The sequence below is a fragment of the Prevotella sp. FD3004 genome, from assembly GCF_000746155.1.
Classification (GTDB): Bacteria; Bacteroidota; Bacteroidia; order Bacteroidales; family Bacteroidaceae; genus Prevotella.
The window spans coordinates 115,344-173,014 of sequence record NZ_JQKR01000013.1; the positions used below are offsets into that span (position 1 = coordinate 115,344).

At 48.8% G+C, this 57,671-nt stretch carries 44 protein-coding genes, 1 tRNA gene and 1 riboswitch (2 of these 46 cut by a window edge); of the genes, 15 read left to right on the plus strand and 30 right to left on the minus strand.

Going from position 1 to position 57,671, the window contains the following annotated elements; translation table 11 throughout:
• Together recJ and T325_RS05180 are read left to right on the plus strand one after the other, a co-directional pair.
• On the plus strand, positions 1-750 hold the 3' end of the coding sequence (recJ, locus tag T325_RS05175) for a single-stranded-DNA-specific exonuclease RecJ (protein ID WP_036911079.1). The gene continues 972 nt to the left of window position 1, outside the view; the window shows 750 of its 1,722 coding nt (coding positions 973-1,722); its start codon lies beyond the left edge, outside the window; it ends in the stop codon at positions 748-750.
• Complete coding sequence (locus T325_RS05180) at positions 747-2,642, plus strand: RecQ family ATP-dependent DNA helicase (protein WP_036911081.1); 1,896 nt, start codon at positions 747-749, stop codon at positions 2,640-2,642. The genes recJ and T325_RS05180 overlap by 4 nt, the downstream gene beginning before the upstream one ends.
• 7 nt (positions 2,643-2,649) lie before the next feature.
• Here T325_RS05180 and T325_RS05185 read toward each other — a convergent pair whose 3' ends face one another.
• Genes T325_RS05185 through ilvC form a run of 3 tightly spaced genes read right to left on the minus strand, consistent with a single transcriptional unit; the run spans position 2,650 to position 5,701 of the window.
• The gene (locus T325_RS05185; RefSeq protein ID WP_036911083.1) at positions 2,650-4,101 is read right to left on the minus strand and encodes an amidophosphoribosyltransferase; all 1,452 of its coding nucleotides are present in this window, start codon (positions 4,099-4,101) and stop codon (positions 2,650-2,652) included.
• A gap of 31 nt (positions 4,102-4,132) precedes the next feature.
• Positions 4,133-4,597, minus strand: coding sequence for a MaoC family dehydratase (locus T325_RS05190; protein ID WP_036911085.1), 465 nt, complete (start codon positions 4,595-4,597; stop codon positions 4,133-4,135).
• Positions 4,598-4,651: 54 nt separating this feature from the next.
• Positions 4,652-5,701, minus strand: coding sequence for a ketol-acid reductoisomerase (ilvC, locus tag T325_RS05195; RefSeq protein ID WP_036911086.1), 1,050 nt, complete (start codon positions 5,699-5,701; stop codon positions 4,652-4,654).
• A 292-nt stretch (positions 5,702-5,993) separates the two neighbouring features.
• On the opposite strand from ilvC, the gene T325_RS05200 reads away from it, so the two are divergent.
• Positions 5,994-8,588, plus strand: coding sequence for a glycoside hydrolase family 3 C-terminal domain-containing protein (locus tag T325_RS05200; protein ID WP_231622190.1), 2,595 nt, complete (start codon positions 5,994-5,996; stop codon positions 8,586-8,588).
• A gap of 42 nt (positions 8,589-8,630) precedes the next feature.
• Here the strand turns inward: T325_RS05200 and rsxA are convergent, their stop codons facing one another.
• From rsxA to T325_RS05235, 7 genes are all read right to left on the minus strand, one after another.
• Positions 8,631-9,233, minus strand: a complete 603-nt coding sequence (gene rsxA, locus T325_RS05205; RefSeq protein WP_036911088.1) for an electron transport complex subunit RsxA — start codon at positions 9,231-9,233, stop codon at positions 8,631-8,633.
• A gap of 67 nt (positions 9,234-9,300) precedes the next feature.
• A complete protein-coding gene (gene rsxE, locus T325_RS05210) occupies positions 9,301-9,894 on the minus strand; it encodes an electron transport complex subunit RsxE (protein WP_036911089.1) in 594 nt (197 codons plus the stop codon).
• A 111-nt stretch (positions 9,895-10,005) separates the two neighbouring features.
• Positions 10,006-10,632: an RnfABCDGE type electron transport complex subunit G gene (locus T325_RS05215; RefSeq protein ID WP_036911090.1), complete on the minus strand. Its 627-nt coding sequence runs from the start codon at positions 10,630-10,632 to the stop codon at positions 10,006-10,008.
• Positions 10,629-11,630 carry an RnfABCDGE type electron transport complex subunit D gene (locus T325_RS05220; protein WP_036911091.1) on the minus strand — a complete coding sequence of 334 codons (1,002 nt, stop codon included), beginning with the start codon at positions 11,628-11,630 and terminating at the stop codon, positions 10,629-10,631. Before T325_RS05220 ends, T325_RS05215 begins: the two co-directional genes overlap by 4 nt.
• A 112-nt stretch (positions 11,631-11,742) precedes the next feature.
• On the minus strand, positions 11,743-13,110 hold the full coding sequence (gene rsxC / locus T325_RS05225) for an electron transport complex subunit RsxC (RefSeq protein ID WP_036911093.1): 1,368 nt from the start codon (positions 13,108-13,110) through the stop codon (positions 11,743-11,745).
• Positions 13,107-13,988: a Fe-S cluster domain-containing protein gene (locus T325_RS05230; protein ID WP_036911095.1), complete on the minus strand. Its 882-nt coding sequence runs from the start codon at positions 13,986-13,988 to the stop codon at positions 13,107-13,109. The genes rsxC and T325_RS05230 overlap by 4 nt, the downstream gene beginning before the upstream one ends.
• A gap of 30 nt (positions 13,989-14,018) precedes the next feature.
• Positions 14,019-14,435 (minus strand): SoxR reducing system RseC family protein, encoded by a 417-nt coding sequence (locus tag T325_RS05235; protein ID WP_036911097.1) that lies wholly within the window; start codon positions 14,433-14,435, stop codon positions 14,019-14,021.
• 173 nt (positions 14,436-14,608) lie between these two features.
• Between T325_RS05235 and T325_RS05240 the strand changes: the two genes are divergently transcribed.
• A complete protein-coding gene (locus tag T325_RS05240; RefSeq protein WP_036911098.1) occupies positions 14,609-15,052 on the plus strand; it encodes a hypothetical protein in 444 nt (147 codons plus the stop codon).
• Here the strand turns inward: T325_RS05240 and T325_RS05245 are convergent.
• The 7 genes from T325_RS05245 to T325_RS05275 all read right to left on the minus strand — a co-directional run bounded on the left by T325_RS05245 (position 15,049) and on the right by T325_RS05275 (position 24,064).
• Positions 15,049-15,717, minus strand: coding sequence for a hypothetical protein (locus tag T325_RS05245; protein WP_036911101.1), 669 nt, complete (start codon positions 15,715-15,717; stop codon positions 15,049-15,051). The two genes, T325_RS05240 and T325_RS05245, sit on opposite strands and share 4 nt — an antisense overlap.
• 4 nt (positions 15,718-15,721) lie before the next feature.
• Positions 15,722-17,212: a glycoside hydrolase family 10-like protein gene (locus T325_RS05250; protein WP_036911238.1), complete on the minus strand. Its 1,491-nt coding sequence runs from the start codon at positions 17,210-17,212 to the stop codon at positions 15,722-15,724.
• A 47-nt stretch (positions 17,213-17,259) separates the two neighbouring features.
• Positions 17,260-20,004 (minus strand): methionine synthase, encoded by a 2,745-nt coding sequence (metH, locus tag T325_RS05255; RefSeq protein ID WP_081911056.1) that lies wholly within the window; start codon positions 20,002-20,004, stop codon positions 17,260-17,262.
• Complete coding sequence (gene smpB / locus T325_RS05260; RefSeq protein WP_036911103.1) at positions 20,001-20,483, minus strand: SsrA-binding protein SmpB; 483 nt, start codon at positions 20,481-20,483, stop codon at positions 20,001-20,003. Before smpB ends, metH begins: the two co-directional genes overlap by 4 nt.
• A gap of 1 nt (position 20,484) precedes the next feature.
• Entirely contained in the window at positions 20,485-20,988 is a 504-nt protein-coding gene (locus T325_RS05265; protein WP_036911105.1) for a DMP19 family protein, read from the minus strand.
• A gap of 18 nt (positions 20,989-21,006) precedes the next feature.
• Positions 21,007-21,810 (minus strand): MBL fold metallo-hydrolase, encoded by an 804-nt coding sequence (locus tag T325_RS05270; protein WP_036911107.1) that lies wholly within the window; start codon positions 21,808-21,810, stop codon positions 21,007-21,009.
• A gap of 73 nt (positions 21,811-21,883) precedes the next feature.
• On the minus strand, positions 21,884-24,064 hold the full coding sequence (locus T325_RS05275; RefSeq protein WP_036911110.1) for a translocation and assembly module lipoprotein TamL: 2,181 nt from the start codon (positions 24,062-24,064) through the stop codon (positions 21,884-21,886).
• A gap of 142 nt (positions 24,065-24,206) precedes the next feature.
• On the opposite strand from T325_RS05275, the gene T325_RS05280 reads away from it, so the two are divergent.
• Together T325_RS05280 and T325_RS05285 are read left to right on the plus strand one after the other, a co-directional pair.
• Positions 24,207-24,986, plus strand: a complete 780-nt coding sequence (locus T325_RS05280) for an RNA methyltransferase (protein WP_036911112.1) — start codon at positions 24,207-24,209, stop codon at positions 24,984-24,986.
• A 203-nt stretch (positions 24,987-25,189) separates the two neighbouring features.
• Positions 25,190-27,286, plus strand: coding sequence for an alpha-amylase domain-containing protein (locus tag T325_RS05285; RefSeq protein ID WP_051949720.1), 2,097 nt, complete (start codon positions 25,190-25,192; stop codon positions 27,284-27,286).
• 60 nt (positions 27,287-27,346) lie between these two features.
• On the opposite strand, the gene T325_RS05290 is transcribed toward T325_RS05285, so the two are convergent.
• Both T325_RS05290 and T325_RS05295 read right to left on the minus strand, forming a co-directional pair.
• The gene (locus T325_RS05290) at positions 27,347-28,243 is read right to left on the minus strand and encodes a glycoside hydrolase family 25 protein (RefSeq protein WP_036911114.1); all 897 of its coding nucleotides are present in this window, start codon (positions 28,241-28,243) and stop codon (positions 27,347-27,349) included.
• Between the two features lie 88 nt (positions 28,244-28,331).
• Positions 28,332-29,969: a diphosphate--fructose-6-phosphate 1-phosphotransferase gene (locus T325_RS05295; protein ID WP_036911117.1), complete on the minus strand. Its 1,638-nt coding sequence runs from the start codon at positions 29,967-29,969 to the stop codon at positions 28,332-28,334.
• A gap of 201 nt (positions 29,970-30,170) precedes the next feature.
• On the opposite strand from T325_RS05295, the gene T325_RS05300 reads away from it, so the two are divergent.
• From T325_RS05300 to T325_RS05330, 7 genes are all read left to right on the plus strand, one after another.
• Positions 30,171-30,440: a hypothetical protein gene (locus T325_RS05300; protein WP_036911120.1), complete on the plus strand. Its 270-nt coding sequence runs from the start codon at positions 30,171-30,173 to the stop codon at positions 30,438-30,440.
• 6 nt (positions 30,441-30,446) lie between these two features.
• Positions 30,447-31,001, plus strand: coding sequence for a 1-acyl-sn-glycerol-3-phosphate acyltransferase (locus tag T325_RS05305; RefSeq protein ID WP_036911122.1), 555 nt, complete (start codon positions 30,447-30,449; stop codon positions 30,999-31,001).
• A gap of 2 nt (positions 31,002-31,003) precedes the next feature.
• Complete coding sequence (locus T325_RS05310) at positions 31,004-33,940, plus strand: golvesin C-terminal-like domain-containing protein (RefSeq protein WP_036911123.1); 2,937 nt, start codon at positions 31,004-31,006, stop codon at positions 33,938-33,940.
• Between the two features lie 11 nt (positions 33,941-33,951).
• Positions 33,952-34,299, plus strand: a complete 348-nt coding sequence (locus tag T325_RS05315) for a hypothetical protein (protein WP_177172081.1) — start codon at positions 33,952-33,954, stop codon at positions 34,297-34,299.
• Positions 34,300-34,337: 38 nt separating this feature from the next.
• Positions 34,338-36,368, plus strand: coding sequence for a YgiQ family radical SAM protein (locus T325_RS05320; RefSeq protein WP_036911125.1), 2,031 nt, complete (start codon positions 34,338-34,340; stop codon positions 36,366-36,368).
• The gene (locus T325_RS05325; RefSeq protein WP_036911128.1) at positions 36,292-37,104 is read left to right on the plus strand and encodes a hypothetical protein; all 813 of its coding nucleotides are present in this window, start codon (positions 36,292-36,294) and stop codon (positions 37,102-37,104) included. The genes T325_RS05320 and T325_RS05325 overlap by 77 nt, the downstream gene beginning before the upstream one ends.
• Before the next feature lie 91 nt (positions 37,105-37,195).
• Positions 37,196-37,272: transfer RNA gene (locus T325_RS05330), tRNA-Arg, on the plus strand.
• Positions 37,273-37,749: 477 nt separating this feature from the next.
• Here T325_RS05330 and T325_RS05335 read toward each other — a convergent pair.
• From T325_RS05335 to ilvD, 4 genes are read right to left on the minus strand one after another with little or no spacing between them, the layout of a single operon-like run.
• Positions 37,750-38,490, minus strand: coding sequence for an acyl-[acyl-carrier-protein] thioesterase (locus T325_RS05335; protein ID WP_036911131.1), 741 nt, complete (start codon positions 38,488-38,490; stop codon positions 37,750-37,752).
• Positions 38,483-39,025, minus strand: a complete 543-nt coding sequence (gene ilvN, locus T325_RS05340) for an acetolactate synthase small subunit (RefSeq protein ID WP_036911244.1) — start codon at positions 39,023-39,025, stop codon at positions 38,483-38,485. The genes T325_RS05335 and ilvN overlap by 8 nt, the downstream gene beginning before the upstream one ends.
• Position 39,026: 1 nt before the next feature.
• Positions 39,027-40,742: a biosynthetic-type acetolactate synthase large subunit gene (gene ilvB / locus T325_RS05345; RefSeq protein ID WP_036911134.1), complete on the minus strand. Its 1,716-nt coding sequence runs from the start codon at positions 40,740-40,742 to the stop codon at positions 39,027-39,029.
• Positions 40,743-40,747: 5 nt separating this feature from the next.
• Entirely contained in the window at positions 40,748-42,550 is a 1,803-nt protein-coding gene (gene ilvD, locus T325_RS05350) for a dihydroxy-acid dehydratase (RefSeq protein ID WP_036911136.1), read from the minus strand.
• A gap of 127 nt (positions 42,551-42,677) precedes the next feature.
• Here ilvD and T325_RS05355 point away from each other — a divergent pair, with 127 nt between their 5' ends.
• Positions 42,678-45,128 carry a glycoside hydrolase family 2 TIM barrel-domain containing protein gene (locus tag T325_RS05355; protein ID WP_036911138.1) on the plus strand — a complete coding sequence of 817 codons (2,451 nt, stop codon included), beginning with the start codon at positions 42,678-42,680 and terminating at the stop codon, positions 45,126-45,128.
• Complete coding sequence (locus T325_RS05360) at positions 45,125-47,452, plus strand: glycoside hydrolase family 31 protein (RefSeq protein WP_036911140.1); 2,328 nt, start codon at positions 45,125-45,127, stop codon at positions 47,450-47,452. Before T325_RS05355 ends, T325_RS05360 begins: the two co-directional genes overlap by 4 nt.
• A gap of 54 nt (positions 47,453-47,506) precedes the next feature.
• Here the strand turns inward: T325_RS05360 and cbiB are convergent, their stop codons facing one another.
• The 7 genes from cbiB to T325_RS05395 all read right to left on the minus strand — a co-directional run.
• A complete protein-coding gene (cbiB, locus tag T325_RS05365) occupies positions 47,507-48,439 on the minus strand; it encodes an adenosylcobinamide-phosphate synthase CbiB (protein WP_036911142.1) in 933 nt (310 codons plus the stop codon).
• The gene (locus T325_RS05370) at positions 48,432-49,916 is read right to left on the minus strand and encodes a cobyric acid synthase (RefSeq protein ID WP_036911144.1); all 1,485 of its coding nucleotides are present in this window, start codon (positions 49,914-49,916) and stop codon (positions 48,432-48,434) included. The genes cbiB and T325_RS05370 overlap by 8 nt, the downstream gene beginning before the upstream one ends.
• Complete coding sequence (cobJ, locus tag T325_RS05375; protein WP_036911146.1) at positions 49,913-51,313, minus strand: precorrin-3B C(17)-methyltransferase; 1,401 nt, start codon at positions 51,311-51,313, stop codon at positions 49,913-49,915. The genes T325_RS05370 and cobJ overlap by 4 nt, the downstream gene beginning before the upstream one ends.
• Positions 51,314-51,324: 11 nt before the next feature.
• Positions 51,325-53,394 carry a TonB-dependent receptor plug domain-containing protein gene (locus T325_RS05380; RefSeq protein ID WP_036911148.1) on the minus strand — a complete coding sequence of 690 codons (2,070 nt, stop codon included), beginning with the start codon at positions 53,392-53,394 and terminating at the stop codon, positions 51,325-51,327.
• A gap of 28 nt (positions 53,395-53,422) precedes the next feature.
• A complete protein-coding gene (locus T325_RS05385) occupies positions 53,423-54,583 on the minus strand; it encodes a sirohydrochlorin cobaltochelatase (RefSeq protein WP_051949723.1) in 1,161 nt (386 codons plus the stop codon).
• Positions 54,570-56,711: a TonB-dependent receptor plug domain-containing protein gene (locus tag T325_RS05390; protein ID WP_231622191.1), complete on the minus strand. Its 2,142-nt coding sequence runs from the start codon at positions 56,709-56,711 to the stop codon at positions 54,570-54,572. Before T325_RS05390 ends, T325_RS05385 begins: the two co-directional genes overlap by 14 nt.
• 34 nt (positions 56,712-56,745) lie before the next feature.
• A riboswitch (cobalamin riboswitch) is annotated at positions 56,746-56,933 on the minus strand.
• A gap of 50 nt (positions 56,934-56,983) precedes the next feature.
• Positions 56,984-57,671, minus strand: partial view of a cobyrinate a,c-diamide synthase gene (locus T325_RS05395; RefSeq protein WP_036911150.1) — the 3' portion only. 557 nt of this gene lie beyond the right edge of the window; 688 of the gene's 1,245 nt are visible here — the last part of the coding sequence; the start codon falls outside the window, past its right edge; it ends in the stop codon at positions 56,984-56,986.

The following is a 57,671-nucleotide window of genomic DNA, read 5'->3' on the forward strand; positions in this document are numbered from 1 at the left end:
GAGCAGCGTAAGGATGTGGACAAACAGATGACAGAAGAGGCCAACCAGATTGTAGCTAAACTTGAAAGCCAGAAGCATCATGCCAGTATCGTGCTTTACGATGAGAACTGGAAGAAAGGTGTCATTGGTATTGTTGCCTCTCGCCTGACTGAGCTTTATTACCGTCCGACGGTAGTACTCACCAATTTCAATGGTGTTGCCACAGGCTCAGCGCGCAGTGTGGCTGGCTATGATGTCTACGATGCCATCAAGAGTTGTCGCGATCTGCTCATAAACTTCGGCGGACACACCTATGCCGTAGGTCTGTCATTGAAGATAGAAAACATCCCTGAGTTCCGTCGCCGTTTCCAGAAATACGTCATGGAGCATATTCAGCCCGAACAGACCGAAGCGACTCTCGATATCAATGCCGTTATCGACTTCAAAGATGTCACCAAGAAACTGCACAACGACCTGAAGAAATTTGCACCTCACGGTCCCGACAATCCGAAGCCGCTTTTCTGCACTCGTAATGTCTACGACTATGGCACCTCAAAGGTGGTTGGTCGCCAGCAGGAACACATCAAGCTGGAGCTTGTCGATTCCAAGTCGAGCAATGTTCTTAACGGTATTGCTTTTGGACAGAGTGCTGCTGCGCGCTATATTAAGTCGAAACGTTCGTTCGACATTGTCTACACCATCGAAGACAACATATACAAGCGCACAGAGGTTCAACTGCAGATTGAGGATATTCAACCCTCGGAAGAGTGAACTATCAAGAGATACTGAAACACTATTGGGGCTACGATGATTTCCGCGGTATTCAGCGCGAGATCATCGAGTCCATAGGCAGTGGTCACGACACGCTGGGACTTATGCCCACAGGTGGAGGCAAGAGTATTACCTTTCAAGTTCCGGCATTATCAATGGAGGGGACCTGTGTCGTCATCACCCCGCTTATCGCCCTGATGAAAGACCAGGTTAATAACCTGCGACGTCGAGGCATTCGTGCTGCAGCCATCTACTCGGGTCTTACTCGCGAGGAAATCATCATGACCCTTGAGAACTGTATCTTTGGCGATATCCGTATTCTCTACGTGTCGCCTGAGCGTCTCTCCTCAGACCTCTTTCAGACAAAACTTCGCCATATGAAGGTCAGTTTCATCACTGTCGACGAAGCGCACTGTATCTCGCAATGGGGTTATGATTTCCGCCCTTCATACCTTGAAATAGCAAAGATCCGCAAGTTCCTGCCAAATATCCCCGTACTGGCACTTACTGCGACAGCCACCCCTCAGGTTGTCGATGATATCCAAGACCGTCTTTCCTTCCAAGAGAAAAGAGTCTTCCGCATGAGTTTCGAGCGAAAGAATCTGGCCTATGTGGTACGCCGTACAGCCGACAAGCGCGAAGAACTGCTCCATATCCTCAGCAGCATGAAAGGTTCGGCCATTGTCTATGCACGCAGCCGTCGCCGCACAAAAGAATTCTCCGACCTCATCAACGAGGCAGGCATCTCTGCCACTTTCTATCATGCCGGACTCGACAGCGTTGTGAAAGACGACCGCCAGAAAGCGTGGCAAGAAGATAAGGTACGCGTGATGGTAGCCACCAATGCCTTTGGTATGGGTATCGACAAACCCGATGTCCGACTGGTTGTGCACATTGATTGCCCCGATAGTACAGAAGCCTATTTCCAGGAAGCCGGACGTGCTGGTCGAGATGGTTTTAAGGCCTATGCCGTGCTGCTTTACAATGATTCCGACAAACGTAAACTCGAGAAACGTATTGCCGACACCTTCCCAGAAAAAGACTATATCCGTGAGATCTACGAACATCTGGCCTATTATTATCAGATTGGTGCTGGTTCGGGCTATGGTCATACTTTCGAGTTCAACATCGATAAGTTCTGCCACACCTACCGACATTTTCCCATCCAAGTAGACGCTGCCCTGAAAATTCTCACACGTGCCGGCTATATCGAATATACCGAAGAGCAAGACAACCAAGCTCGCGTGATGTTTACCCTCGACAGGAACGATCTCTATCGTTTGGAAAGCAACACGCCCAACGAAGAAAAGGTCGTCACAGCACTTTTGCGTAACTACGGTGGACTGTTTACCGACTACAACTACATCGACGAGGCATTTCTGGCTTCACAATGCGGTATACAGCCACATCAGGTTTACATGATTCTAAAGAGTCTCAGCCAGCGCCATATCCTACACTTCATTCCCCAAAAGAAGACACCTTATATCCGCTATACACAGCGACGCGAAGATAAAGAGCATATCCTGTTGATGCCTGCCGTCTACGAAGAGCGTAAGCACCAGTTTACCCTGCGTATCCATGCCATGCTCAGCTATGCCACCAATGACAGCATTTGCCGTAGCCGACAGCTGCTTCACTATTTTGGCGAGGAGAATAGTCACGATTGCCATCAGTGCGACGTATGCCTGGACCATCATAAGAGTGCAGCATCAGAGCCCCGTCTCAACGAAGCCATGACGCAGATTCTTTCTCTGCTTGACGACGGGAAGCCCCACCCCATTACAGACATACGCGACATCCAGTTGCCTACTGCAGAACTGGATGCCGCGCTCGAATATCTCTTCAAAGAAGAGATTATCCGTCAGGAAGACGGTATGCTCTTAAAAGTCTGAATTTTTATTAGAACTCGATTTTCATCTGACGCTCATCTTCCTTGTCGTGCTCATGACAATAGCTTGAGCCATCGAAACAGTGTGTACAGACATGACACTTCTCCATACCTATCGACTTAATCAAGTCTTCCAACTTAGCGAATTTCAATGATGTCAGGCCCAGACGCTTGGCAATCTCATCAACCATACGCTTATATTCAGGAGAATCTGTCTGTGCATATTTCTCCAGATTCTTCTTGTCATCACCCTCAAAGTCCTTGATGATACGACGTGTAATCAGTTCCATGTCGCTCTTCGACGAGGTAAAGCCGATAAACGGGCAACCATATACCAATGGCGGACATGAGATACGACAGTGAACCTCCTTAGCACCATACTCGAAGAAGGTCTTAACGTTATCCTTCAACTGCGTACCACGAACAATAGAGTCGTCGCAGAACACCACACGTTTGTCTTTCAGCAGTGCCGGGTTTGGTATCAGCTTCATCTTAGCCACCAGTGAACGACGTTCCTGATTGCCAGGTGTAAACGAACGAGGCCATGTAGGTGTATATTTCAGCACGGCACGCTTATAGGGTACGCCCTTACCCTCTGCATAACCCAATGCCATGCCAACACCTGAGTCGGGCACACCGCAAACGCAGTCCACATCCGTATCATCCTGTTCACCCATCATCTTACCATTCGTCTCACGCACATTCTCAACGTTGATACCATTGTAGTCTGATGCGGGGAATCCGTAGTAGACCCATAAGAACGAGCAAATCTGCTCACGTTTGAAAGGCTCCTGCAGCACCTCCATCTTATCTGCTGTCAGAAGTACTATCTCTCCAGGCCCCAAGTCTCTCTCACGATGATAGTCAAGGTTCGGAAAACTCGTAGTCTCACTCGACACGGCATAAGCTCCCTCTTTCTTACCAACAACAATTGGCGTACGTCCCAAGAAGTCTCTTGCGGCAATGATACCCTTTTCCGTCAGAATCAGCATCGAGCAAGAACCTTCAATCTTCTTGTACACCAGATTGATGCCCTCAACAAAGGTGCGTCCCATGTTGATGAGCAATGCCACCAACTCCGTCTGGTTGATGGTATTGGCAGAATATTCGCTGAAGTGCATTCTGCGATCCAGCAATTCCTGAGCTATTTCTTCCAGATTATTAATCTTCGCTACTGTCACTACAGCATAGCGACCCAAGTGTGAATTCACGAGTATTGGCTGTGGATCAGTATCACTGATCACACCTATACCTTGGTCGCCTGAGAACGAGTCCAATTCATCTTCGAACTTAGAGCGGAAATAATCACGCTCAAGATTGTGAATCTTACGACTGAATCCCTTTTCCGTGTCATAAGTTACCAGTCCTGCTCGCTTTGTGCCAAGGTGAGAGTTATAGTCTGTGCCGTAGAACAAGTCGTTCACGCAGCATTTCGTGGAGATGGTACCAAAAAAGCCTCCCATACGTTATCCTTTTCTTTCTTTTATAGTTTGTTTATACAAAATAATACAGGAACGAAGCAATACCTTCGAGTGCAGGCTTGCGCTGTCCTTCAATCTCTATGCGGAACTCGATTTCTGCCTTGCAGATACCACGCAGATTCTGTATATTGTGCAGTTTTGTTACCAGACGCACCTTAGAACCAGTGATTACCGGCTGTCCGAAGCGCATCTTGTCCATGCCGTAGTTTACGAGCATCTTAATGTTGTTCACCTCGATGATCTGGTCCCACATGTAGGGCAACAGCGAAAGAGTCAGATAGCCGTGAGCAATAGTGCTCTTGTACTGGCTCTCTTCCTTGGCACGCTCCACGTCTACATGTATCCACTGATGGTCGAGTGTGGCATCAGCAAACAGGTTGATGCGGTCCTGATCTACTTGCAACCAGTCTGAGGCTCCGAGTTCCTCGCCCAGATGGGCTGCGAATTCATCATACGAATTAATTACTAATTTTCCCATACTTTTATAAAAATGAATTGCGGGGGTACACACCCCCGCAATTTCCTATTTAGATTATACGTCTTGATTCTCTGGACGCAGTTTGCGTACGGTCTCGCCGGCACGCCACATTTCCTGATTGCGCATAGCCTCAAGTTCCTTCTCAAGACCTGCACGATAGTCAGGTTTAGAGTTAGAATCGATGCTAATCTGCGCCTCGTTACCAGTCTGCACAGAGTAATAAAGCCACTCCATAACAGGCTTGATGGCATCATGGAAACGGGGAGCCCAGTCAAGTGCACCACGCTGTGCCGTTGTCGAGCAGTTGGCATACATCCAGTCCATACCCTTCTCACCGAACAACGGGCCAAGGCTCTGAGTCAGCTCTTCAACGGTCTCATTGAAAGCCTCCGAAGGAGAGTGTCCGTGCTCACGGAGTACCTCATACTGAGCAAGCAAAAGTCCCTGAATGGCACCCATCAGAGAGCCACGCTCACCTGTCAGGTCAGAGGTAGCCTCACGCTGGAATGTTGTCTCAAACATGTAACCTGCACCGATACCGATACCAAAGGCCAGTGTCTTCTCCTTTGCGTTACCGCTTGCATCCTGATAGACAGCATACGAGCAGTTCAGACCACGGCCCTCGCAGAACATGGTACGCAGTGAAGTACCGCTACCCTTAGGAGCAACCATAATCACGTCGACATCCTTTGGAGGAACCACACCTGTACGATCACTCCAGTTGATGGCAAAGCCATGGCTGTAGTACAGAGTCTTGCCAGGCTTCAGATATTTCTTAATGGTAGGCCACTGCTGAATCTGACCAGCATCAGAAAGCAACATGCAGAGGATGGTACCCTTCTCGGCAGCCTCCTCAATAGAGAACAGCGTCTCACCAGGAACCCATCCGTCGGCAACAGCCTTGTCATAGGTCTTTCCCTGACGCTGACCGACAATAACGTTAAATCCATTATCACGCAGGTTACAAGCCTGACCAGGACCCTGGATACCATAACCGATCACTGCGATCGTTTCATTCTTTAATACTTCACGTGCTTTCTCAAGTGAGAACTCTTTGCTGGTGACAACAGTTTCAATAACGCCACCAAAATTCATTTGTGCCATAATAGCTTTTGTTTTTAAATGTTATACATATCCCTTGTGTACTATGCCAGCCCTTCCCGAGAACCAGACGCTTGGTGTTCACCACCTTTATTATTTTATCAGTCCACCCAGAGCTTACACGAAACTCCGACGAGGGGTTAACTTTAGAAATCGGTTGCAAAGTTAGCAATTTGCCACGACACTGCCAAATTATCTTTCATCTTTTCTGCAAAAAAGTTTTCCAAAAGAATTTTTATTCTTACCTTTGCAGCGTAATTGTAAGATTCTAACTAAATTTATAAACTATTTGTACATGAAAAGATTCCTATTTCTGACCCTGCTGGCTGGACTTTCCGTCAGCACAATGGCTCAGACGAAGTATGCTTGGCAAGACCCCAAGCTGCCAACAGCTGAGCGCGTAGAAAACCTCATCTCTATGCTCACCCCTGAAGAGAAGGTGGGACTGATGATGAACAAGTCGATTTCCATCGACCGCCTTGGCATTCCCTCCTACAACTGGTGGAGTGAAGCCTGCCATGGCGTTCGTCAGGACGGCTACACCGTGTTCCCCCAGCCCATCGGCATGGCTGCAGCCTTCAGTGAGCAGCTTTTCTATAATGTATTCTCTGCCGTGAGCGACGAAGCCCGAGCAAACTGGAACCGTTCCGACCATAACATATTTAATGTACCTATGGGCGTGGTCTACTATCCAGGAAATCCCGAGCTCACCTTCTGGTGTCCTAACGTCAACATTTTCCGTGATCCCCGTTGGGGACGTGGTCAGGAGACCTGTGGCGAAGATCCTTATATGAATGCCGTACTGGGCGTACAGACCGTTCTCGGCATGCAAGGTAACGATGACCACTATTTCAAGACCCATGCCTGCGCTAAGCATTACGCCGTTCACAGCGGTCCTGAGCCCTTGCGCCACTCCATGAATGTAGAACCATCAAACCGCGACCTGTGGGAGACCTACCTCCCCGCCTTTAAAGCCTTGGTCAAGAAGGCGAATGTTCGTGAGGTGATGTGCGCTTATCAGCGTTTCGAAGGCACCCCCTGCTGCGCCAGCGACCGTCTGCTGATTGACATCCTGCGTAACAAATGGGGCTATGACGCTATCGTGCTTACCGACTGTGACGCCATCAACAACTTCTTCAACCGTGGTCAACACGAGACACATAAGGACGGACTCTCGGCATCTGTCGATGCAGTTCTCAATGGCACCGACCTCGAGTGTGGCAAGGTGTTCATGTCACTCACCGAGGGTTTGAAGAAAGGCCTCATCAAAGAGAGCGATCTCGATCAGCATCTGCGTAAGACGCTCACAGGTCGTTTCGAGCTCGGAATGTTTGACCCTGCCGACATGCTGCCTTGGGCTAAGCTGGGTTCTGATGTCATCAGCAGCGAGCCGTTCGACGCCCTCGCTACTCAGGCCGCCCGCGAGTCGATGGTGCTACTCAAGAACAACGGCATCTTGCCGCTTTCTAAAGATATCAAAACCATCGCCGTTCTTGGTCCTAATGCCGACGATGCTGCCATGCTCAATGGTAACTATGGCGGCACACCTACGCAGGCTCATACCCACTCGTTGCTCGAAGGCATCAAGGCTGCTGTGCCTGGAGCCAACATCATCTACCGCAAGGCCTGTGAGCTCAACGACGAGTACAACACCATCCGTCATCTCGGCGATTTCAACGATGGTCAGGGCGTGAAGGTTGAATTCTTCAACAACCGTAACCTCGAAGGCACTCCTGTCAAGACAGCTTTCTATAACGAGCTCAACTTCTCTACTTTCGGTGCCTGGGGTTTTGCTGAAGGTGTCAACAGCGACTCTGTATCTATACGCATCAGCGGTCAGTACAAGTCTACTTTCACTGGTGAGATGAAGTACACACTCATGACCGACAACGGGTATATCCTCCGTGTCAATGGTCAGATGGTAGAAGAGGTTCAGGGTGGCATGCGCCGTGGTTTCGGCTTCGGTCGTAAGGTTGAGTACAAGTCTTTCCCTGTTCAGGAGGGACAGACCTATGATCTCGAGGTTGAATATCGTCGCGGAAATGGTCAGTTTGCCATGCTGCGTGGCGACATCTGCGAACGCAACCTTGCCGACTTCACTGATCTGGCTAAGGAAATCAGCACTGCCGACGCTATCATCATCATCGGTGGTATCTCTGCCCAGATGGAGGGCGAAGGCGGTGACAAGGCTGATATCGAACTGCCAAAAGTTCAGCAGATGCTCCTTCAGGCCATGCACGCCACAGGCAAACCCGTGGTATTTGTCAACTGTTCTGGTTCTGCCATCGCCTTTGGTAGTGTCGAGAATGAGTACGACGCTCTCCTACAGGCTTGGTATGCAGGTCAGGGTGGTGCCAAGGCATTAGCCGATGTGCTCTTTGGTGACTATAACCCTGGCGGCAAACTTCCCGTAACGTTCTATCGCTCTAACAACGACCTGCCAGACTTCCTCGACTACTCGATGAAGAACCGCACCTATCGTTACTTCACAGGTGTGCCTCAGTATGCCTTTGGCTACGGCCTCAGCTACACCACGTTCACAGTCGGCAAAGGTCAGCTGTCTAAGTCGTCCATGAAGAAAGACGGCAAGGTAACGCTCACCGTTCCCGTCAGCAATACCGGCAGTCGCGAGGGTACTGAGACTATTCAGGTATATGTCAAGGCACTCGACTACCCCGACGCTCCCATCAAGAGTCTGAAGGGATTCCAGAAGCTCTCACTCAAGGCTGGTGAGACAGCAAATGCCACCATCACCCTCGATAGCGAGTCGTTCGAATACTATGACGAAAGTATCGACGAACTCTCCACCCGTTCAGGTCGCTACCAGATTCTCTACGGCACCTCGTCATTGGACAAAGACCTCCAATCACTCGACTTCGTAGTGAAATAAACACATAAAAAGAACAGGCTTCCAAATGGAAGCCTGTTCTTTTTAATCTAACCCAAAAAGGAGCTTCAGACCGCCGTCGACTCCTGAGAAGCCCATGAAGGCAAGACTCAGCAGACCAGCGGAGAGCATGACAATGGCCATACCCTGCATGCCCTTGGGAATCTTTACCAACTCGAGTTGTTCGCGCATACCGGCAAAAACGGTGAGTGCCAAACCAAAGCCAAGGGCCGTAGAGAAAGCATAGACCACAGACTGCAACAGATTATAGTCTTTCTGGATGCAGAGGATGGCCACGCCAAGCACGGCACAGTTGGTAGTAATCAGCGGCAGAAAGATACCCAGCGCCTGATAGAGGGCTGGCGATACCTTCTTCAGCACAATCTCGACCATCTGAACCAATGCGGCGATAACGAGGATAAAGGCGATAGTCTGCAGGTATTGCAAGCCAAAGGCATCAAGCACATATTTCTGTACCAGCCAGGTAACGATGGTGGCCAACGTTAGCACAAAGGCTACTGCTACCGACATGCCCAGCGAGGTATCGATCTTCTTTGATACGCCCAAGAACGGACAGATGCCGAGAAACTGTGACAACACGATGTTGTTCACGAAAATGGCGCTAATAAAAATCAGTATATATTCCATAATGCTTTTATTTTTTAGGAGTTCAGGGAGACAGGGAGTTCAGGACATATGTATTGGACTCCTTGAACTACTTGTATTCTTGTCTCCTTAATTTGTTCACAATTGCGATGAGGAAACCTAAGGTGATGAAGGCTCCCGGAGGCAAAACGAAGAGCAGAATATTGTAGGTCTCGGGCCACATGGTGAGGCCGAAAACAGAACCAGAGCCCAGCAACTCGCGACAGATGCCAAGGAGCGTCAAACCCAACGTAAAGCCAAGACCGATGCCAATGCCATCGAAGAGTGAGGCAACAGGTGAGTTCTTCGAAGCAAAGCCCTCAGCACGACCGAGAATGATACAGTTGACCACAATCAGTGGGATGAACAATCCTAAAGCAGCATCGATGTCGGGCAGAAAAGCCTTGATTACCATCTGTAGAATGGTAACAAAGGCAGCTATCACAACGATGAACACAGGGATGCGCACCTTATCAGGAGTGACTGATTTAAGACACGAGATGACAAAATTGGTACAGATGAGTACCGCCATCGTGGCAAGGCCCATCGACAGACCATTGAGAGCACTAGTGGTTGTGGCCAGCGTAGGACACATACCGAGCATCAAGACGAATGTGGGGTTCTCCTTGATTATGCCGTTCTTGATAATTCCTATATAGTTCATAATCCTTATATTTATATTTTTGGCGCAGATTTACACGGCTCTCATTTGAGAAGCACTGCTTTTGTGCGCAGCAGGCTGTGTCTTTATTTATAAAGCCGTGTTAATCCGTATCTAATTCTCTTTCTTAGTAGTGGCTCCTGTCTCCGCATCTGTAGCGGGTGTGGCCTTGTAGGCCTTATAAGCATTATTGACTGCGAGCAGGAAGGCACGGCTGGTAATGGTTGAAGCCGTGATGGCATCCACCTGTCCACCATCCTTAGACACCGTCAGAGCTTCTGCGGGGATCTTTCCGATAATATCACCCTTTTCGCCCTTCTGGAACCATTTGTCGGCCTTGGCACCAAGTCCTGGTGTCTCAGCATGCTCCAAGAGCGTATAGCCAAGAATCTGACCTTCTACATCGAAACCAACAAGCACCTTCAAATCGCCACCGAAGCCACCAGTGGTACTCTCTACAGCAGCGCCAAGATCTTTTCCCTTTGAATCCTGAGTCTGGTAGATCACGAAAGTCAGTTCTTTGCCCTTAGCATCGTTCTGACGAACCGTGTCGGTCTTGGCTACTTTCAGGTTATCGACTCCCATCACGGTTTTGATGCCGTCGGCTAGTGCCTTGGCTTTCTGATCACTGATAGGTCCCTCGGTAAGATGGTTTACAAAAGCGAGGATACCACCCATGATAACGGCTACTCCTGTGAGCACCAGCACCATATTCGTTAAAGATGATTCAAGCTTCTTCATTTTGCAACCTCCCCGAAACGTTTTGGTTTCACATAATTATTTATAAGCGGCGTGAACGCATTCATGATGAGAATGGCAAACGACATACCCTCAGGATAAGCACCCCAGTTGCGGATGACAATGGTAAGGAAACCGATGGCCACACCATAAATAAGTTGTCCCTTAGGCGTCATAGGACTCGTCACATAGTCGGTAGCCATGAAGATAGCGCCAAGCATCAGACCACCCGAAAGAATAACAGAGATCGGATTGGCGTATGCTGGATTAGCCAAATGGAGTAAACCTGCGAAGACAAACACCGTTCCGATAATCGATACCGGAATGTGCCAAGTGATAATCTTCTTCCACAACATGAAAGCAAGGCCGATGAGAAGTGCTAAGGCACAAACCTCACCCAGTGACCCGGCACCATAGCCGCACTCTGAAGGCAGACCGATAAACATGTGCAGACTCTCTGGCAGCTTATCCAAGACAGAGGCATCGCCACTCTTGATAGCCTCTTTCATAATGGAAAGAGGTGTAGCACCAGTCTCTGCATCGAGATAGCTAGTCAACTGGCCAGCCTGAGGCCATGATGTCATCTGTGCAGGAAAGGCCACCAACAGAGCGGCACGACCTACGAGTGCAGGATTAAAGAGATTATTGCCCAACCCACCAAAACTCATCTTTGCCACACCGATGGCGAAAAGCGCACCAATGAGGATAATCCAGATGGGGAGGTTTGAGGGCAGGTTGAAAGCAAGCAACAATCCTGTAAGGATGGCCGAGCCATCCATCACCGTGTTCTTACCTTGCTTCAGGATATACTTGCTGATAGCCCACTCAAAGAAAGCGCAGGCAGCCACACTGGTTGTCGTTACAACAACCGAACCCAGACCGAAATAAATGAACGACACAAGCAGAGCGGGCATCAGAGCAATGATAACACCATACATGTTGCGCTCTACCGAGTCAGTTCCGTGGGCATGTGGCGAAAGTGATACAATTAATTTTCCCATAATTCTTTATTTATTTTTGGCACGGATCACGCGGTTCTCTTTGAGAGACGCTGCTTTTTGCGCAGCTGGCCGTGTCTTTATTTATAAAGCCGCGTTAATCAGTGCCTAATTTTTATTTTTTAGCGGCGCGAGCGCGGATGATGCCCATGACTGTGGATTTGCCCTGGCGGATGTTATCGAGGAGCGGGCGATGAGCAGGACAGGTGAACTGACACGAACCACACTCAATACAACTGACAATTTCTTCACGCTCGCCACGCTCCCAGTTCTTTACCTCTGAGAGTTTGGCAAGCAGATAAGGCTCCAATCCCATAGGACATGCTGAGACACACTTGGCACAACGGATACAGGGCTGTGGTTCCTTGCGGCGAGCCTCTTCGGCAGAGATAATCGTCACAGAGTTAGTTCCTTTACAAATGGGCACCTCAACACTAGTGAGGGCCTTACCCATCATAGGGCCACCTGCCAGCAACTTATTGTCGCCATCGGGCATACCACCGCAGGCCTCAATCAGGTTTATCATCGGTGTACCCATACGAACGAGGAAGTTGCCAGGATGTTCCAAACGCTTACCTGTAACAGTAGTGCAACGTTCAAAGAGTGGTTTATGCTTCATCACAGCCTCATATACAGCTAAAGCAGTACCAACATTCTGAACAATGGCGCCGACATTGACAGGAATAGCGGGAGGAGCCGGTACCTGACGGCGGATTACAGCATCAACCAACTGCTTCTCACCACCCTGCGGATAGCGCTGTTGCAAGGGCACCACCTCAACATGATATTCTGTTCCATTGAACTTCTTAGCACATTTCCCGGTAAGCAGTTCAATGGCGGGCATCTTATTGGTCTCGATACCGATATAGCCCGTTGTTACCTTTGCACCTTTCATCAAGAGTTCCAGCCCCACGAGAATCTCGTCGGCACGCTCCATCATCAGGCGGAAGTCGGCGGTAATATAAGGCTCACACTCTACGGCGTTGATGATTACACACTCAGCCTTGGCTGTTGGCGGCGGCGTGAGTTTGATGAAGGTGGGGAAACAAGCTCCACCCATACCAACGACGCCTGCATCCTTAATACGACTGACAATCTCCTCAGGCGTCAGTTCGGGATGATCGGCCACCAACTCCAACTTGTCAGAACGGTCAATAGTCTCTTCCCACTCATCGCCTTCTACATTAATAATAATGGCAGGTTTGCGATAGCCTGTTGCATCAATGGCTGTATCAATCTTAAAAACCGTACCGCTGACTGATGAGAAAATGGGGGCAGAGACGAATCCACCAGCCTCGGCTATCATCGTACCTACCTTCACTTTATCACCTTTCTTAACTACGGGTTTAGCGGGAGCGCCAATATGCTGACTCAGTGGAAAAATTGCCTGTTTGGGCAGGGCTGCGACCACAATAGCTTCGTTGTGAGAGAGCTTATTCTCCTCAGGGTGTATACCACCTATACTGAATGTCCTTACGTTCATGCTTTTACCTCCTCTTCTTTTTTAAGTTCTTTAGGTTTCGGAGCCGGAGCAGGCGTGGGGAAGTTCACATCGCGAATGGCATGAGTAGGACACACCGACACACACTTGCGGCACAGGCGACACTTGTTGAAATCGATGTATGAACAATTGTTCTCTACAGTAATAGCGCCGAAGGGACACTCCTTCTCACACTTACCACAACCGATGCAGCTCACCTTACATGCCTTCATAGAAACGGCGCCCTTGTCTTTGTTGACACATGAGACAAATACCCTTCTACTCTTCGGTCCTTTCTTACGAAGTTCGATGATACCACGCGGACATGCCTTCATACAGGCACCGCAAGAGGTACACTTATCGTCGTCGACCTCGGGAATACCAGTTTCCGGATTCAAACGGATGGCATCGAACTGACAGGCCACAACACAATCGCCACAACCCAGACAGCCAAAGCCACAAGCCGTCTCACCAGCACCACAGGCATGCATGGCAGCACAGGTGCGCAGACCTGCATATTCAGCGATACGCGGACGATGCTCGCAAGTACCGTTACATCTCACCACGGCTACCATAGGCTCTGAGTTGGCAATAGCCATACCGAGCAGATCAGCCACTCTACCCATGACATCGGCACCACCAACAGGACAAGAGAGTCCATCAATACTTCCGGCATCGGATCCTTTCACAAGGGCATCGGCCATACCGCTACAACCAGGGAATCCACATCCACCGCAGTTAGCGCCAGGCAATACTTCGCTGACCTGCGCAATACGGGGATCTTCATAAACAGCAAACTTCTTGGATGCGAGAAAAAGTACCACAGCGGCAATCAAACCGATGGTTCCCAAGACAATCACTGCAATTAAGATGAAATTCATAAATGCTTTTTTTATTTGTTTTAGTTTATATTACTTAACTTCTATTGAGAAGGATATCTTCTTCTGAATCATACCCCGACAAGAGAAGATGATCAGATAATAAGGTGCGAGCGAGAGTAAGGCAGATACAGCGGCAAGTCCCTCACTGCCAGTAAACAGAAGCACCGCCAGCAATACGGCCATCATGATAACGAAAGGCAGACCGAACCCCAACAAAAGGGCTCTGTTTGCTACATCACGCGAAGCCCACACCGTGACATTCTGTCCCACGTTGAAAGCTGCTGTATCGCAATTGAAGACATCAATAATCTTCTCTTTCGACTCTGAGGCATGACAATGGGCAGCCACCTTACAGGCTGCACAAGCCGAAGTCTGAAGAATGCGTACCCTAACACATCCACCCGTTATCGATTCGATGATTCCAGAATGACTTATTTTAGTACTCATGAGCCCACTTCGGTAAGTTATCGGTTTTGTAAACTCGACTTTGCAAATGCAAAGGTACAATAAAAAAGGGAATTAAGAATTAAGAATTAAGAATAATTTCAAAAAAAAGTCGTAATCGTTTGCAATTACACCGATTTTTACTACTTTTGCAACGGAATTAAATTGAAACGAAGATGAAAGCCAGTGAACAGACTATTCAGCAGATTGAACGCGCCATTCGCAAGATTGCCGCTAAGTTTCCTCCAGAAGCAGAGGCCAATGACATGACCGATATCCATATCCGTGTGATACAGGAGACAGGTGAAATCAGAGCCTACAACGACAATGACGAAGAACTGGACCGTTGTGTGGTAGAAGAATGGATCGGCAATACCGATGAGGACTTCTATCAACAGGTGCCTTCAGTGATTCGCAAGTGTATCGAGAACCTGAAAGACATTGTAGAGAACATGTCAATACTGAAGCCATTCTCACTTGTTCTTGAAGATGAAGACAAGGAAACGGTAGAGGAACTTTATCTTGTTGACGATGAGATGGTAATCATCAATCCCGACCTGATGGCAGGGCTCGACAAAGATCTGGACAACTTTCTCGAAAATCTGCTGAAAGAAGACTAATCGTAGGACTCACTGTTCTGAAGTACGAAATGACGCGACGGATCCACATAATACACCTCCTCTGTACGCGTTTGATGAGCCTGCTTAGAATAGTCTAACAGATGTATTTCGTAATCGCTAGTAATTGAGAAATACTGTATAAATTCCTCAGGATTAATACTGAATTCATCTTCTTCATCCTCAACTGCATACAGACAAAGCTTATCGACGGGCATATACTCGTCGTCGAGTGAATAAAGGTATATTGAATAACGCTCTTCCTCGCTTGTCTCGTCGGCTGCCAATAACATCATACGGGCTCCAAGGCTCTCGGAAACAGCGATAGCCTTAGGATGGTTTCCTTCGAGGTTCAGATATGTTACAATCTCCTGTGGAACCGGTTTAAAAGCAGGCAAGAATCTCACAAAGTCTTCGGTATAACTGATGGGTAACGGCTGGATATCGAGACTATCGAAGAACATCTTGATAGGATTATCAGAGCTCTGGAGGTTGATACCCTGTGCCTCCAGCCGCTCACGAATTTCGATGGTCTTTATGCTGTCGAGTTTATGTTGCAGAACTTCTGACGAAAGATTCTTGTTACCACAAGAAATGAATAGTAAGTATTGAATAGAGAATAATAATACCCATGCGCCATGCCATAATGCCTGATTCCTCCTTTTCATATCGTTACAGTTTTATTTTCTTAACTACGGGCTTACTCTCATTCTGCAGACGGTTCAAGGCTGTTACTACATAAACACATTTTTCCTTACCATTCTCGTATGGTAGTTTATAGAAGGTCTGATTGGTGATGGTACATATTTTCGAAGCATCATTCAAATTCTGCACCTCACCTTTGGCAAAACGATAAACTACATATTTCGTAGCCGTATCACTCCAGTCCTTACCCTTAGGAGCAGTCCAGAAAAGAATATAGCCGTCACTGGTCCATACGGGCTTCACCTTACGCACCTTCTTAGGTGCCTTGTTGCTGATGAATTCCATAGATGGCTGCAAGGCGGGTGTTTTCCAATACACGTTGCGCAGGTTGCTACCATAGTTTCCCACATTGTCAACAGCTGCCTTAGCATACCACAGCACTGTTCCCTTTACATAGGGCAGTTGACGATGGAGGGCCATTTTTGCACTCTGCTGGTTGCGGTTAGGATCCTGAAGATCCGAAAATTTCACCGTACGCTCTACATCTTCGCCAATCACCAGCGGACGTGCTGCAGCATGTTGACTCCACCACTTAATCAGGGTCTCATAGTCAGCGGCTTTATTACCTATCTCCCAGTAAATCTGAGGCACACAATAATCAAGCCAGCCATTATTTATCCACAATAGGATGTCGGCATACAAATCGTCGTAGTTCTGTGTGCCATTCGTGTTACTGCCAATAGGCGAACTTTTCTTGTTGCGATAGATACCAAAGGGCGAAATCCCCACCTTCACCCAAGGCTTGGCCTCGTGGATGGTTTTATAGAACTGCTCTACAAAGAGATCAACATTATAACGACGCCAATCGTTCACATCCTTTATACCATTTGAGTTCTGACGAAACTGAGCAGCATCTGGAATAGAAACGCCCTTAACGGGATAGGGATAGAAATAGTCGTCCATATGGATACCATCGACATCGTAACGAGTAACAATATCTCTGGCCACCTCACAGATATAGTCGCGATTCTCGGGAATACCGGGATTCAGTATCAGCAAATCATCGTATTCAAAACAACGCTGTGGTGCACGTCTGGCAATATGGTTCTGCGCCAACTCTTTTGTGGTCTTTGTTCTAGCACGATAGGGATTAATCCATGCATGCAATTCCATACCACGTTCGTGGCACTCATCAATCATCCACTGCAGAGGATCCCAATAGGGGGACGGAGCTTTGCCCTGAACTCCTGTCAGAAAGCGACTCCAAGGTTCCAGCTTACTCTCGTAAAGGGCATCACACTCAGGGCGCACCTGAAAGATAATCAGATTGACGCCGTCTTTCTGCAACTCATCTAACTGATAGGTCAGCGTCTGCTGCATCTTCTCAGTGCCCATACCTTGGAATTGTCCGTTCACACACTGTATCCACGCGCCACGCATCTCACGCTTCTGCGCTGCGGAAGAGAAAGGTAAAAGAATAAAAAGACAAAAAGGTAAAAACCATTTCACCAATCCCATCACCTTATCATTATAATTATTTCCCATATCTATACTTTTTTATCTTATTAGAAAAGATTCAGTTTCTGTTTTCTTGCTTCTTCGATTGACGAGAGTTTTATTTGCTCATGCTGATATTCCACTCGCAACTGTTCATATTTCTCTGCCAGTTCCTGCTCAACCTGCTGTTCATCACTTAGCAATCTTGATGCCACAAGGGCATTCTGCGAGGCATCTTTCATCCAAACCACAGGGCCACCGTAAACAGGGGCTATTTTCAGTGCCACATGCAGTTCGCTGGTAGTGGCTCCGCCAATCATGATAGGTATATTCATACCTGCTTTTTCCAACTCCTGTGCCACGTTGACCATTTCTTCCAAACTTGGAGTAATCAGACCACTCAGACCTACCAGATCTACATTTTCCTCTTTGGCCTTTCGCACTATCTGTTCGGCTGGCACCATCACTCCCATGTCAATGATCTCGTAGCCATTACATGCCATCACCACACCTACGATGTTTTTACCAATGTCATGTACATCACCCTTAACCGTTGCTAACAGCACTTTTCCCGCGCTTTTTGCGCCTGCGGTTTTCTCGGCTTCGATATAAGGCTGCAATATCTCAACGGCTTGCTTCATGGTACGAGCAGTCTTTACCACCTGAGGAAGAAACATCTTACCCTCACCAAATAGCTTACCTACGGTATTCATACCCGCCATCAGTGGCCCTTCAATAATATCAACTGCATGAGGATAAGACTCAAGTGCCTCTTTCAAATCTGCTTCCAGATGATCGGCTATGCCTTTGACAAGCGCTTTCTCTAGGCGCTCATCCAGAGGTAGGTTTTCTTTTTCTTCTTCAGAAACGGAGGAGTCAGTGGCAGTCTGGGTACGCTTCTTTTCCTGCTCCTCCAGTAACCGTCCCGCCAACTCAGTAAGCGCTTCAGCCGCCCCTTTTTGCCGATTCAGTATAACGTCTTCGATAACATCAAGTTCCTCCTGAGGAATATCCGAATACGTTACCTTCGTTGAAGGATTTACGATCCCGAAATCCATGCCTTTCTGGATAGCATGATAGAGGAATACGGCGTGCATGGCCTCGCGAATATAGTTGTTACCGCGAAACGAGAAACTCAGGTTACTTACTCCACCACTGATGTGAGCACCAGGCAGATTTTCCTTAATCCAGCCTGCCGCACGAATGAAATCGAGCGCATAGCTATCGTGCTCCTCCATTCCTGTGGCCACAGCCAGCACATTGGGGTCGAAGATAATATCGAGCGGATTCATACCCACCTGCTCAACTAGTAACTTGTAGGCTCTACCTGCTATCTCTATGCGACGCTCATAACTTGTGGCCTGACCTATCTCATCGAAACACATCACCACCACCGCAGCACCATAGCGCTTCACGTCGCGAGCATGTTCGAGGAATTTTTCCTCACCCTCCTTCAGTGATATAGAATTCACGATGCTCTTGCCCTGTACACATTTCAGTCCTGCACATATCACCTCCCAGTCTGAGGAGTCTATCATGACAGGCACCTTAGCAATATCCGGCTCTGCAGCAATCATGTTGAGGAAGTTCACCATCTCGGTCTTAGCATCGAGCAAACCATCGTCCATATTGATATCTATCACAAGGGCACCATCAGCCACCTGTTTACGGGCAATACCGATGGCCTCGTTGTAGTTTTTCTCTTTAATGAGACGAAGGAACTTTCGTGAACCAGCCACATTACAACGTTCTCCCACATTCACAAACTGCACCTCGGGAGTGACATCAAGCAATTCGAGTCCAGAGAGCCACATCGTCATGGGATTCTCTACGGGCACATGAGGTTTCTTTCCTTCTACCAGTGGCGCATAAGCGGCAATAAACGTCTCATCAGTACCACAACAGCCGCCGATAATATTTACCAGTCCCTCATCAACAAGTTCGCCCATTTTGGGCGCCATCGATTCTGCGGTCTCATCGTAAAGTCCCATCGAATTGGGAAGACCTGCATTAGGATAGGCACTAATATAGTATGGCGCATGCTTGGCCAACTCACGCAGGAAAGGCTTCATCTGCGTGGCACCAAACGAGCAGTTCAACCCTACAGAGAAGATATTGTAGGTGCTGACGCTGGCGAGGAAAGCATCGAGTGTCTGCCCACTCAGAGTACGCCCTGCCAGATCACTCACCGTTACAGAGAGCATAATTGGCAGTTCAACACCTTTTTTCGTCATAACACGATCAACAGCATCGATGGCGACTTTGGCATTCAGCGTGTCGAAGATAGTTTCAATAAGCAGAGCATCTACCCCACCCGCTATCAGTGCTTCAGCCTGCTCTTCATATGCAGCCAACAACTCGTCGTAAGTCAAATCTCTAGCAGCAGGATTGCTCACATCAGGTGACATCGAACAGGTTTTATTTGTCGGCCCCATAGAACCAGCCACGAATCTGGGCTTGTCCGGGGTAGAGAATTCGTCTGCCACACGACGAGCAATTCTTGCACCCTCAAAGGCAATTTCGTAGGCCGTATCCTCCAGATGATAGTCTGCCTGCGATATACGCTGACTACTGAAAGTGTTGGTTGCTATAATATCGGCTCCCGCCGCCAGATACTGACGGTGGATGTCCGCTATCACATCAGGACGTGTCAGTGAGAGCATGTCGTTGTTGCCCTTCATCTGCCCCTCTAAATTCACAAAACGGTCTCCACGGAAGTCTTCCTCCGTAAGACCGTATGTCTGTATTTTGGTACCCATCGCTCCATCGAGTATGAGTATCCGCTGTTTGATTATATCGTTAAGTCTGCTCATTTATACACTTTCATTGCTCTATCCATCTCACGTCGGTCTTCCTTCTCTTTCAGCGTCTGACGTTTGTCGTACTCCTTCTTACCCTTACAGAGCGCAATATCCATCTTTGCACGCCCTTTATCGTCGATAAACACCAACGTAGGAACAATGGTATAACCCGTTTGTTTGGTAGCACTCTCCAAAGCTCTTATCTCCTTCTTGGTAAGCAGTAGCTTGCGGTCACGCTTCATCTCGTGGTTGTTGTACGACCCATAGAAGTAAGGACTCACGCTCATACCCTTCACCCACAGTTCACCATTAATCACAGTGCAGTAGGTATCAACCAAGCTGGCCTTGCCTAGACGAATGGATTTGATCTCCGTACCCGTCAGCACAATGCCTGCTGTGTAGGTCTCAATAAAGAAGTATTCAAATGAAGCCTTCTTATTCTTGATTTGTATAGGGCTCTTCTTTCTGAGCAGTTCCTCTGTCTTGTTCATATCATTTTATCGTTGCGAAGTGCTCCAGATGATCGTCGATATAGTGGGCGATGTCATCAGTCCATTCTTCCTCGTTTTCAATGAAGAGATCATCGAGGTCATCGAACTCCGGATATTTCTCAAAGAGTGCCATAAACTCTTCGTCACTACAGTCTTTCTCTATCTCGTCTCGATACTTCAACCATAGTGTGTGAGCGTCGTAAATCATCTTCGATGGTCCACGCATTTCCCACTGACGCAGGGCTTTAGCAAACGGATTCTTGAAGATGAAAGGGCCGTAACCATTATGTATCAACTGCACGAATCCACCATCCATCAACTCCTCGTGCAGAATCTCCCATGAGAGAAGCGTTATCTGATCGCTATTCAACTCGCCCATATTCTCGGCAGTCAATTCTCCGCCAATGGCATCATGAATGGCATGGGTAAACACACCAATAAAGGCATCCATACCCTCCATAGCAGCCTGCTGCAAATCTGCATCTTTTACAATAACCTCTTTCATCGCACTTCTTTTTTGATTCTATATTAACTCATACACTCCCGTGGGCATGGTTCTACGAAGCACTTCCAACTCCAAGTCTTTTCCTGGAACGATGCCATAACTTCTCAATATAGTCTCCACCGTCTTGCGAGCGAGTTCTGGATGATTATTCTCTTCGCTAAGGTGACAGAGCCACACATGCTTCAAGTGTTCCGACATATTTTCAGCTAACACGCGTCCACATAAATCGTTCGACAGGTGTCCGCTATCGCTGAGTATACGCTTCTTCAGATAGGCAGGATATGGTCCGTTTTCCAGCATCTCCACATCGTGATTAGCCTCAATCACCAAATAGTCGGCTTTGGAGATTGCCTGCTTCACGTCATCAGTCACACTGCCCACGTCAGTCAATATCACGAAGGTCATTCCTTCTACCAGAATCTCATAGCCCACATTCTCTGTAGCATCATGAGGCACAGCAAAAGGTCTCACCGTAAAGTCGCCTAATTGCACCGTCTCACCAATTTCCAGCACCTTCCTCTTCTCATCGCTCACCTTACGGGTCACGCAGTAGTTGTGGTTAATGCCATTATGCACCTTTTCCGTAGCATACACAGGCACCTGATAATCGTAGCTGAACGAGCCAACCGATTTAATATGATCGGCATGGTCGTGAGTGATTAGTACACGTTTCACCGTACTAAGGCTTACGCCATAGTCCCTGCAGTGTTTTTTCAGGGTGCGTATACCTACGCCGATATCTATGAGGAGTGCGTCTGTGGCGGTACCAAGGTAATAGCAGTTTCCACTGCTGCCGCTTCCAAACGATATAAATTTCAACATCCTTATTTTTTAATTTTCGTGCAAAGGTAGTGCAAATCGAGCGAAATACCAAATTAATTTTGATTTATTTATATTAGAATGGTAGTCCAACTGCGAAATGAAATGCCAGATCGCGCCCCATTCTGGGGTGAATCAGCGGGTAATGTGCCTCTTCCTCTGTCTCATAAGCTGGATTGATGGCCTTCATACCAAGGTCGAATCTTAATATAAAGTAATCGAAATTCAGTCTCAGTCCCATACCATAGCTTACCGCCAAATCGTTCACAAGTCCTCGTAAGGTAAACTGCCCTTCTGGCTGTTCATCGTATTTGCGCAATGTCCAGATGTTACCCGCATCTGCAAACAAAGCGCCATAGAATTTCCAGAACAGATGGGTGCGGTATTCCAAATTCAAATCAAACTTCATATCACCCGTTTGTGTAATGAAGTTTATCCTACCATCCTTATCCTTATACCGTCCTGGGCCCAAACTTCTCACAGTCCATCCTCTTACGCTGTTGGCACCTCCTGAGAAGTAGCGTTTCTCAAAAGGCAGTACCTGGCTATTACCATAGGGATAGGCAATGCCAAATCCCAAATGGAATATCAACTGATCCTGCTTACCTCCCAATAACTGTCGTGTAAAATCAAAGTCGGCCTTCACATATTGGGCATAGGCGATATTGAACACACGATATTGTCCCAAATAGTTCTTCTCGGCTCTAAAACTATGGGCACACAAATCCAACAGATTACCAGCAGACTCTACATGTGTCTTCAGTGCCAGTCGCCCATTGTTATAACTATAACCAAAGCCCATGCGCATGATAAACAGGTTCTCATAGTTATAGCGCAGGATTGCGTTCGAGTTCGACTCGTTTTCAAGATATTCCCTCCTGAAAGTCTGACTCACCCAAGGCATAAACACATAGTTTAAATCCACTAGGTCTAAACTATAGCTGTCACGGTGTTTCTGAGGTTTCCACTGGTAATGGAATCCTGCAGAGAGCACCCTTCGGTGGAACTCTGGGCGATCCTGCGAGTCATACAATAGCGACACCTCACTAGTGGCCGTGATTCTACGCCTCACATCACGATTCAGAAAAGGAAACAAAAATCGTGGAAAAGACAATCTACTCTCCACACTATATTCTATATAGTCCTGGTTGCGATAGCCCTCCAAGCCCTTGATAGCCTCATAGGCACCGCGTAATTGCACACTGAAGGTCTCCGAACCCCTGAACAAGTTACGGTTTTGATAGGTCAGTGAGGCTGCGGCACCGAAATCGCCTGCCGTGTTGGTACCCTCTGGTTGGAAACTGATTGTCGAGGGTTTGTTCGTCTGTACCTGTATGGTTGCGTCAAGCAGCGCGGTATCAGCCACCTGCTCAAAACTAATATTGGTATATCTCACAGCTCCCAATCGTCCAAAATGGTTATAAGTATTTTGCAAATCCGATGCAGAGTAGAGGCTGCCAGGTTTCAGGAATGTGTTCTCTTCGAGCACTCGCAGCCTTAAATGTATGGTAGAATCGCCCTGCGCTCCACTGACATAGTTGAGATTACGAATGCGGTACTGGCTATGCAGCGTGTCACGCCCCTCATCTATCTGATAAGGATGCAGTACCTTTGCCAGTGCCACATGGTGCAGGGCCTCATTTTTTCTTGCCTTATAACTCACATACTCCTTATGAAACCTGAAATAGCCTCTGTCCTGCAAGAACGATGATACATCTGAGCGCTCTTGCGCCATCGTCTCTACGTTAAACTGCATACCCTCGCTCAACAGCGACTTACGTTCTTTCAACAGCCTCTCAATCGTAGAGTCCTGAATATCGGTTTCAAGCGGAGTTATGTAATAAGGTTTCCCTGGGTGAAGAACATAGATAGCGTCAATTTTCTTTTTCTTCTTTTGGTCTACAAACAACTCCACCTGAGCATCCAAATAGCCTTTGTTCTGCATCGCCTGCTGTAGGTCATCGCACGTCTGTCTGGCTAACAGAGTATCGTAAATTACAGGTGCTTCGCCCATCTGTCGGAGCGTACGTCCTACCCAAGAACTATCTTTACCCGCCAACGCATACACGCCCAATGGTACCTTCATCGACAAAAACCAACGGGCGTTTTCTTTCTGCCTCACGTAATTCTTCAGTTGTGAGGTACTAATGTCCTTATATTTCCTATCGGAAACAACCTTTACCTTGTCAAGTATCAATTCATTATCGTCAAGACTATGCGTAGCCGAGCAGCTGCACAACAATAGCACAGCCACCATAGGTATTATCACTCCCGTTTTCTTATTCCGAATCTTCAATTCTCATTAATTTGGGGCCAAAATTACAAAAAAACTCTTAATTCTCAATTCTTAATTCTCAATTTCTTCGTATCTTTGCATCAGAATTAACGACTTTTTTTAAATGATCAGTAAAAATCAGTTTAAATTTATCCGACAGCTCGAGCAAAAGAAGTTTCGCCGCCGCGAAGGACTCTTCGTTGCCGAGGGCACTAAGGTTGTAGGTGATTTGCTACAGCGCCACCAGCCCCACTCCGTCTACGCCATAGCCGAGTGGATTAAGAATAACCCTACCACAGAGGCTACAGAAGTCAGCGACGACGAACTCCGCCGTCTAAGTTTCCAGCAGCATCCTCAACAGGTTCTCGCCCTCTTTCCTCTGCCACAAGGACCCAAAGAGGCGATCCCCGAAACTGTCGCGAATCTCAGGTCGTTTACTACCAAAGGGATGCAAGAAGGACTATCCCTTGCTCTCGATGGCATCCAAGACCCTGGCAATCTCGGCACTATCATCCGCATAGCCGACTGGTTTGGCATTTCTACCATCTACTGCTCCGACGATACTGTCGACGCCTACAACCCTAAGGTGGTTCAGGCCACCATGGGCAGTATTGCGCGCGTGAACATAATTTATACTGATCTTACCGCCCTGCTAAAGTCGCTTCCCCAAGACTTCCCTGTCTATGGAACCTTCCTAGACGGTGAGAATATCTATACACAAGAGCTCTCTAACCATGGTCTTATCATCATGGGTAACGAGGGTAATGGTATCTCTGGTGAGGTGCGCGCCTTGGTCAACCGAAAACTTTTAATACCAAATTTCCACAAAGGCAATACTGTCGACAGTCTCAACGTAGCTATCGCCACTGCCATCACCTGCTCTGAGTTCCGCCGACGCCAATAAACGTAATCCACCTAATGCGCAGGCGTGTGTAAAGATGTAGTCCCCTTATCAGAATAGTGGTGAGGGGATTTTTCATTCAATCGATTGCACATCGTAAATCACAAAAAATCACACTTTTAGATAACAACATATTCATATCTTTACTACATTTGCCAACGCAAAACAAATGTTACAGATTTTCAATTAACTAAAAACTACAAGAAATGAAAAAGCTATTATGCAAGAGAAACGGCAATCTTCTTATTGCCACTGGCATGTTGCTCAGCATGACGCTGACGCAAAGTTGTTCTGACACGTTGGACCTTGACCTGCAACCACAACCACAGACCGAAAAGGCTGCGACGCGAGGCACCAACAGTCTGCAACCCCTCAACGATGTAATGATGCAGGCATTCTACTGGAATGTGCCTGTAGACGAAGCTGGTAGAAACGGTTCCTGGTGGAACACCCTTCGGTCTAAGGCCTCTGAGATGAAATCAAGTGGCATCACCGCCATCTGGACACCAGTGCCATCTAAAGGCAACTGGGGTATCACTGACAACGGTTATGGTATCTACGACCATTACGACCTGGGTAACTACTATCAGAAAGGTACCACAGAAACGCGTTTTGGTAGTCGTGCCGAACTGGAGTCGATGATCAGCACCATGCACCAGTCGCCCAAGATCAGTGTCTACTCCGATGTGGTACTCAACCACGTCTATTCTTCCGATGAGAATGAGGAAGTGAACCCTGCCGTAAAGGCTTATGTGTTCGGTGAGGCTCATGGCGAGCAGAACAAGCCCTACCCTGCCAATGAGATTCGCTGGGTCATCCCAAATGCAGCGACAGGCGATTACTACATTCAAATCAAGGGATATGGACTGCCTTGGAATGAATCCTCTACTCAGCGCGGCTACGACCTCATGATTCGCTGGGACAACAGCAACATCTCGTCTTCTTACAATTGGGAGTATGAGCCCAACAACGGCAACGGCAGCTTCAACAACTTCCCGGGTTCTGGCCGTATCATCCGCGGACACATGGAAAATCATTCTGATATCGACGAGTACAAGATTCATGTATCGTCTAAGCACGACATAGAGATTCGTCTCTCTGCCAAGCGTGAGGATGGCAGCAACTGGGTTGACGCAGGCTCTATGCTTGGCTACTATCCCGTGGCTGTATGGTATAACGGCACCAACTTGGCCAACACCACCCTACAGGCTCGTACCAATACCAACATCACTTACGTGAACCATACTGGTAGTGGTGAACCTAACTATTCATGGAACTACAGTCATTTCCATCCGTCCGACGCTAACGACTGGCTTGGCGATTATGGATCAGATGAGATTATCACGAACACCAAGTTCTTCGGTAACGACTATAACACCTACAACAGCACAGTACAGACCCGTCTGAACAACTGGGGTAAGTGGCTGGTGAACAAGATTCATTTCGATGGTTTCCGTCTTGACTTCGTTCGCGGCTTCCAAGAGTCATTCGTTGCCAACTGGGTGAACGGCCTTCCGCATGTCGACGGTGCACAGCCATTCATCGTAGGCGAATACTGGGGTGCCGACTACCGTATCAAAAATTGGGTTAACACAGTAGCCTCTTACGGCGCTCAAGTTAACGGATTCGACTTCCCACTGAAGAGCACGCTCACAGAGATGTGTAATGGCAATGGAAACTCATTCAACATGTCATGGTTGAATCATGCCGGCATGGTACGCAACAGCGGCGGTAACGCGCTCCCAGGCACCTCGGTTGTGACCTTCCTCGACAACCACGACACTGGTAAGGAGCACGACAAATGGGTTACTAAAGACCATCAATTGGGATATGCCTACATTCTCACCCACGAAGGACGTCCTTGTCTGTTCTATCCTCACTTCTTCGGCGTGACACAGGTGGATGCCGACCACTCCAACTACACCACAACCGCTCCTTCTACACTGAAAAACAAGTTGAAGAAGCTCATTGAAATACGTAAGAAGTATCTTGGTGGTGTTATAACAGTGCTCAGCGAAACGGGAAATCCATACCCATCAAGCAACTGCCAGAATCTGTATATCGCCCGTCGCCAGGGTAACGGCACCAAAGACGGCGCTATCATCGTACTGAACAACCACGACAGCAGTACTAAGGCCATGTGGGTAACGGTGAACGCCTCTGGCTTCAGCAATTGGGCTGGTAAGCGTTTGGTCAATGTCCTGAACACCTCACAGAAAGTCACTGTCGAGGCCGACGGCCGTGTAGAGCTCTCAGCTCCTTCACGTGGCTACAGCATATGGGTTAAAGAGAGTGATCTCTAAGTAATTAAGTAATAAAGAAAAAAGTGGTCAGGCTTTCATCGCTTGGCCACTTTATTTGTCTTATTCACTATAGGCTTTAACGCCGATAGTTTCCTGAGAGCCAATGGTCATCTGGCGCAAGTCGTAGTAGGAACCGTTGTAGATATTGAAGTCGACATTGCCCTTGATACCAGGAAGCCGTCCTGCATCGGTGTGCTGCCAGAACTTCCATGGACCTTGGTATTCAAGCGAATCGACGTAATAATGAGCTATCCAATAGGGATACTGATTAAAAATAGTATCGTTAAGATAACGGGTCTTAAATCTAAAATAGGTATAGATAATAGGTTTCACCTGATAGTAGCGTTCCACAATATCGAGCCACTCGAGTACAGATTGCTTAAACTGTTCGTCGGTCTGACTCTTTGGTTTATGTTCAACGTCTAGAACAGGAGGCAGATCGCCATTTTCGAGTTTCACGGTGTTAATAAAATGCCAGGCCTGTTGTTCTGCAGGCGTGTGCACGCTATAAAAATGGTACGCGCCGCGCGTGAAACCATTTTCGCGAGCCTGATAGAAATTGTCTCGGAAGTTCTCGTCAGTCTGAGTGGCCCCCTCAGTAGCCTTGATCATCACAAAACGAATGGGACATTTGTTGATGGAACCATTATCTTTAAGATCATCCCAATCGATACGGCCCTGATGGTGGGAGATGTCGATACCGTGAATCTCGTAGCCTTCAGGATAGCTCACGTCGCCATAGAGAGCACGCCATCGGAAGCCGAAGGGACCTACAAAAAAATAATAGAAAAACCACACATAGCCCGCAACAACCAAGCCAGCTCCAATCCACCATCCCCACGAAGGGACACGGCGCAACAAACGGACAAGGATGCTTGGCTTACGACGGCCTCGGGGGCCATGGTAAGTACGGGTAGTTCCAACTCCCTTTCTACGAACAACTCGGCGCTTTGGCATCAACGAAAAAGAAAAGGCACGAATTACACGAATTCACGCGAATAAAAAAATTCGTGATAATTCGCGTAATTCGCGCCTAATAAATTAATTACTTACCCTGCTCAAGAGCGAGTGTACGGGTTGGCTGGTCGCAAACCTCTGTTGGACCCCAGTACTGGATTGGACCAGGATATACATAAGCGGTTTCACGAGCCCAACGATCACGCTGTGCAGCGAAGGTCTTGAAAGGAGCACCGTCGAGTTCAACGAGAGCCTTACGGATAACTGGCTTCATCTCACCAGCACGCTTCTCCATGTTCATCATCATGGTGATGGGCACACCACCAGCAATCCACTGCTCAGCAGGAGCTGTTGTGTTCTTAACGATAGCCATGTAACCAGTCTTGCCGTTAGCAATCAACTGGGCAGCTGATGTACCAAGAGCGTAGCAGTAGTCGGCATCGAAGTTAGAAGGAGCAGCGCAACGTCCCTCATAACCGAAGAAGTGGTGCTGAGCTGAGAACTTACCAGTGTACTTGCCTTCCTTCTTCATCTTTTCGAGCTTCTGAGCTACCATTGTAGAGAGCAGCTTCTCGGTCTCGATCAGTGATACCTGTACGTTTCCGTGTGGGTCACGATCCAGAGCCAGCTGACGGGCAACACCAGTAGGCAGGCTGTTGAATACAGCGAGGTTCTCGTCTGTCAGGTGAGCCTTTACGAAGTCAATCGACTCGTGACGATCCAGCTCCTTAGCCTCTGGCAAAGCCAGTACGTCGTTCAGCTGAGCAATCAGCTTCTTGATAGCAGGAATGAACTCGATAACACCCTCAGGAATGATAACGGTACCGAAGTTGTTACCATCAGCAGCACGCTGGCAAACAGCGTTAGCGATGTATGTAACGATATCGTCGAGGCTCATACCCTTCTGCTCGATCTCCTCAGAAACGAGGCAGATGTTTGGCTGAGTCTGCAGAGCGCACTCCAGAGCGATGTGAGATGCTGAGCGACCCATTACCTTAATGAAGTGCCAGTACTTACGTGCAGAGTTACAGTCACGCTCAATGTTACCAATCAGCTCAGAGTATGTTTTACAAGCTGTGTCGAAACCGAAGCTAGTCTCAATCTGATCGTTCTTCAGGTCACCGTCGATAGTCTTAGGACAACCGATTACCTGTACGCCGTAGTTCTTGGCAGCATAGTACTCAGCCAGTACACAAGCGTTGGTGTTAGAGTCGTCACCACCGATAATAACGATAGCCTTGATGTTCAGCTCGCGGATAATCTCGAGACCCTTCTCGAACTGATCAACCTTCTCGAGCTTGGTACGACCAGAACCGATCATATCGAAACCACCAGTGTTACGATACTCGTCGATAATGTCGGCAGTGAGCTCCATATAGTTGTGATCTACCAGACCGCCAGGACCCAGAATGAAACCGAAGAGACGGTTCTCGGGGTTCAGCTTCTTAATCTGATCGAAGAGACCAGTAATCACATTGTGACCGCCAGGAGCCTGACCGCCTGAAAGGATGATACCTACGTTCATCTTGGTGTTGTTAGCCTCGGTAGCGGGCTCGAACTCTACGATAGGCATACCGTAGGTGTTGGGGAAGAGCTTCTTGATTTCCTCCTGGTCGCCTACACTCTGAGTGGGCTGACCTTCCTTAACCTTAACAGCACCCTGAAGCGCCTTGGGGAGCTTTGGCTGATAAGCGGCTCTGGCGAGCTGCAATGCACTTTTTTCCATAATCTTATTACTACTTTATAAAATGAATAATATCGTTTCTGAGCCGCAAAATTAGTGTTTTTTTGTAAGAAATACGAAAGAAAAGATAGGTAAAATACACTTTTTAATATTTTTTGGGACGGAAAGCATTGCTATCTCAGAAAATATTCCTATCTTTGCTTACTGAATATAACAAAATAGACCAAAAAGGAGGATTATTTTATGGCAAACAAAAGACATTTGAAGAAGAACATCAACATGGTATGCATGAATCTATTTGCAGAGTGTATGGCCGTTTCATTGTACGATTCGGACGAGAAGAAAAGGAAAAACGTGGAGAACCAGTTTGATACCATCATAAAACTCCAGGATCATTACTGCAGACGCATTTCACACCCCGAACCCGGCATGAAAGCGAAGGACTATTATAACGACCTGATCGATAAGTTTACTGAGCAGGCCAATGAAATTATTGACATCATCAACTCATAACGGCACATGTGGAAACAATTCTGTAACTGGTTACTATATAAGCGCTGGGGGTGGACTGCAGAGATAACTCAGGACCACCCCGATAAGTTTATTATATGTCTGGCTCCCCACACTAGCAACTGGGATTTCGTGCTCGGACAGTTGTATAGTGGTGCCATAGGCATGAAGATCAATTTTCTGATGAAGAAGGAGTGGTTCTTCTGGCCTTTGGGGCCTGTCTTCAAGTGGTTGGGAGGCATACCCGTTCACCGACAGAAACACACCAGCATGACCGATGCGATGGCAGAGGCAGCGAAGGAAGCCAACACATTCCGTCTATGCATCACGCCCGAAGGCACACGAGCCCGACGGGAAGAGTGGAAAAAAGGCTTTTATTTCATAGGTATGAAGGCCCAACTTCCTATTTTGCTCTATGGCATAGACTACGAGAAGAAACTTATCAAATGTACGAAGACTATCATCCCTATGGGTGATCTGGACACTGATATGCGTGACATTAAACTTTATTTCAAGGACTTCAAAGGCAAGAAGCCCGAAAACTTTACGATTGGAGAACTATAACCATGAAAAAAACGCTCACCATAGTTCTGACCCTGATGTTGCTGCTTACTGCCCACACAGTGTTGGCTGCCAGAAGAAGAGTGGTGAAACCTATAGATCCGCAGAAAGAACTGAAAGATAAGCTGAACCGCTACTTCATCAGCTACAGCGTGAGTTCACAGAAACTCCGCAACCGCAGCAAGTTGACGACACTCAGCATCAGCGACTCGCTACGCACGATAGACATCAGCGCTGACACACATTTCGGTGAGCAGGTGTTTACTCCGGAGACAGTGAGCGAGATATACGACGCTGTAAGGGCACTGCTGCCCGACAGCATTATCGGCTACCAGATGAGTATCAAGACGGGCGGATGGACGCTGGAGCAGCTGGTTCCCAACAGGTTAAGACTGACCGAGGACAAAACACGCACCTGGGGCGACATCGATTATAAAGGAAGACCTTGGGTGAGCAACGTATCACTCCCATATACCATCAGCAATGGACTGAACAATCGCCATCTATGCGTCTGGGCCAGTCATGGAAGCTATTTCCATACGAGAGACAGCGTATGGAAATGGCAGCGTCCCGCACTCTTCGGAACCCGCGAGGACCTGTTCACCCAGACCATCGTGGTGCCCTACCTCATACCGATGTTGGAGAAGGCCGGGGCGGTGGTGTTCACGCCAAGGGAGCGCGACTGGCAGCGAAACGAGTTCATCGTTGACAACGACACGCCTGAGAGTGGCTATCAGGAGACACGCGGACAGCACCGCTGGCATCATGCCGACTCTGCGGGCTTTGCCTTCCACCCTGGAGTATATGTTGATCACGAAAACCCCTTCGAGCAAGGCACATCAAGGCAAACCGAGGTTACCAACAATCCAGAAAGCGAAAGTACCATTATCTGGCGACCTGCCATCACCGAGGCAGGACGCTATGCTGTATATGTAAGCTATCAGACGGTAGAGAATAGCATAGACGATGCACACTACACTGTGTGGCACCAAGGCGTATCTACAGAATTTAGAGTAAATCAGCAGATGGGCGGACGCACTTGGGTGTATTTGGGAACATTCGATTTCGATGCGGGCAGTAGTGCACGCAACTGTGTAATACTGTCGAACCAAAGCCGTCATCACCATGGTGTTGTAACTGCCGACGCTGTGCGTTTCGGCGGAGGAATGGGTAACATACGCAGAGGTTACACCACCAGCGGACTGCCTCGAGCATTGGAAGGCTCTCGCTACTATGCGCAATGGGCAGGTATGCCCTACTCCGTCTATTCCACAAAGAACGGTGAAGACGATTATGGTGATGACATCAATGCACGCAGCTACATGGCCAACTTGCTGGGCGGCGGCTCTGTATATATGCCAGATACTACAGGAAGGGGGGTGCCTTTAGAATTATCGTTGGCCATTCACAGCGATGCAGGCTACACGCGTGATGGACAAACGCATACAGGTACACTATCTATATGTACCACCTACCTGAACGACAGCATCCTGTATTCAGGACTCTCCAGACTGGTGTCACGCGACTTGGCAGACGAACTGCTGGTATCAGTATCAAACGATATGGCAAAGCACTATGGCAGTTGGCCGACACGTGAACTCTACGACCGCAACTACTCAGAGAGCCGCTGTCCAGGCATACCCAGCGCCATATTGGAGACCATGTCACACCAGAACTTTTGGGATATGCGTTATGGACAGGATCCCAACTTCCGCTTCGATATGGCGAGAAGTATCTATAAGGCCATACTGCGCTATGTAAGCCGCATGCACCATACGAGATATGTAGTGTCACCATTGGCTCCGACACATGTCAGGGCCGAGTTGACGGGAACAGGACAGGTAAAGGTAAGTTGGAAGAGCACTAAAGATGCCGACGAATCCACAGCAGAACCTACAGGCTACATCGTGTATACGGCCATCGGCAAAAACGGATTCGACAATGGTACATATGTAAAGGGAAAGAACACTAGTCTGACAATTGATATTGAGCCTGAGTTACTATATTCATTCAAGGTGACGGCCGTGAACGACGGCGGCGAAAGTTTCCCCACAGAGGTGGTATCGGCCTATGAAAGCCCTGGCGCTCAGAAAACGATACTCATCGTAAACGGATTCCATCGTTTGGCCTCGCCCGCTGTGAGGAACAATAGTGCAGAACAAGGCTTCGACTTGGAAATGGATGCAGGTGTCACATATGGACGTACGGCAGGATGGTTGGGCTATCAGATTAGCTTCGACAAGACACAGATGGGCAAGGAAACACGCAGTGGATTGGGATTTACCAACGACTCGCTGATGGGGCAGTTCATTGCGGGCAACGACTTCAATTATGTGCGTACACACGCAGAGGCCATCGCAACGGCAAAACGCTATAACATTGCAAGTTGTTCGAGCGAGGCTTTGGAAACTAACGATATCCACCCCACACAATATCAGATGATGGACCTGATATTGGGATTGGAGAAAAATGACGGATGGGCACTCCGCCAATATCAGGCATTCTCGCCCATGATGCGACAGCACCTGAAATTATTCACCTCACGAGGAGGCGCATTGTTAGTGAGCGGTTCATACATCGGCTCAGACATGAACATGCCCGCTGAGAGGCGCTATTTGGAAGATATATTAAAAATCAGCTACGAGGGTGTGAACACCGACAGTCTACGGCGCGACACCATTGAAGGATTGGGTAAGACTTTCGAATTCTATAGACATTTGAACGAGACCCATTACGCCGCTACCCACCCCGAAGTGCTGCAACCCGTAGCTCCCGCCTACCCCGCCATGGTCTATGCCGATGGCTACAGTGCCAGCGTGGCCTACGACGGCAAGGACTATAAAGCCATGACTATGGGATTCCCCTTCGAATGCATCAAGGACGAGCAGAAACGTTGCTCACTGATGAGGGGTATATTGAGATTCTTATTACAAACCAATTAAAATATTATACAATTATGAAGATTCAAACCAATTCATCAGGAACAAGGAGCATGGACATTACTGACCAGCACCTACAGACAATCGAGAAGTATCAACTTTTCCGTGACCTTATCGACAGTAACGGCTATGTAGACGAGCAGGTTCTCGACAAACTGAAGTTGAACATCCGTTCACTGCTTTCAGGCGATGCAGGCAAGGATAAAGATCTGCTTGACCTGTGTCTCGACGTTATCTACCACGCTAACATGAAGGCTTTCGGCCTACAGCAGCTGGTAATGCTCTACATTAACTGGAAAACCCAGGCCAACCACAATCTGGGGATGACCGTTAAGATTTTCCAGGGACTGCCGTTTAATTAATGGGTTAAATGGTAAAAATAAAAAGCTAAAAAAGAAAATTGGAGTATAGACTGACAGACTTTCTGCCAACTACCAAGAAGGAGTTGGAACTAAGAGGATGGGATTACGTTGACGTAATCCTGTTCTCGGCTGATGCTTATGTAGATCACCCTTCGTTTGGTGCCGCCGTGATTGGTCGCACACTCGAGGCCGCGGGTTTCCGTGTGGCCATCGTGCCACAGCCCGACTGGCATGGCGATTATCGCGATTTTAAGAAGTTAGGCCGCCCACGCCTGTTTTTCGGTGTGGCCCCAGGCTGCATGGACTCGATGGTAAACAAGTACACCGCCGCTCGCCGTTTGCGCTCAGAGGATGCTTACAGCCCCGATGGCCGCCATGACATGCGCCCTGAGTACCCCACCATCGTATATGCCAAAATCCTGAAGGAGCTTTATCCCGATGTACCCGTAGTACTGGGTGGTATCGAAGCCTCGCTGCGCCGCGTGAGTCATTACGACTACTGGAGCGACAGCCTCAAGAAGTGCCTGCTTTGCTACTCGCCTGCCGATATGATTACCTACGGCATGGGCGAAAAAGTTACGATCGAACTGGCACGCCGACTCGCTGCCGGCGAACAGATACGCGACATTCGCGACCTACCGCAAACCGTATATCTCTCACGTAAGGAGGATATCATCGGTGGCATTACCGATCGCGACATCGTGCTGCACTCACACGAGGAATGCCTGAAAAACAAGAAGGCTCAGGCCGAGAACTTCAAGAACGTCGAAGAGCAGTCGAACATGATGCACGCCCAGCGCTTGCTGCAGGGTGTCGACGGGCGTTACGTGGTTATCAATCCTCCCTTCCCGCCAATGACTACCGAAGAGCTCGATGCCTCGTTCGATCTGCCTTACACGCGCCAGCCACACCCCAAATATAAGGGCAAGCGCATTCCTGCTTACGAGATGATTAAGTTCTCGGTAAACATCCATCGCGGCTGTTTTGGCGGCTGTGCATTCTGTACTATTTCGGCCCACCAGGGCAAATTCATCACCTGCCGATCGAAAGAGAGTATCCTGCGCGAGGTAAAACAAGTCATCGAGATGCCCGACTTTAAGGGTAACCTCAGCGACCTAGGTGGCCCGTCGGCCAACATGTACGGCATGAGTGGACGCAATAAGAACGCCTGCGAAAAGTGCCGTCGCCCATCATGTATCCATCCACAGATATGTCCTAACCTCAATACCGATCACTCTAAGCTGATTGATATCTACCGCTCTGTCGATGCCCTTCCAGGCATCAAACACAGCTATATCGGCAGCGGTGTTCGTTATGATCTACTATTACATCGTAGCAAGGACGAGGCCAGCAATAAGGCTGCTATGGAGTACACCCGCGAGCTGATTACCCGTCATGTTTCGGGTCGACTCAAGGTAGCTCCCGAGCACACCAGCGATCGTGTACTCTACCTCATGCGCAAGCCCTCGTTCCAACAGTTCTACGAGTTCAAGCGAATCTTCGATAAGATTAATCGCGAGGAGGGTCTTCGCCAGCAAATCATTCCCTACTTCATCTCCAGCCACCCAGGCTGTCAGGAAGAGGATATGGCCGAACTGGCAGTGATTACCAAGAACCTCGATTTCCATCTCGAGCAGGTACAGGATTTTACTCCCACGCCACTCACCAACGCCACCGAAACGTGGTACACAGGCTACGATCCTTATACGCTGCAGCCAGTGTTCAGCGCCAAAACGCCAAAGGAGAAGTTGGCCCAACGCCAGTTCTTCTTCTGGTACAAACCCGAAGAGCGCCGTGGCATCGAGCAGTCGTTGCGCCGCATCGGTCGCCCCGACTTGATTGCCAAACTGTATAGCGGCATGCCCCCACAAAGCGGTTATCGCCCTGCAGGCGGAGGCCCCAAGGCCCCTGGCAGCGGCAAACCATCAGGGTATGGCAGCAGTAAGCCATCAGCTTACGGCAAGCCTAAATCTTATAACCCAAATTTTAAAAATGAAAATTCTCGAGCAAAGCATCATAGCGAAAAGCCCCAACAAGAAAAGCGAGGACGGAATCGTCGTAACTTCTGATTTTATCGCCGTTATCGACGGCAGCACCTCAAAAACCAAGCGTCGCCATTGCCCTCTTATGACCAATGGCCGCTATGCCATGCTGCTCATCAGTCGTTATATCCGCAAAATGCCAGCCAACACCAGCAGCCATCAGTTCTGTGTAGGTGTTACCCGTGCGTTGCGCCGCCATTACTGGCTCCGTTTCCCCGTTGAGCGCATGCAGCAACATCCCGAAGAGCGACTCTGTGCTTCGGCCATCATCTTCAGCCGTATGAGAAGAGAAATCTGGCTGGTTGGCGATTGCCACTGTCTTATAAACGGAATATATCACGACAATCCCAAGCCTTACGAGCAGAATCTAGCCGAGATAAGAGCCAGGAAGGTTAGGGAACTGCTGATGCAGGGCATGACACAGGATGAGTTGAGAAAGTCCCTCGACCCTGCCCGCGAAGTGATTATACCCACCATGCTCGAGGTGATGAAGAATCAGAACAAAACATATGCCGTTATCGATGGGTTCCCTATCCCAGAAACAAAGGTGTCCATCATCCTGCTCGATTTCCAACCATGGGAGATTGTGCTAGCCAGTGATGGTTATCCAAAGCTTGGCAAGACCTTAGAGGAGACTGAGTCGATGCTTGACAAACAAAGAAAAAATGACCCGCTGAATATTGGAGAGTTTAAGGCTACAAAGGCATTCATTGAAGGCAACAATTCTTTCGATGATCGCTCATATATAAGATTTACAGTCTGAAAAAATGCAATAAAAGCCCGAAAATTTGGAAGTTTGCAAAAATATATGTACCTTTGCAGCCGATTTCAGCAGAAATCACCTTTTTAAGGTCGGTTCCGTAGCTCAGCTGGATAGAGCAACTGCCTTCTAAGCAGTAGGTCTTGGGTTCGAGTCCCAACGGGATCACCATCACGATTTCCCCGCTTAATGATACGAGCGGGGATTTTTTATACCCTGCTCTAACCAAAGGAATGTCATCTATGAGTCGTCGGGATATCGTCTGTAGGTCGTTCAGATAGTCTCCACACCCCATGGAGACGTCACCTATACCCCTATGGAGATTATCTCCGTCACCCGTGGATCCTATCTGCGTGACTCGTGGAGACTGTCTCCGTCAACCATGGGAGGCATTCCTTTCAGGCTCGCTAGCCTTATTGCGATGGCAAAGGTACGACTATCCCGAAAACAATTGGCGGGTTATGGCGCGTTAGCGGGAAAAAAAGTTCTCCCCATAGAGCACCCCTCATACTATAGCCCTCCCTCTTATAGAGGGGAGGGCATGTATAGAGGGGGGTAGCTCTTATCAGGGGGGGATATGTTCTGTTGGCTAACCTTCGGCCTAGTCAACCGAGGAAGGCCCGGCATCGTAATGACACCGGGCCTTTTCTATTTGAATATCACTTTGCTGCGGCAACACTCTGTGCCATCGTCCTTACAGATGCGAACGCAATATTCAAGTTCGCCAGTCTGCTCACGATAGAAACTAAGATGATCGCCCTGATGAGCCTCTGCCACATAAGCAATTTCGAAACGCTTGATCTGGTGTTCACGATACCATTCGAGATTCCAAAGGTCGAGAACATGCTCAATATACTTAACCGAGTTGATATGTCCATTGATATCGACATCATTATACTGGGTCTCAATGGTACGGACAAAAGCAGCATCATCGGTCATCTTGACGCGCCCGCCTTTATCTATAGGGCATTCTTTCTCGCTCTCGATCCAATTGTTGATAGCACCATTATCGATGGTAAAGATATCGGTAGGCTGGCGACTCTCTGTATCAATCATGGCCCAGATAGAACGTCCATAGCCATACACCTTACCATCGTCACCAATCACACGGAAATTACGTGAGGTAAAGAAACGCATGGCATTCTCAACCCACGTCTCAACATTGAATTTTGTGTACATCCATGGCATCTCATCCATCTCTATCGCCAAACGCGAAAGCACCCATGAACGCTGAATAGTCATCAGATAATTCATGCCAAAACCACGAGCCGAAGAATGGAAATCGGCGGCATTAAGCATGTGATTTCCCAGATGGCCCATAAAGAGCCGCTGCGAGAAGTCGCAGTGAAACGGCTCAGCCATGAACTCGTATCTTCCGACTTTATCCATTGCCTTCCCTTTCTTCTAAGAACTCACTAACCTGCTCTTGCATACCACGAGTAACGGCAATACGACCGGAACGGGTATACTGAAGCACGCATCCAAAGGTGTCGAGGGCGCGGTATAATGAGATAATATCCTCTGTAACACCATGCATCTGAACAATGACGTATGTGGGGTTTACCTCAATGATATTGGCCTGGAAACGACGGATGGTGCGCGAGATTTCCGGGTTCTCCATCACCATAGGCGTAGAGAGTTTATAGAGGCCCGACTCACGGATGAAAAGCTGTTCATCAGTGAAATAGTTGGCCTTCACCACATCAATCTTCTTTTCTATCTGGCGTACGATTTTCTGTATCTGGTCTTCATCGCTCCATGCAGTAATCGTGTATTTATGGACACCAGGGATACTGGAGGCTGATACATTCAGACTCTCAATATTTACCTGACGACGAGTAAACACTGCCGTTACCTGGTTCAGAATACCAGCAATATTCTCAGAATATACTAACAGGGTATATAGTTTCTTCTCTTCCATGATCTTACACATTAATTTCAAGCATCATATCGTCGATATTCATACCTGGAGGAGTCATTGGCAATACATCGTCGTCCTCAAGGATAGCACACTCCAGAAGGTATGGTCCTTCAATCTTGAGCATTCTCTCAATAGCAGCTGAAAGATCTTTACGATCGACGACAGCCTCATAAGGAATGCCATAGCCACGAGCGATTAGTTCGTAGTTAGGGTTAAGCATTTTGGTAAACGACTTACGGCGCTTCCAAAACATATCCTGCCACTGGCGCACATTGCCCAGATAATGGTTGTTCATCATCACCATCTTGACAGGACACTGCTGCTCCATAATGGTACCTAACTCCTCAATACACATTTGGAAGCCTCCGTCACCCGAGAAACTGACCACCGTACGACCAGGTGCGCCAAAGGTAGCGCCGATGGCTGCCGGCATACCATAGCCCATCGTTCCCAGACCACCGCTGGTACAGATGCTACGTTTCTTGGGATATTTAAAATATCGGGTAGCAAACAGCTGGTTCTGACCAACATCAGTTACCAATACAGCATCGCCCTGAGTTGCCTCAGCTACAGCGTTGACAACCTCACCCATCAGCAGAGGTCCTTCTTTTGGATGGATGGCTGGCTCAATAACCTTTTCGTATTCTTTCTTCTGAAGGGGAATGAATGACTCACGCCAACCTGTATGATCGTTCCGGTCTATAAGTTCCGTAAGTGCAGGAAGTGATTCCTTACAATCTGCGATTATAGCCACATCAGTCTTCACACACTTATCAATCTCGCTATGGTCAATATCGAGGTGAATAATCTTTGCCTGCTTAGCATAGGTCTTGAGATTGCCAGTTACACGATCGCTGAAACGCATACCAATGGCGATAAGCACATCACACTCCTGTTCTTTTAAGTTTGGCGCATAGTTACCATGCATACCCAGCATACCAACATTCAGCGGATGAGTACTTGGCAGAGCCGACAAACCCAACATGGTACGACCTGCAGGGATATCAGCTTTTTCCAGGAAATGAATCAATTCATTCTGAGCATTTCCAAGCTCAACCCCCTGACCAACAAGTGCCAATGGCTTCTTGGCTTTATTGATAAGATCGGCAGCCTCACGCACAGCCTTCATATCAAGCTTAGGATAAGCCACGTATGAACGGATGAAATTCACGTGTTCAGGTTCAAACTCCACCATCTCTGTCTGTGCATTCTTTGGGAAGTCGAGCACTACAGGTCCAGGACGTCCACTGCGTGCAATATAGAAAGCACGGCTTACAGCCCACGCGATATCCTCGGCATGACGAATCTGATAACTCCACTTCGAAATAGGCTGGGCCACACCTACGAGGTCGACCTCCTGAAAAGCATCTGTTCCAAGAGCGCCAATGGGCACCTGACCTGCGATGACGACGATAGGTGTAGAGTCAAGCATAGCATCAGCCACACCCGTCAAAGTGTTAGTTGCACCCGGACCACTTGTCACCAAGGCCACACCCACCTCGCCAGAAACACGGGCAAAGCCCTCTGCTGCATGAGTAGCAGCCTGTTCATGACGTACGAGGATATGGTCAAAAGCCTTTTTATTGCCTCGCGTGTAGTCGTAGAGGGCATCGTAGACCGGCATGATAGAGCCTCCGGGATAACCGAAGATGGTCTTCACCCCTTCAGCCTTGAGTGCCAGCATGAGTGCCTCTGAGCCTGTTATCTTTTGTTTATCCATATTCTTTAATCTATTATTCTAACACCGCCCTTATCTGCGCTGCTAACACTTTGAGCATAAGCACGAAGTGCCTTCGAAACGATGCGATTGCGTTTCAGCGGCTGCTGTGGACGAGCTGAAAGTTCTTCATCTGACAGTTTCACACTAATAGAGCGCGAAGGGATATCAATCACAATGATGTCGCCGTCTTTAATCTTACCGATACTTCCACCATTGGCTGCTTCTGGTGAGATATGTCCGATACTCAATCCACTGGTACCACCCGAGAAGCGACCATCAGTAATCAGCGCACATTCTTTGCCGAGGTGCATACTCTTGATATAGCTGGTAGGATAGAGCATCTCCTGCATACCAGGACCGCCCTTAGGCCCCTCATGGGTAATAACCACGCAATCGCCACTCTTCACTTTGCCACCAAGGATTCCCTCACAAGCATCCTCCTGAGAGTCGAAAACAACAGCAGGGCCCTCAAAATGCCATAGAGCCACATCGACACCTGCCGTTTTAACCACACAACCATCCTGAGCAATGTTACCAAAGAGCACGGCTAATCCACCATCCTTGGTATATGCATGTTCAAGGTCACGTATACAGCCATTAGCACGATCAGTATCGAGTGTTCCCCACTCTTCACTCTGCGACCCCATTTTGGTTGAGAAGCGGTTACCTGGTGCCGTTTGATAGATGCGATTAGCTTCGGCATCTACAGCACCATCTACTATACTATATTTCTGCATGGCCTCGTTGAGTGTCAGTCCGTCAACACGAGGAGCACTGCCATCAATCAAGCCACCCTTATTCAGTTCGTTCAGAATACCAAGAATGCCACCAGCACGACCGCACTCCTGAACACTATATTTCTGAGTGTTAGGAGCCAGTTTACACAGACAGGGCACCTTACGACTCAAGGCATCAATATCCTTCATGGTAAAGTCTGCACCTGCCTCTTGAGCTACAGCCAGCAAGTGCAGTACTGTGTTGGTACTTCCACCCATAGCAATATCCAGTGCCATCGCATTCATAAAGGCCTTGCGGGTAGCAATGTTTCGCGGCAATACGCTCTCGTCGCCATCCTCGTAGTAAGCAAAGGCATTTTTAACGACCTGACGGGCAGCAGCCTTAAACAGTTCGATACGGTTAGTATGGGTAGCTAAGATGGTACCATTACCAGGCAGCGACAAACCTATAGCCTCAGTAAGCGAGTTCATCGAGTTGGCTGTAAACATACCCGAGCAACTACCACAGCCAGGACATGCACACTGTTCAATCTCTTTAATCTCCTCGTCGGTCACACTAGGATCGGCACCTTTAACCATGGCCGTAATCAGGTCGGCATTCTCGCCGCGCCACTTACCTGCCTCCATGGGGCCGCCACTACAGAAGACTGTAGGGATGTTCAAACGCATAGAAGCCATCAGCATACCAGGTGTCACTTTATCGCAGTTAGAAATGCAGATCATGGCGTCGGCCTTGTGAGCATTGACCATATATTCGACAGAGTCGGCTATAATATCACGGCTGGGTAACGAGTATAACATACCATCATGCCCCATAGCAATACCATCGTCGATAGCAATCGTATTGAATTCGGCAGCATAGCAGCCCATCTTTTCGATTTCCTCGCGTACAATCTGACCGATCTCGTGAAGATGTGTATGACCGGGCACGAACTGGGTAAACGAGTTCACGATGGCAATGATAGGTTTGCCAAACTGCTCATGCTTCATGCCCGTAGCCACCCAGAGAGCGCGGGCTCCTGCCATTCTTCTGCCTTCTGTGCATACCGCACTTCTTAACTGATGCTTCATATATAAAATAAGTATTTGTTTCCGAAAATTTAGGTGCAAAAATACATTAAATATGTCAAACAGCCAACTATTTCACTATTTTTTCGTAAATTTGCAGCAAAATATTAAAAACTAATTACAATTTGTTATGAAAGAACTACTACTGGCGTTGCTTATGACGGCTGCTGCAACTACAGCTTCCGCCCAGCAGCGATATGAGACGACATTAAGCAACGGATGGCGTTTTTCACACGATAAACAGACATGGCAAACCATTAGCATACCGCACGATTGGGCCATTGCAGGACCTTTCGACAAGAAGTGGGACCTGCAAGTAGTTGCTATCGAGCAGAATGGCGAAACTGAAGCTACTGAAAAAAGTGGCAGATCGGGTGCCCTGCCTTGGATTGGGAAAGGCTACTATCAGCGCACCATCACTATTCCAGAGAACTGCAAGCATGCAGAACTGGTGTTCGACGGTGCAATGTCTGAGCCAACAGTATGGTTTAACGGCATTCTGGCTGGCCATTGGGCATACGGCTATAATACTTTCCGCGTTGATATAACACCATTTATGCAAGCAGGCGACAACCAACTTGAGGTAGATTTACAGAACGTCGAAGAAAGCAGTCGCTGGTATCCCGGCGCAGGCATCTACCGTCCTGTAAAACTGATACTGACAGGGAGCAGTTGGATTGACCCCTGGAAAACCTTTATCCGCACCACAAAGTTGGCAGCAAATGAGGCAGAGCTGGCAGTAACCGTAGGCACAGGCAATGCGCTAGACGGCGGACTGAGTTTTGTAGTAGAGATATTGGATGCTGAGGGACAGCTAGTAGCACTTGAGAGTAACGACAACGTGAACTGCGAGGGTACGGCAGATATGACCTTCAGCATTAAGAGCCCTCAATTATGGACGCCAGAGACACCTTACCTATATACCGCCCGCATCAACTACATGCAGTGCGGACAGCTACTGGACACCACCACACAGAAGTTCGGCATCCGCACCATTCAGGTATCGAAGGAAGGCGGTTTCCAGCTGAACGGCGTGACCAGAAAAATCAAGGGTGTTTGTCTGCATCACGACCTCGGTCCTTTAGGCGCTGCGGTTAATAAAGCAGCCCTCATTCGCCAGATCAAGACGATGAAGGCGATGGGATGCGACGCCATCCGCACATCGCACAACATGCCCTCACAGATGCAGATGGACGTCTGCGACTCGCTAGGCATGATGGTAATGGCCGAGAGTTTCGACATGTGGGTCTATCCTAAGTGCAAGAACGGCTATGCCCGTTTCTTCAAGGAGTGGAGCAACAAGGACATCGAGAACCTGATTCTTGCCAACCGCAACCACCCCAGCATCGTAATGTGGTCGATAGGCAACGAGATTCCTGAACAGGGCAGCGAAGCGGGTAAGGAGATTGCAGAAAGCCTGCAGAAACTCTGTCATGAACTCGACCCCACCCGACCTGTGACGCAAGGTCTTGACCACGCCGAAGCATCTATTGAAAGTGGTGTTGCCAAGGTGATGGATGTGCCGGGATTCAACTATCGCGTGCACAAATATCAGAAAAGCATCGGACAACTGCCTCAGGGATTCCTGCTTGGTTCTGAGACGGCCTCAACAGTGTCATCGCGCGGCGTATATAAGTTTCCCGTGGTGCCCGACGACAATTCGCGCTATGCCTCTTGGGCGCCAGGATACGATCCCAAGGCCATTGAGAATGCCGACGGCCAGTGTTCAAGCTACGATGTGGAGTACTGCTCATGGAGCAATCTGCCCGACGACGACTGGGTGTGGCAGGACGAGAAACCATGGGTAATCGGTGAGTTCGTATGGACAGGCTACGACTATCTTGGCGAACCATCGCCCTACGATGAGTATTGGCCGGCGCGCTCCAGTTATTTCGGCATCTGCGACCTCGCAGGACTACCTAAAGACCGTTACTGGCTCTACCGTTCGCATTGGAATAACAACAAGCACACAATCCATCTGCTGCCTCACTGGACATGGGGCAAGGAGCGCCGAGGTAAGGTGACACCTGTGTATTGCTACACCGACTATCCCACGGCAGAACTCTTCATTAACGGCAAAAGTCAGGGCAAGATATCTAAGAACCCTAAAGAGCGTCTTGACCGATATCGCCTGCGCTGGAACGACGTAAAATACGAGCCTGGCGAAGTAAAGGTCGTGGTCTATGATGCAGAAGGAAGAGCGGCTGGCGAGAAGAGTATGAAGACCGCTGGTAAGCCTGCTGATTTACGGCTTGACACCTGGACGCAGAACGGGCAAACGCTGAATGCCGATGGCGACGACCTCGCTTTCATCACCGTGTCGCTGACCGATGCAAAAGGTACACTCATCCCCGATGCTTCCAATCAGCTCATGTTCGAAGTAACGGGTGCAGGCACTTTCGAAGCCGTCTGCAATGGTGACGCCACAAGCCTCGAATCTTTCAAACAGCCCACCATGAAACTCTTCAACGGCCAGTTGGTGATCATTGTGCGCAGTGCCAGGGAAGCGGGCGTGCTCACCCTGAAAGTATCAGACAAAAAATCAAAACTTAATAAAACTATCAACATCAACGTTCTATGAAAAGAAGCTTCTTAGCTATAGCCGCATGTCTGACTGCGCTGGTCGGATTTGCACAAGACGACGTCAAGATAGAATTCTTCACGCCGAGTATCGTCCACATCGTTAAAGGCCAGCCAACGAAAACGCTGGTCATCACCGCCAAGCCACAGGAGGTGGCTGTGACACGTAAGGACAACACCATATCAAGTAGCGAACTCAGTGTAAGACTCGACCCTACCACAAAATGTATTACATTCTCAACCGCCAAAGGCAAGGTGCTGTTGCGCGAGAAACGTTGCGACGTCTCAAAGGTGAGCCAGACCTTTACGCTCGAAAAAGATGAAGCCATCTACGGTCTCGGCACCATCCAGAACGGCAAGATGAACCGCCGTGGCGAGACGAAACGCATGGAGCAGTCGAACCTTGAAGACTTTCAGAGCGTACTTCAGAGCATCAAGGGCTGGGGACTTTATTGGGAGAACTACTCGCCTACCCTGTTCGAGGATAACGCCAGCGGCATGACCTTCACCTCCGAGGCCGGCGAGGGCATCGACTACTATTTCATGTATGGCGGTTCGGCCGATGGCGTAATTGCACAGATGCGCCACCTCTCGGGCGACGTTCCCATGTTCCCGTTGTGGACCTACGGTTTCTGGCAGTCCAAGGAGCGCTATAAGACAGCTGCTGAGACTGAGGGCATCGTGGATAAGTACCGTGAGCTCCAAGTGCCTCTCGACGGCATCATTCAGGACTGGCAGTATTGGGGTTCAAACTATCTGTGGAACGCCATGGACTTTCTTTCCGAGGACTTCCAGAACGGCAGACAGCTGATTCAAAACGTACACCAGAAGCACGCCCACTTCATGATATCCATCTGGGCCAGTTTCGGTCCTCAGACACAGCAGTTCCGTGAGCTAAACGAGAAGGGCCTGCTGCTGCCCATCGAGACGTGGCCTCAAAGCGGCATCTCCCACATCTGGCCCCCAGTGATGGAGTATCCCTCGGGCGTCAAGGTCTACGACGCTTTCAGCCCCGAAGCCCGCGCCATCTACTGGAAACATCTGAAACGCCTCTACGACTACGGCACCGATGCCTGGTGGATGGACTCTACCGACCCAGATTTCTTCAACCCGCGTGAGAGCGACTACCAGCACAAGGTGTATGGCGGCACATGGCGCTCTCAGCGCAACGCCTTCCCATTGGAGACCGTACGCGGCATCTATCAGGCTCAGCGCAAGGACGACCGGGGCAAGCGTGTTTTCATCATGACGCGCTCGTCGTTTGCCGGTCAGCAACATTACGGCTCCAACATGTGGAGCGGCGACGTAGCCTCTTCGTGGGACATGCTTCGCAAGCAGGTGCCCGCAGGCCTCAGTTTCTCACTCACGGGCAACCCTAACTTCAACACCGATATCGGTGGCTTCTTCTGCGGCTCCTACAACACCAGGGGGGCCGGTTCTGCTCCCATGAATCCCCAGTTCCAGGAGCTCTACGTACGCTGGATGCAGTACGGGCTGTTCTGTCCCGTGTTCCGCAGCCACGGCGCCGATGCGCCCCGTGAGATATGGCAGTTTGGCGAAAAAGGCTCGCCCGTCTACGACGCTATCGAAGAGATGATACGCCTGCGCTATCGCCTCTTACCTTATTTATATAGCACCGCCTGGCAGGTCACTTCGAATAACGGCAGCTATCTGCGCCCCCTGTTCAGCGACTTTGCAGCCGACAAGAAAGTATGGGACATGACCGACGAGTTCATGTTCGGTCGCAGCATTCTCGCTGCCCCCATCCTCGACCCTCAGTACACAGCCGAGAAGATTATCCGCGAGGATGCCATGACCGGCTGGGATCGCAAGGAGGTTGCGGGTGAGTTGACCACTCAGGCAGACTTCACCGCCACCAAGACCGCTACGAAATATCTGCCCAAAGGCGCCACATGGTACGATTTCTGGACGGGCCAGAGCTATCGGGGCGGACAAAGCGTCACTCTCGAGACCACATTCAATCGCGTGCCCATGTTCGTGCGTGCCGGCAGCATCCTGCCGTTGGGTCCAGAGATGCAGTATGTGGGCGAAAAGCCATGGGACAACCTAGAGCTCAGAATCTATCCCGGTGCCGACGGCGACTTTCTGCTCTATGAAGACGAGGGCGACGGCTATAACTATGAGAAGGGCGTATACACCACCATTGCCCTCCACTGGGACAACCGTCAGCGCACCCTTACCATCGGTGCCCGCCAAGGCTCCTATCCGGGCATGCTGACGTCGCGCACGTTCACCATCGTTCTCCCCGACGGCCAAAAGACCACCGTCAGCTACGACGGCACAGCCAAGCAGATAGCCCTCTAATGGATATATACGAGGACTATTCCCTATGGCGATAAGGCTAGGAAGTAGATATCATCAGCGGCCTAGCCAGAAGATGGCGGCCACGATGATCACCATCAATACCTCAGCCGTTCGGTTTACCCGGACGGCTGTTTTCATGTCGGCAGTAGTGAGCGTGCGGTCATGATCACCGATGTAAGGCTTATCGAACATTTCGCCAAAATAGTAATGCGGACCTCCGAAACGACAATTCAGTATGCCAGCAAGAGCTGCTTCGGGATAACCACTATTGGGCGAGGCGTGGTTTCGTCCGTATTTCATTACGAATCGCCAGTTGGCGATCCGTAATGAACCAATAATCATCAGCAGTGCCGTGAGACGGGCGGGGATATAGTTGGCCACATCGTCGATATGAGCCGCCCAACAACCGAAGTCCTTGTAACGCTCCGTGTGATAGCCAATCATCGAGTCGAGCGTGTTTACCATCTTATAAGTCAGCATGCCAGGTGTGCCCAGCAGGGCCAACCAGAACAAAGGGGCTATCACACCGTCGCTCAGGTTCTCAGCCAATGTCTCCAAGGCGGCGGTACGCACCTCCTGAGCTGTGAGCTGCAACGTGTCGCGCCCTACGATGCGGGCCACCTGCGCCCTACCCTCTTCCAACGAGCGGTCTAAGGCTCGGAACACCTCGCGCACCTCGCGAATCAGCGTTGTGCCCGCCAGACAATAGAAGATGACGACGGCATCGAAAAAAAGGTGAATGGGTAAGAAAGTGAAAAGGCTGAAGGATAAAAGTCGGCGGAGAAGCCATGTAAGGAGAAAGACTCCAGCAATCAGGAATAGGGCCATAAGGGCGCCTTTAAACATGCGGCGGGAGCCACGGTTCAGCCGACGCTCGCCGAAAGCGATGAGACGCCCGAACCATACGATGGGGTGTGGTAACCTTGCGGGGTCGCCTACCATAAGGTCGAGCACCCAGCCAACCAGCAATGCTATCACGCTATTCATCTCTCAATATGCTGTAAATACGCTCCATATCCACATGATAGCGCACATGGTCGGCGAGTTTGTTATACTGCTGTTCTTTAAACACCACATAATCGGAAGGACTGGCGCCCTGTTCTATTTTCTCTCCATAAGGGCGCAGAAGATAATCGACAAACAGGGCGTTATCGAGAATGCCATGCAGATAGGTCCCCATACACTTGTCGTCGGCCACATAACCATCGGCCGTACCATCGTCGAGATGTGTCAGCGGCCTTGGTTTGGCATCACCGAAGGGGCAGGTCTCGCCCATATGTATCTCGTAGCCCACACCATATTCGCACTTCACCTGACGGGTGCGCTTCTCACCGCTCATGGTTGTCGAGACGGGGAGCAGACCCAGTCCTGGCAGTCGCTCGATGTCGCCCTCCACATGGTCGGGGTCGCACACCTCTACACCCATCATCTGATAGCCCCCGCAAATGCCTAATACCGTTGCCCCGTCGCGGCGAGCCTTTACAATAGCCTGAGCACACCCGTTACGACGCAGTTCATAGAGGTCGTCAAGGGTTGATTTAGATCCGGGGATGATAATAATATCGGCTTTGCTGATGTCGTCGGTATTATTGGTATAGAAGAGGTGAAGTCTTGAATCACGCTCCAGCGCATCGAAATCGGTATAGTTCGACAGGTGTTTCAGCATCACAACGGCCACATTCACCTTGCCCTGTTCCAGTTGCCATGACTTCTGAGCCAGCGCCACACTGTCTTCCTCCTCGATATGGATATCCTTGAAATATGGAATGATGCCTAACACGGGAATGCCACAGAGTTGTTCCAACATGCGTTTTCCTTCATCGAAGAGCCTCATATCACCGCGAAACTTATTAACGATAATACCCTTTATTCGCTTGCGGTCTTCTTCGCTCTGAAGGGCGATACTTCCATAGACGGAGGCAAAGACGCCACCCTTATCGATGTCGCCCACAAGAATCACATCAGCGTTGGCATGACGGGCCATTGGCATGTTTACCAAATCGGCATCCTTCAGGTTGAGCTCTGAAATGCTCCCCGCTCCCTCCATGACGATAGGGTTAAAGCGAGCACTTAATCTATCGAAAGCCTCACAGACCTCCCGACGGAAGTCGATACCGTCGCCACCACGGCGCCAATAATCATAGGCGCTCTTATTGCCAAGAGGCTTACCATGAAGCACGACCTGTGAGGTATGGTCGCCCTGGGGTTTCAAAAGCAGGGGGTTCATATCCGTTTCTGGAGCGATACCCGCAGCCTCGGCCTGTACCGCCTGAGCACGACCAATCTCCAAACCGTCGGGCGTGGCAAACGAGTTAAGTGCCATGTTCTGTGCCTTAAACGGTGCAGGATAATAACCGTCCTGGCGGAATATCCTGCAGAAAGCAGCAGCCAGCACACTTTTGCCCACGTCGCTACCCGTTCCAACGAACATCAAAGCATGTAATGTCCTGTCTCCCTGATTCATAGATCTCTCCCTGGTTTAAGTTGTTCTGCGTCATCGAAGGTCATAACGGCATTGCAGAGCGTAGCAGCAAGATTGCTGCCCCCCTTACGCCCCTCGACTATGATTTTCGGAATAGACTTAAAGGGCTTCACCATGTGCTTCGATTCTCGTACATGTACAAATCCAACGGGAGCCGCGATAATGCCAGCAGGATGGGCCTTGCCTTTACGAATCAGCTCGCAGAGTTCCATCAGTGCCGTAGGTGCATTGCCAAAGGCAAAGAGCGCATCAGGATGCTCCTCGACAGCCAGACGGATACCTGCCTGCGTACGCGTGATGCCTTCTGATTCAGCCATCTCAGCCACACGAGGGTCAGACAGATAGCATTTTGCCTCGACACCAAGCCGCTGGAGAGCTCCCTTACGAATGCCGCTGGTCACCATCGTCACATCGCTCACAATGGTCTTTAATTCGCCCTTGCAGATCATATTATACAGCGTTTCCACAGCCCCTTCATCGGTATAGAGAATGTTTTCCATATCAAAGTCGGCTGTAGTGTGGATAGCATGCAGCAAAGCCCACTTGTGGCCGAGGGAATAATCCTGACTACGCAACTCCTTCGAAATGGTACGGAAGGATTCTATCATGATATTCTGCCCCACCTTTGTACCATCCGTCGTTTCTTCGCGATAGTAGCCACGTGGCGTAACCATCTTGCCGTCAAACACATACGACTGCGAATTTCCTATCAGAATCACCGTAAACATATCCACATCCTCAGGGTTGAAGAATGCGAGGGTGGTCATTTTCACCTCCTGTTCAGGCCTGCCCGCCTGACGCACATACCCCACAGGCGTATCTGCACTACGCATCTGAAGGAAAATCTCCTGTAACCGGTAAAGTTGCCAATAGCGGCCGTGACTCTTAGGATTATAGACCGCCGTCACAAAATCGCCCGCTGCAGCAGCCTTGATGCGGCGTTCTATCACCTCCCAAGGCGTCATCAAATCGGAGAGCGAGATGATACACATATCATGGCCTATGGGAGCGCCAAGCAAAGAGGCCGCTTTCTGGAAGGCAGAGATACCAGGAAGCGATTCGACAGCGATATCCACGCCCCGTTCCCTCCGCATCTCATAGATAAGCGGCGTCATGCCATAGATACCAGCATCACCCGAGGATATGACCACAACCGTCTTCCCTTGTTCGGCTAATTCAAAGGCCTGTAAGGCACGCTCGCGCTCTTTCTTCATACCCGTATCGATGCACTCACATCCTTCTTTCACATAAGACATGATAAACTGGAAGTAATACTTATAGCCCACGATGACATCTGCCTCTCCCACAGCTTCCAATACGGCGGGAGTGATGTCTTGAGAACTACCAGGACCAATACCTGCAACGATAATCTTACCCATAGTTTTTTTTGTTACTTAAACCTTACCTTTAGTCCCACTACCAGCATACGGCCTGGCGAGTAAAGTGCGTATTTACGCGTTGTAGAGTCTATTCTGTTGTCTACCTTATCAAAGATGTTATCCACGCCGACGGCTGGTTCTAAGTAAATCCACTTTGCCACGTCGAAAGAGTGAGTGGTCTGCAAGTTCCATATACCAAAGCCTGGAGCATCCTCATAAGTTCCGGTATAATAGGTTTTCGACTGGAGGCGCCCGTTCAGATTGACGTTCAATCCGTATTTCCGCCATGAACGATGATAGTTCGCGGCAATGGTGATAGCATTGCGGATGCTACGTTCCAACACACTCCAATCGTCGCCACTTTTGGTACGGGCGTAAGTATAGACATAGTTAGCCGAGAGGTTGAAACCTCGGAACAAATTGGCAGACACATTCACCTGCAAGCCTTTCACATCACCCTTGTCGCTATTCTGATAGCAGGCATACTGCTCCAGTTTCTGCGCCTCGGCATCAGTCATCTCGGGGAAATCCATTCTCAAAAACGACATCACCAGGTCGTCGACCTTCAGGTTCTGCTTCACTACCATATCACTGATGCGGTTCAGATAGCCCGTCAGGCTCACGGCTATCACCTCGTTACGATACTCGGCATTGAGTGAGAAGTAGTTGCTATGCTCAGGCTTCAGAGCGGAATTACCGATGCTTATCTGAGGTTTACCACGATTCACAGAATAATAATGATAGTAGAGTTCGTCGAGTCCTGGTGCACGGAAACCTGCCGAATAGGTGGCACGGAAACGGAAATTACCAGGGGCATACATCAGCGTAGCCTTAGGCGTGAGATGGTTGTTGAATGTCTCGTGATGAGTATAGCGCAGGCCAAGAGTCAGCATCAAATCACGAGCAAGTTCTGTCTCATGTTGGGCATAGGCCGCCAGCGAATAGACATTTTCGTCTACATTTCCAGAGGTCGCTGTAAGATACTCCTTGCGCCAGTCGGCTCCGAAGATGGTTGTCGAATGCTCCGTAAGACCGAGAATCGCTTTCATGTTGCCTTCCATCATACGCTGTTTCTTCGACTGCACATAGTCACCAACAGCATAGGTATTCGTCTCCACATCGTACTCCTTGCCATAGCGGAACCGGTCGACCGTAAAATCGGCCTGCAACGAGTTTCTGGCATCAAACTTATAAATAGTTCCTACGTTCCAACGCAAGCCCTTATAACGCATCTCATAGTCGGTGCCGCCAGTGATGTCATTGCGCGACTGAGGACGGTCTGTCATCTTATATGAATAGTCTGCCCCAGCATTCAGCGCCAGGTGCTGATTGGGGGCATAGGTAAATTTCTGTCCGAAAGTGTTTGAACGATAACCTGTAAACAAGGGGGCTATCGACTGTTGTGTTTCTGTGTCGGAGCCTTTCACATATTCCAAAGGATTGTTGCGATAGCTGTTGGCCTCATCATGCCCGAAAGAAGTATACGAGCCAAAGCCGTTCTTATAGATATCAAGCGTCACGTTCTCTGTTTTTTGTCCGTGTCCGGATATCCTTGTGTCACTCGTCACGCAGATTAGGTTTTGTGTAGGCTGATCGGTGATGATGTTGATGACACCAGCTATGGCATCGCTACCATAAAGGGATGATGCCGCACCATCAAGCACCTCAATACGTTTCACCCTCGCCATGTTGATGCGGTTCAGGTCTACATTGTTCGAAATGTCGCCGTTCAGTTTCTGTCCGTTGATAAGGATGAGAATATACTTATTGCCCAGACCGTTGAGACGCAGAAACGAGCCCATACTGCTGGGTGCCATCGACACCTGAGGCATCATTCGCGTCAACGCCCCGTCGAAGGTGCTAATACCTTGCTCTTTAATTTCTTGAGCCGATAGCACATGAACTGGCGTGGCCGTGCTCTTCAGTCGCTGGTGATGCCCAGAACCTGTCACCACTACAGGGTTCAGGTTATAAGCACGATCTACCACAGAGGAGTCCTTACGATCCATCTTGTGGATTTGGGAAAAAGCGGCACTCCCCGAAAGGAGTGCCACCAATAGAGATAAAAGTTTCTTATTCATTACGTGTATTCAGAAAAAGAGAGTCTGATTATTCTTCTGGAGCTGTTGTTGGAGTTGACAGTGCAGCCTCCGTACCCAACTTGGCAATAGCCTCGCGAGTGTGGCTCATCCACAATTTACGAACAGCACTACGCTCTGCCAATCCAGGGATATACTCCTCACCACTCTTATACTTCTTCCAACAAGCCTCGGTGTAGTTGGTCTCGTAAGCCTCGGTAGCGATACCAGCGGCATTAAACATACTATACCAGCTCTCGTCGTCCTCATCATCAGCCATATCGTTGTGAGCATGGTCACCTGCGATTGACATCAGCGGATAGAGCTGGGCCTTCTTGGCATCGTTGGCAGTATAGTTCATCGTAACGGTTACATCGCCAACTGCGATATCGAACTTACCACCAGCCACGTGCTCAAGCACATTGTCTACGTATGTATCCTCCATATCAACGGTGCCCACATAATAGTTGGTGTTGATGGCACGCAGATAATTCTCAAGCTGCAAGTAGCGCACGTTACCACCATAGTAGTCGTAACCCTCAGGATTACCATGACCCATAAAAGCAACGATGCCCTGAGCCACAGCAGCCTTCACATCGGCTTCATTGTTCAGCGTAGTTGCCAAAATCTGAGCATCGCTCTCCTCAGCCATCAGCGGAGTTCCAACAACCACATTCAAATCAAGACTCTTCATGTACTCATCCGTGAAGTCGCCATTGCGGTTGTTCATGAAGTCCTTTACGTAAGAGTCGCGAACACGACGGTACTCCTCGCCTGGGATGACCTGCAACGACTGAACAACAACCTGCTGATAGCCTGCCAGACCGATTGCGGTGAGCCAGTGCTCAGGATCGTAATAATCCTTAGGATCAACATTTTCACCGGCACGGGCGTTGTTGATACAGATGGCTGAAGAGAAGGAGAGATATACATCCCATCCTGAGAAGTTTGCTTTGTAATCTTCAACAACTTTGTCGAAGGTGTCGTAGGCCTGCTCCCAGGTAGAACCGAAGGCTACTAGCAGAATCACCTTGTTACTGCTTTTCTGAGTCTTTACGGTCTCGTTGACAGCCTGTTGATACTTCTCGTAATTCGACTGCGTCTTGTTGTCGTCGTCATCGTTACAAGCGGTGAACGTTGCGCTGGCAACGAAAGCCATCATGGCCAGCATCAAAAACTTAATCTTGTTCATTGTTGTTTGAATTAAAGTTTGAATTATATTTGTTTGTAAGTTTCTTGCCTTCATTGAAACGGACTGTAAGCGAGGCATACATCGTTCTGCCTGACGTTGTAGTACCCAGATGCAATCCGTGGGGCACACGATCTACATAGTCAAGAATATTGTCCATACCAGCTTCTATGCGCACGTGTTTACCAATCTGATGACTGGTTGAAATACGCCACAACTGATACCCCTTGCCATTGCCGTCTATCTGATAGTAGCGTTTGCTCGACATACGTCCGTAAAGTCCGATACCAAGCTGATAGCGCTTCGAGAAGTCGTGATTCCAAGTGGCATAGACATTTGCTTTATGATGCGCCATTCCATCGATAGTCACTTTATTCATTACATCATTTTCAGAGTCATATTGATTGGCCTTGGTATCAAGGTAGCTATATGAACCTCCAACAGTAAAATGACGTCCCTGATAACGCATGGTGAAATCAACGCCACAGGTCTGAGCATCTTCCATATTCTGATACTGACGCACACGGATGGGGTCGTATTTCATAATCAACTCACCAGGAGCCTCTTTTGTCGGAATAGTGACGAGCGTAATCATATCGTTCACTTTATTATAATAGGGAGCAATGGTCAGGGTCAGATATCCTACAGTATATTCAGCACTCACTCCGAAGTAGTTCGACGTCTGTGCCTTCAAATCTTCATTACCCAGATAGAGATACACACCGTTCATATTCTTGATATACTGATAGTGCAGTTCTTTGGGTGTCGGCGTCTTGTAACCCTGGCTCCATGTAGTACGAAGGCGCAGGTCGCCGAGTTTCAGCATAGCGGAAACTTTGGGTGTGAGACGAGTACCAAAGCCTTCATTCCGCGTGAGTCGTAAACCAGCTGTGATATAGAGCGGGTTGAGAATCTCCAGTTCATCCTGCACGTAGACGGCTTGTGTATTATCCGTAGCCTTACCACCAGCCACTCGCATGGGGGCCTTCAACCAGTCATAACGATACTCTAATCCTGCACTCAGACGCTGTTCATAAGGCAACTCAAAAACACCTTTCAGTTGTACATTTGTCAGTCGCTGATCACTCTGCAACTCTTTGTCGCCAGGGAAATATGGGAAATAGTTGGTAAATCGGCCATTCACGTAACCATCCGTCAGCGTGGTGTCGGTATAGGCATAGTGATAGGCATGCTTCTTCCAATCTACATCAAGAGTGATATAATCTGTAGCATTCTCAGCTTGCGAGCGATTGAATATCGAGTGTAATTTCCATTTTCCTCCTACCGAAGCCGATGCGTTGTTATACTGCAAATCCCATGTCTTCACATCAACCCCTGGATGATGACCACAGGGGCGATAGATTCGCTTCCAATAAATGCTTCCATCAGCATAGAGTTCTATCTGAGGTGTCAACTGATAAGTCAGTCTCTCTGCAATCTGCCAGTTGGTGTGACGGTTCACCGTCTTGTTTCTTGAGTCGGTGATATGGTATTCAGTCTGTGAGGGAGCCTCCTCACTGGTATTCTGCCATCCGTCGGAGTGCTGAAGCTGGAAATTTGTGTAACTCGAGAGTTTCCCGAAATTCAAGGCAAAGCCATCGTGCTGACGAATATCGCCATAGTTCCCTACCCTTGTGGTATTCTCGAACATCAATCCTTTCTCGCGATGTTTACGCGTAATGATATTTATCACACCCGCGATGGCATCGCTACCATAGAGCGCACTCGATGCGCCTTTTACAATCTCAATCTTCTCAATGTTATGCGGATCAATGAGAGCTAGATCGTTCTCGCCTCCATTATCACCATAAAGTCGATGACCATCTATCAGAATCAGTACATATGAGTTTCCCAAGCCGTTCATCTGTAAGTGCGACCCCATATCGTTCTCGCTGAAATCAAACGAGGCCGTGAGGCCCGAAAGAATATCCTCTATTGAGCGACCCGCATATTGTTGAAGCTGACGATGGCTGATCACCTCTGTTTGTACGGGTGCGTCTTTTAACAGGTGCTGTGTACCAGTACCCGTCACCACCACTTCCTGTACGCTGTCCTGGCGCCAGATGTCTGTCTGAGCATACACCCCAATGGCCAATAGCCAGAAGCTAACAGCTAATATTATTCTCATCATTCTGTCTTTCCACACCCCTAACTCCTGAAAGGTGCGTATCATCAAATTTTCAGGCAGGTCTTCTGACTTTCCCCAATCTGTCTTACCTTCCCGAACTTAAGTTCAGTGGCATTATACAGACAAATCTTTCAAAGGGAGATTACAGCTGCAGGTACAGTTCCGGACTCTCACCGGATTCCCTTACATCAGGCGGCATCAGCCACCAAATTGCCTCATTTTTGGGGCAAAGGTACGAAAAAAAACGAGACTCACAAACTTTGAGTCTCATTTTTTTAATAAATATGTGTATAACTTGCTAACACGTTCTTGATTCTGAGCACTGGTGTTGACACTGGTTCACCTTTTGCATTATAAACCTGCACCACTGACTTTGGTATCTCGCCTAAGAACTGGCTATAATGGAACTCATGCCCATGATATATCTTGCCATCGAGGGTAAACTGACGATAGCCAAGCGATAATTTGCGGTCTTGCTGACGAGATGTAATCACATATGGCAACACGCCACACATAGGATAGTCGCCACTGTCTGTTAATATTTTATCACACAAATACATCATTCCACCACACTCGGCAACAATTTTACCGCCATGCTCGGCAAAATCTTTGATGGCCTTACGGGCAGCCTCATTACGTGACAACGCTTCAGCATGTTTCTCTGGATACCCTCCTGGCAGATAGAGCAAATCGATATTCTCTAATTGCGGCACTTCCGTTTCAGGATCAAACGTCGATACGCTTTCAAAGCCGTCAAGTTTTTCTTGGTAAACGAAACTAAATGATTCGTTATTTTGAGCCATCAGAACTCGTCCTCTTTTTAAGAAATCCGTATATATAGTTTCATCCTCACCAGATGAATCAGGCACAAGTTTTAAAAGTGCCTTCCAATCCACATGTTCCTCTAATAATTGTATCAAGGTGTCACTTTCTGCTTTTTCAGAGAAGTCGAGACCCAAATAT

Excerpts from the sequence above, each read along its gene's own strand:
- T325_RS05185 (WP_036911083.1), bottom strand. The coding sequence starts at position 4,101 with ATGGGAGGCTTTTTTGGTACCATCTCCACGAAATGCTGCGTGAACGAC.
- T325_RS05190 (WP_036911085.1), bottom strand. The coding sequence starts at position 4,597 with ATGGGAAAATTAGTAATTAATTCGTATGATGAATTCGCAGCCCATCTG.
- ilvC (WP_036911086.1), bottom strand. The coding sequence starts at position 5,701 with ATGGCACAAATGAATTTTGGTGGCGTTATTGAAACTGTTGTCACCAGC.
- T325_RS05200 (WP_231622190.1), top strand. The coding sequence starts at position 5,994 with ATGAAAAGATTCCTATTTCTGACCCTGCTGGCTGGACTTTCCGTCAGC.
- rsxA (WP_036911088.1), bottom strand. The coding sequence starts at position 9,233 with ATGGAATATATACTGATTTTTATTAGCGCCATTTTCGTGAACAACATC.
- rsxE (WP_036911089.1), bottom strand. The coding sequence starts at position 9,894 with ATGAACTATATAGGAATTATCAAGAACGGCATAATCAAGGAGAACCCC.
- T325_RS05215 (WP_036911090.1), bottom strand. The coding sequence starts at position 10,632 with ATGAAGAAGCTTGAATCATCTTTAACGAATATGGTGCTGGTGCTCACA.
- T325_RS05220 (WP_036911091.1), bottom strand. The coding sequence starts at position 11,630 with ATGGGAAAATTAATTGTATCACTTTCGCCACATGCCCACGGAACTGAC.
- rsxC (WP_036911093.1), bottom strand. The coding sequence starts at position 13,110 with ATGAACGTAAGGACATTCAGTATAGGTGGTATACACCCTGAGGAGAAT.
- T325_RS05230 (WP_036911095.1), bottom strand. The coding sequence starts at position 13,988 with ATGAATTTCATCTTAATTGCAGTGATTGTCTTGGGAACCATCGGTTTG.
- T325_RS05235 (WP_036911097.1), bottom strand. The coding sequence starts at position 14,435 with ATGAGTACTAAAATAAGTCATTCTGGAATCATCGAATCGATAACGGGT.
- T325_RS05240 (WP_036911098.1), top strand. The coding sequence starts at position 14,609 with ATGAAAGCCAGTGAACAGACTATTCAGCAGATTGAACGCGCCATTCGC.
- T325_RS05245 (WP_036911101.1), bottom strand. The coding sequence starts at position 15,717 with ATGAAAAGGAGGAATCAGGCATTATGGCATGGCGCATGGGTATTATTA.
- T325_RS05250 (WP_036911238.1), bottom strand. The coding sequence starts at position 17,212 with ATGGGATTGGTGAAATGGTTTTTACCTTTTTGTCTTTTTATTCTTTTA.
- metH (WP_081911056.1), bottom strand. The coding sequence starts at position 20,004 with ATGAGCAGACTTAACGATATAATCAAACAGCGGATACTCATACTCGAT.
- smpB (WP_036911103.1), bottom strand. The coding sequence starts at position 20,483 with ATGAACAAGACAGAGGAACTGCTCAGAAAGAAGAGCCCTATACAAATC.
- T325_RS05265 (WP_036911105.1), bottom strand. The coding sequence starts at position 20,988 with ATGAAAGAGGTTATTGTAAAAGATGCAGATTTGCAGCAGGCTGCTATG.
- T325_RS05270 (WP_036911107.1), bottom strand. The coding sequence starts at position 21,810 with ATGTTGAAATTTATATCGTTTGGAAGCGGCAGCAGTGGAAACTGCTAT.
- T325_RS05275 (WP_036911110.1), bottom strand. The coding sequence starts at position 24,064 with ATGGTGGCTGTGCTATTGTTGTGCAGCTGCTCGGCTACGCATAGTCTT.
- T325_RS05280 (WP_036911112.1), top strand. The coding sequence starts at position 24,207 with ATGATCAGTAAAAATCAGTTTAAATTTATCCGACAGCTCGAGCAAAAG.
- T325_RS05285 (WP_051949720.1), top strand. The coding sequence starts at position 25,190 with ATGAAAAAGCTATTATGCAAGAGAAACGGCAATCTTCTTATTGCCACT.
- T325_RS05290 (WP_036911114.1), bottom strand. The coding sequence starts at position 28,243 with ATGCCAAAGCGCCGAGTTGTTCGTAGAAAGGGAGTTGGAACTACCCGT.
- T325_RS05295 (WP_036911117.1), bottom strand. The coding sequence starts at position 29,969 with ATGGAAAAAAGTGCATTGCAGCTCGCCAGAGCCGCTTATCAGCCAAAG.
- T325_RS05300 (WP_036911120.1), top strand. The coding sequence starts at position 30,171 with ATGGCAAACAAAAGACATTTGAAGAAGAACATCAACATGGTATGCATG.
- T325_RS05305 (WP_036911122.1), top strand. The coding sequence starts at position 30,447 with ATGTGGAAACAATTCTGTAACTGGTTACTATATAAGCGCTGGGGGTGG.
- T325_RS05310 (WP_036911123.1), top strand. The coding sequence starts at position 31,004 with ATGAAAAAAACGCTCACCATAGTTCTGACCCTGATGTTGCTGCTTACT.
- T325_RS05325 (WP_036911128.1), top strand. The coding sequence starts at position 36,292 with ATGAAAATTCTCGAGCAAAGCATCATAGCGAAAAGCCCCAACAAGAAA.
- T325_RS05335 (WP_036911131.1), bottom strand. The coding sequence starts at position 38,490 with ATGGATAAAGTCGGAAGATACGAGTTCATGGCTGAGCCGTTTCACTGC.
- ilvB (WP_036911134.1), bottom strand. The coding sequence starts at position 40,742 with ATGGATAAACAAAAGATAACAGGCTCAGAGGCACTCATGCTGGCACTC.
- ilvD (WP_036911136.1), bottom strand. The coding sequence starts at position 42,550 with ATGAAGCATCAGTTAAGAAGTGCGGTATGCACAGAAGGCAGAAGAATG.
- T325_RS05355 (WP_036911138.1), top strand. The coding sequence starts at position 42,678 with ATGAAAGAACTACTACTGGCGTTGCTTATGACGGCTGCTGCAACTACA.
- T325_RS05360 (WP_036911140.1), top strand. The coding sequence starts at position 45,125 with ATGAAAAGAAGCTTCTTAGCTATAGCCGCATGTCTGACTGCGCTGGTC.
- cbiB (WP_036911142.1), bottom strand. The coding sequence starts at position 48,439 with ATGAATAGCGTGATAGCATTGCTGGTTGGCTGGGTGCTCGACCTTATG.
- T325_RS05370 (WP_036911144.1), bottom strand. The coding sequence starts at position 49,916 with ATGAATCAGGGAGACAGGACATTACATGCTTTGATGTTCGTTGGAACG.
- cobJ (WP_036911146.1), bottom strand. The coding sequence starts at position 51,313 with ATGGGTAAGATTATCGTTGCAGGTATTGGTCCTGGTAGTTCTCAAGAC.
- T325_RS05380 (WP_036911148.1), bottom strand. The coding sequence starts at position 53,394 with ATGAATAAGAAACTTTTATCTCTATTGGTGGCACTCCTTTCGGGGAGT.
- T325_RS05385 (WP_051949723.1), bottom strand. The coding sequence starts at position 54,583 with ATGAACAAGATTAAGTTTTTGATGCTGGCCATGATGGCTTTCGTTGCC.
- T325_RS05390 (WP_231622191.1), bottom strand. The coding sequence starts at position 56,711 with ATGATGAGAATAATATTAGCTGTTAGCTTCTGGCTATTGGCCATTGGG.